This is a genomic window from Flavobacterium sp. GP15 (genome assembly GCF_014281985.1).
GTDB lineage: Bacteria > Bacteroidota > Bacteroidia > Flavobacteriales > Flavobacteriaceae > Flavobacterium > Flavobacterium pygoscelis.
This window is the reverse complement of sequence record NZ_JACFTC010000002.1, coordinates 1-57671: the sequence shown is the minus strand read 5'-3', so window position 1 is coordinate 57671 and position 57671 is coordinate 1. Positions and strand designations below refer to the sequence as shown.

The 57671-nt window shown below is 31.9% G+C and carries 52 protein-coding genes (1 of these 52 running past the window's edge); 24 read left to right on the top strand and 28 right to left on the bottom strand.

The features are described 5' to 3' along the window. Nucleotides 1–341, bottom strand: partial view of a SusC/RagA family TonB-linked outer membrane protein gene (locus tag H2650_RS04465; protein WP_188049567.1) — the beginning only. 2842 nt of this gene lie to the left of the window's left edge; 341 of the gene's 3183 nt are visible here — the first part of the coding sequence; its start codon is at nucleotides 339–341; its stop codon lies beyond the left edge, outside the window. A 376-nt stretch (nucleotides 342–717) separates the two neighbouring features. Here H2650_RS04465 and H2650_RS04460 point away from each other — a divergent pair, with 376 nt between their 5' ends. After that, nucleotides 718–1377, top strand: a complete 660-nt coding sequence (locus H2650_RS04460) for a ribonuclease HII (RefSeq protein WP_188049566.1) — start codon at nucleotides 718–720, stop codon at nucleotides 1375–1377. Between the two features lie 66 nt (nucleotides 1378–1443). Here the strand turns inward: H2650_RS04460 and lipB are convergent, their stop codons facing one another. Continuing rightward, nucleotides 1444–2142 (bottom strand): lipoyl(octanoyl) transferase LipB, encoded by a 699-nt coding sequence (gene lipB / locus H2650_RS04455; RefSeq protein WP_188049565.1) that lies wholly within the window; start codon nucleotides 2140–2142, stop codon nucleotides 1444–1446. 200 nt (nucleotides 2143–2342) lie between these two features. Continuing rightward, nucleotides 2343–3077, bottom strand: coding sequence for a hypothetical protein (locus H2650_RS04450; RefSeq protein ID WP_188049564.1), 735 nt, complete (start codon nucleotides 3075–3077; stop codon nucleotides 2343–2345). Between the two features lie 280 nt (nucleotides 3078–3357). Here H2650_RS04450 and H2650_RS04445 point away from each other — a divergent pair, with 280 nt between their 5' ends. The 3 genes from H2650_RS04445 to lysS all read left to right on the top strand — a co-directional run bounded on the left by H2650_RS04445 (nucleotide 3358) and on the right by lysS (nucleotide 7497). After that, a complete protein-coding gene (locus tag H2650_RS04445; protein WP_188049563.1) occupies nucleotides 3358–4590 on the top strand; it encodes a hypothetical protein in 1233 nt (410 codons plus the stop codon). A gap of 14 nt (nucleotides 4591–4604) precedes the next feature. Continuing rightward, nucleotides 4605–5615, top strand: coding sequence for a hypothetical protein (locus tag H2650_RS04440; RefSeq protein ID WP_255462794.1), 1011 nt, complete (start codon nucleotides 4605–4607; stop codon nucleotides 5613–5615). A gap of 178 nt (nucleotides 5616–5793) precedes the next feature. Then, nucleotides 5794–7497, top strand: a complete 1704-nt coding sequence (lysS, locus tag H2650_RS04435; protein WP_188049561.1) for a lysine--tRNA ligase — start codon at nucleotides 5794–5796, stop codon at nucleotides 7495–7497. A gap of 97 nt (nucleotides 7498–7594) precedes the next feature. On the opposite strand, the gene H2650_RS04430 is transcribed toward lysS, so the two are convergent. From H2650_RS04430 to H2650_RS04400, 7 genes are all read right to left on the bottom strand, one after another. After that, complete coding sequence (locus H2650_RS04430) at nucleotides 7595–8620, bottom strand: cytochrome-c peroxidase (RefSeq protein WP_188049560.1); 1026 nt, start codon at nucleotides 8618–8620, stop codon at nucleotides 7595–7597. An 80-nt stretch (nucleotides 8621–8700) separates the two neighbouring features. Next, complete coding sequence (locus tag H2650_RS04425; protein ID WP_188049559.1) at nucleotides 8701–9573, bottom strand: MbnP family protein; 873 nt, start codon at nucleotides 9571–9573, stop codon at nucleotides 8701–8703. A gap of 68 nt (nucleotides 9574–9641) precedes the next feature. Further along, complete coding sequence (locus tag H2650_RS04420; RefSeq protein WP_188049558.1) at nucleotides 9642–10013, bottom strand: hypothetical protein; 372 nt, start codon at nucleotides 10011–10013, stop codon at nucleotides 9642–9644. A gap of 1 nt (nucleotide 10014) precedes the next feature. Continuing rightward, on the bottom strand, nucleotides 10015–11997 hold the full coding sequence (locus tag H2650_RS04415; RefSeq protein WP_188049557.1) for a TonB-dependent siderophore receptor: 1983 nt from the start codon (nucleotides 11995–11997) through the stop codon (nucleotides 10015–10017). Nucleotides 11998–12002: 5 nt separating this feature from the next. Continuing rightward, the gene (locus tag H2650_RS04410) at nucleotides 12003–12929 is read right to left on the bottom strand and encodes a hypothetical protein (protein ID WP_188049556.1); all 927 of its coding nucleotides are present in this window, start codon (nucleotides 12927–12929) and stop codon (nucleotides 12003–12005) included. Between the two features lie 341 nt (nucleotides 12930–13270). After that, complete coding sequence (locus H2650_RS04405; protein ID WP_188049555.1) at nucleotides 13271–13639, bottom strand: hypothetical protein; 369 nt, start codon at nucleotides 13637–13639, stop codon at nucleotides 13271–13273. Nucleotides 13640–13734: 95 nt separating this feature from the next. Next, nucleotides 13735–15549, bottom strand: coding sequence for a hypothetical protein (locus H2650_RS04400; protein ID WP_188049554.1), 1815 nt, complete (start codon nucleotides 15547–15549; stop codon nucleotides 13735–13737). A gap of 265 nt (nucleotides 15550–15814) precedes the next feature. Here H2650_RS04400 and H2650_RS04395 point away from each other — a divergent pair, with 265 nt between their 5' ends. The 3 genes from H2650_RS04395 (at nucleotide 15815) to H2650_RS04385 (ending at nucleotide 18268) form a co-directional block, all read left to right on the top strand. Then, nucleotides 15815–16411, top strand: coding sequence for a Crp/Fnr family transcriptional regulator (locus tag H2650_RS04395; RefSeq protein ID WP_188049553.1), 597 nt, complete (start codon nucleotides 15815–15817; stop codon nucleotides 16409–16411). Nucleotides 16412–16413: 2 nt separating this feature from the next. Then, nucleotides 16414–17646 (top strand): hypothetical protein, encoded by a 1233-nt coding sequence (locus H2650_RS04390; RefSeq protein WP_188049552.1) that lies wholly within the window; start codon nucleotides 16414–16416, stop codon nucleotides 17644–17646. Between the two features lie 67 nt (nucleotides 17647–17713). Continuing rightward, nucleotides 17714–18268: a fasciclin domain-containing protein gene (locus tag H2650_RS04385; protein ID WP_188049551.1), complete on the top strand. Its 555-nt coding sequence runs from the start codon at nucleotides 17714–17716 to the stop codon at nucleotides 18266–18268. Nucleotides 18269–18403: 135 nt separating this feature from the next. Here H2650_RS04385 and H2650_RS04380 read toward each other — a convergent pair whose 3' ends face one another. The 7 genes from H2650_RS04380 to H2650_RS04350 all read right to left on the bottom strand — a co-directional run bounded on the left by H2650_RS04380 (nucleotide 18404) and on the right by H2650_RS04350 (nucleotide 25330). After that, nucleotides 18404–18775, bottom strand: a complete 372-nt coding sequence (locus H2650_RS04380; RefSeq protein WP_188049550.1) for a group III truncated hemoglobin — start codon at nucleotides 18773–18775, stop codon at nucleotides 18404–18406. Nucleotides 18776–18896: 121 nt separating this feature from the next. After that, entirely contained in the window at nucleotides 18897–19664 is a 768-nt protein-coding gene (locus tag H2650_RS04375; RefSeq protein ID WP_188049549.1) for an ABC transporter permease subunit, read from the bottom strand. Continuing rightward, nucleotides 19648–20370: an ABC transporter ATP-binding protein gene (locus H2650_RS04370; RefSeq protein WP_188049548.1), complete on the bottom strand. Its 723-nt coding sequence runs from the start codon at nucleotides 20368–20370 to the stop codon at nucleotides 19648–19650. The genes H2650_RS04375 and H2650_RS04370 overlap by 17 nt, the downstream gene beginning before the upstream one ends. Beyond that, nucleotides 20367–21596 (bottom strand): nitrous oxide reductase family maturation protein NosD, encoded by a 1230-nt coding sequence (locus tag H2650_RS04365; protein WP_188049547.1) that lies wholly within the window; start codon nucleotides 21594–21596, stop codon nucleotides 20367–20369. The genes H2650_RS04370 and H2650_RS04365 overlap by 4 nt, the downstream gene beginning before the upstream one ends. Before the next feature lie 167 nt (nucleotides 21597–21763). Next, nucleotides 21764–22780, bottom strand: a complete 1017-nt coding sequence (locus H2650_RS04360) for a nitrous oxide reductase accessory protein NosL (protein ID WP_255462793.1) — start codon at nucleotides 22778–22780, stop codon at nucleotides 21764–21766. A 62-nt stretch (nucleotides 22781–22842) separates the two neighbouring features. Beyond that, nucleotides 22843–24816 (bottom strand): Sec-dependent nitrous-oxide reductase, encoded by a 1974-nt coding sequence (nosZ, locus tag H2650_RS04355; protein ID WP_188049546.1) that lies wholly within the window; start codon nucleotides 24814–24816, stop codon nucleotides 22843–22845. Between the two features lie 25 nt (nucleotides 24817–24841). Further along, a complete protein-coding gene (locus H2650_RS04350) occupies nucleotides 24842–25330 on the bottom strand; it encodes a c-type cytochrome (protein WP_188049545.1) in 489 nt (162 codons plus the stop codon). A gap of 191 nt (nucleotides 25331–25521) precedes the next feature. On the opposite strand from H2650_RS04350, the gene H2650_RS04345 reads away from it, so the two are divergent. After that, nucleotides 25522–25962, top strand: a complete 441-nt coding sequence (locus tag H2650_RS04345; RefSeq protein ID WP_188049544.1) for a hypothetical protein — start codon at nucleotides 25522–25524, stop codon at nucleotides 25960–25962. 48 nt (nucleotides 25963–26010) lie between these two features. On the opposite strand, the gene hemL is transcribed toward H2650_RS04345, so the two are convergent. The 5 genes from hemL to H2650_RS15860 form a co-directional block, all read right to left on the bottom strand. Next, nucleotides 26011–27297: a glutamate-1-semialdehyde 2,1-aminomutase gene (gene hemL / locus H2650_RS04340; protein WP_188049543.1), complete on the bottom strand. Its 1287-nt coding sequence runs from the start codon at nucleotides 27295–27297 to the stop codon at nucleotides 26011–26013. Between the two features lie 31 nt (nucleotides 27298–27328). Continuing rightward, nucleotides 27329–28240, bottom strand: coding sequence for a glucosaminidase domain-containing protein (locus H2650_RS04335; RefSeq protein WP_188049542.1), 912 nt, complete (start codon nucleotides 28238–28240; stop codon nucleotides 27329–27331). Continuing rightward, nucleotides 28233–29129: a 1-aminocyclopropane-1-carboxylate deaminase/D-cysteine desulfhydrase gene (locus H2650_RS04330; protein WP_188049541.1), complete on the bottom strand. Its 897-nt coding sequence runs from the start codon at nucleotides 29127–29129 to the stop codon at nucleotides 28233–28235. The genes H2650_RS04335 and H2650_RS04330 overlap by 8 nt, the downstream gene beginning before the upstream one ends. 89 nt (nucleotides 29130–29218) lie before the next feature. Further along, nucleotides 29219–31051, bottom strand: a complete 1833-nt coding sequence (locus tag H2650_RS04325; RefSeq protein ID WP_188049540.1) for a T9SS type A sorting domain-containing protein — start codon at nucleotides 31049–31051, stop codon at nucleotides 29219–29221. Between the two features lie 484 nt (nucleotides 31052–31535). Then, the gene (locus tag H2650_RS15860) at nucleotides 31536–31874 is read right to left on the bottom strand and encodes a hypothetical protein (protein WP_255462792.1); all 339 of its coding nucleotides are present in this window, start codon (nucleotides 31872–31874) and stop codon (nucleotides 31536–31538) included. Nucleotides 31875–31994: 120 nt separating this feature from the next. On the opposite strand from H2650_RS15860, the gene H2650_RS04320 reads away from it, so the two are divergent. The 8 genes from H2650_RS04320 to H2650_RS04285 all read left to right on the top strand — a co-directional run bounded on the left by H2650_RS04320 (nucleotide 31995) and on the right by H2650_RS04285 (nucleotide 40594). Next, nucleotides 31995–32198 carry a DUF5522 domain-containing protein gene (locus tag H2650_RS04320; RefSeq protein ID WP_188049539.1) on the top strand — a complete coding sequence of 68 codons (204 nt, stop codon included), beginning with the start codon at nucleotides 31995–31997 and terminating at the stop codon, nucleotides 32196–32198. An 86-nt stretch (nucleotides 32199–32284) separates the two neighbouring features. After that, complete coding sequence (locus H2650_RS04315; RefSeq protein ID WP_188050265.1) at nucleotides 32285–34267, top strand: urocanate hydratase; 1983 nt, start codon at nucleotides 32285–32287, stop codon at nucleotides 34265–34267. Between the two features lie 47 nt (nucleotides 34268–34314). Next, on the top strand, nucleotides 34315–34857 hold the full coding sequence (locus H2650_RS04310; protein ID WP_188049538.1) for a DUF4136 domain-containing protein: 543 nt from the start codon (nucleotides 34315–34317) through the stop codon (nucleotides 34855–34857). 319 nt (nucleotides 34858–35176) lie between these two features. Next, complete coding sequence (ilvN, locus tag H2650_RS04305; protein WP_188049537.1) at nucleotides 35177–35689, top strand: acetolactate synthase small subunit; 513 nt, start codon at nucleotides 35177–35179, stop codon at nucleotides 35687–35689. A 33-nt stretch (nucleotides 35690–35722) separates the two neighbouring features. Next, nucleotides 35723–36967 (top strand): threonine ammonia-lyase IlvA, encoded by a 1245-nt coding sequence (ilvA, locus tag H2650_RS04300; protein ID WP_188049536.1) that lies wholly within the window; start codon nucleotides 35723–35725, stop codon nucleotides 36965–36967. A 59-nt stretch (nucleotides 36968–37026) separates the two neighbouring features. Beyond that, on the top strand, nucleotides 37027–37416 hold the full coding sequence (locus H2650_RS04295; RefSeq protein ID WP_188049535.1) for a group III truncated hemoglobin: 390 nt from the start codon (nucleotides 37027–37029) through the stop codon (nucleotides 37414–37416). A 37-nt stretch (nucleotides 37417–37453) separates the two neighbouring features. After that, a complete protein-coding gene (locus H2650_RS04290; RefSeq protein ID WP_188049534.1) occupies nucleotides 37454–38587 on the top strand; it encodes an esterase-like activity of phytase family protein in 1134 nt (377 codons plus the stop codon). Nucleotides 38588–38854: 267 nt separating this feature from the next. After that, a complete protein-coding gene (locus H2650_RS04285; RefSeq protein WP_188049533.1) occupies nucleotides 38855–40594 on the top strand; it encodes an aromatic amino acid hydroxylase in 1740 nt (579 codons plus the stop codon). A gap of 111 nt (nucleotides 40595–40705) precedes the next feature. Here H2650_RS04285 and H2650_RS04280 read toward each other — a convergent pair whose 3' ends face one another. From H2650_RS04280 to alaS, 3 genes are all read right to left on the bottom strand, one after another. After that, complete coding sequence (locus tag H2650_RS04280) at nucleotides 40706–41326, bottom strand: DUF4230 domain-containing protein (RefSeq protein WP_188049532.1); 621 nt, start codon at nucleotides 41324–41326, stop codon at nucleotides 40706–40708. 2 nt (nucleotides 41327–41328) lie between these two features. After that, entirely contained in the window at nucleotides 41329–42285 is a 957-nt protein-coding gene (locus H2650_RS04275; RefSeq protein ID WP_188049531.1) for a GSCFA domain-containing protein, read from the bottom strand. A 230-nt stretch (nucleotides 42286–42515) separates the two neighbouring features. Next, nucleotides 42516–45179 carry an alanine--tRNA ligase gene (gene alaS / locus H2650_RS04270; protein ID WP_188049530.1) on the bottom strand — a complete coding sequence of 888 codons (2664 nt, stop codon included), beginning with the start codon at nucleotides 45177–45179 and terminating at the stop codon, nucleotides 42516–42518. Between the two features lie 306 nt (nucleotides 45180–45485). Here alaS and H2650_RS04265 point away from each other — a divergent pair, with 306 nt between their 5' ends. The 7 genes from H2650_RS04265 to H2650_RS04235 all read left to right on the top strand — a co-directional run bounded on the left by H2650_RS04265 (nucleotide 45486) and on the right by H2650_RS04235 (nucleotide 51509). After that, nucleotides 45486–46463, top strand: a complete 978-nt coding sequence (locus H2650_RS04265) for a M23 family metallopeptidase (protein ID WP_188049529.1) — start codon at nucleotides 45486–45488, stop codon at nucleotides 46461–46463. A gap of 53 nt (nucleotides 46464–46516) precedes the next feature. After that, complete coding sequence (locus H2650_RS04260; RefSeq protein WP_188049528.1) at nucleotides 46517–46849, top strand: MerR family transcriptional regulator; 333 nt, start codon at nucleotides 46517–46519, stop codon at nucleotides 46847–46849. A 43-nt stretch (nucleotides 46850–46892) separates the two neighbouring features. Continuing rightward, a complete protein-coding gene (locus H2650_RS04255; RefSeq protein ID WP_188049527.1) occupies nucleotides 46893–47480 on the top strand; it encodes a LemA family protein in 588 nt (195 codons plus the stop codon). 91 nt (nucleotides 47481–47571) lie between these two features. Beyond that, complete coding sequence (locus H2650_RS04250; protein ID WP_188049526.1) at nucleotides 47572–48009, top strand: TPM domain-containing protein; 438 nt, start codon at nucleotides 47572–47574, stop codon at nucleotides 48007–48009. Beyond that, nucleotides 48009–48839: a YgcG family protein gene (locus H2650_RS04245; RefSeq protein WP_188049525.1), complete on the top strand. Its 831-nt coding sequence runs from the start codon at nucleotides 48009–48011 to the stop codon at nucleotides 48837–48839. The genes H2650_RS04250 and H2650_RS04245 overlap by 1 nt, the downstream gene beginning before the upstream one ends. Before the next feature lie 175 nt (nucleotides 48840–49014). Further along, nucleotides 49015–50265, top strand: a complete 1251-nt coding sequence (locus H2650_RS04240; RefSeq protein WP_188049524.1) for an erythromycin esterase family protein — start codon at nucleotides 49015–49017, stop codon at nucleotides 50263–50265. A gap of 242 nt (nucleotides 50266–50507) precedes the next feature. After that, nucleotides 50508–51509: a hypothetical protein gene (locus H2650_RS04235; RefSeq protein WP_188049523.1), complete on the top strand. Its 1002-nt coding sequence runs from the start codon at nucleotides 50508–50510 to the stop codon at nucleotides 51507–51509. A 104-nt stretch (nucleotides 51510–51613) separates the two neighbouring features. Here H2650_RS04235 and H2650_RS04230 read toward each other — a convergent pair whose 3' ends face one another. Both H2650_RS04230 and der read right to left on the bottom strand, forming a co-directional pair. After that, nucleotides 51614–54403 (bottom strand): outer membrane beta-barrel protein, encoded by a 2790-nt coding sequence (locus H2650_RS04230; RefSeq protein WP_188049522.1) that lies wholly within the window; start codon nucleotides 54401–54403, stop codon nucleotides 51614–51616. A gap of 94 nt (nucleotides 54404–54497) precedes the next feature. Beyond that, complete coding sequence (gene der, locus H2650_RS04225; RefSeq protein ID WP_188049521.1) at nucleotides 54498–55808, bottom strand: ribosome biogenesis GTPase Der; 1311 nt, start codon at nucleotides 55806–55808, stop codon at nucleotides 54498–54500. Between the two features lie 106 nt (nucleotides 55809–55914). Between der and H2650_RS04220 the strand changes: the two genes are divergently transcribed. After that, entirely contained in the window at nucleotides 55915–56412 is a 498-nt protein-coding gene (locus H2650_RS04220) for a hypothetical protein (protein WP_188049520.1), read from the top strand. Between the two features lie 235 nt (nucleotides 56413–56647). Here the strand turns inward: H2650_RS04220 and era are convergent, their stop codons facing one another. Continuing rightward, entirely contained in the window at nucleotides 56648–57529 is an 882-nt protein-coding gene (era, locus tag H2650_RS04215; protein ID WP_188049519.1) for a GTPase Era, read from the bottom strand. Nucleotides 57530–57671: the final 142 nt, after the last annotated feature.

The following is a 57671-nucleotide window of genomic DNA, read 5'->3' as shown; positions in this document are numbered from 1 at the left end:
GCACTTTTTTTAATTCCTAAAGCAGTTACAACAACTTCTTCTAAAACATTACCGGCATCTTTCATTTTAACATTCATTATAGATGCATCTATAACTTTAGTTACCGGGTCCATGCCTACAAACGAAAATAATAGTGTTTCACCAAATTTCGCTTTAATTGAAAAGTTACCAGTAAAATCAGTCTGAACTGATCTATTTGTACCTTTCACGATAACGTTTACACCAGGAATAGGTCCCGTTGCATCTGAAACAACTCCCGCAATAGTTTTCTCTTGTGCAAAAGAAAACTGCATAGACAACGCTAATAATAGCGTAAAAATCCATTTGAATTTTAATCTCATTTTAATTTATTTGAATTAGTTATGTTACAAAAATGCTAATTTTTTCTTAAATATTATAGATTCATGCTCTATGAAAAAAATATTTAACATTATTGAGATAATAACATAATTTTAATCAAAATACCTTGTCAAAAAATCAGTATTTTAGGTTTAAAAAAACATAAAATGTAAAAAAAAAATTATAAAAATTTTATGAAAACCTCAATAATGACTCAATCTGACGTTAACAATCAGTTAAAAAAATGTAAATTATACTTTTCTTATAAAGTTTAATTTTTAGGCATGTGAAAAAATTGAATAATGAAAGATTAAAATGATAATTTTTCTTCATTAAATTCCTCAAAACTTACTTTATTTGTAATAAAATACAACAATTATGCTACATCCTTATTTTTTTACCCAAAATCTTGAAGCAGGAACTGATGAAGCCGGTCGTGGCTGTCTTGCCGGACCAGTTACGGCTGCCGCAATAGTCTTACCGAATGATTTCAAAAATGAAATACTAAATGACAGTAAAAAGTTATCTGAGAAAACCAGAAGTCAATTACGCCCTTTAATAGAGCAACAAGCCCTAACGTTTGCGGTAACTCATCTCGAGCCTTTAGAAATAGACCATATAAACATATTGAATGCTTCTATAAAAGCAATGCAGGAAAGTGTATTACAATTGAATCCACAACCAGAATATGTAATTGTAGATGGCAACACTCCTTTTATCAGGAAAAAAGGATTTGTAAAAACTAACGGAAAAATATTCAGCGAATCAGAGATTAAAATATTAACTGCTATACCAAGCACTAGCATTGTCAAAGGAGATTCAAAATACATGAGTATTGCTGCTGCATCCGTTTTAGCAAAAACCTATCGTGATGAATACATGGATAAAATACATGAGGAGTACCCAATGTATAATTGGAAAAAGAATAAAGGCTACCCTACTAAAGAACATAGAGAAGCCATTAGAAAGTATGGAATAACGAAATACCACAGAATGACATTCAAGTTGCTTCCAGAGCAATTAAAATTTGAATTATGATTTTTATTTTTTTGTTGTTTTTAAACAAAAAAAAATAATTGCATTCCAATTGATTGATTGATTTTATTACACAAATTTTGCTTCAAATAACTCTTTGAAGTGTTTCAAGACTTTTTGTTTCACTTCTTCTTCATTTACTTTTTCAACACCAAGTTCTACATTTAAAGAAGTAACTGCTTTACCACGAATCCCACATGGAATAATATTATCAAAATATCCAAGATCGGCATTAACATTCAAAGCAAATCCATGCATGGTCACCCATCGTGAGGCACGGACACCCATAGCACAAATTTTCCTAGCAAACGGAGTTCCTACACCTAGCCAAACTCCAGTCTCTCCTTCGCTGCGTCCTGAAGAAATTCCGTATTCCTGAAGCGTTAAAATAATAGCTTCTTCTAAAAAACGCAAATATTTATGAATATCGGTAAAAAAGTTTTCTAAATCCAGAATAGGATAACCTACAATTTGACCAGGACCGTGATAAGTAATATCGCCACCTCTATTAATTTTATAAAAAGTAGCCCCTTTAGCAGCTAGTTGTTTCTCAGATAATAATAAATTACTTAAATCTCCACTTTTCCCTAATGTATAAACATGCGGATGTTCTACAAACAAAAAATAATTGGGTGTTGCTAAATCAAGTTCCTCTATTCTATTTCTAATTTTGAGATCGACAATTTCTTTAAAGAGCTGTTCTTGATATTCCCAAGTGGCTTTATAATCCTTATTTCCTAAATCTTGAAGTTGTATCGTTTTGTTCATTTGTGATTACAGAGAAAAATTAATCAATTTAGATTCTGTTCTTAGTCAGTGACAAATTTACAATTTATTATTTTGTTTTTTCCAAGAATCAACAATCGCTTGATAATATTGAGGAATCAATTTTTAAATAAAAAACTCACTACTAATATCTTTAATTATTTTGGATAGTAATCAAAAAGCTATGCTAATCAAAAATCCCATTACTCTAAAACAACTTCTAGTGTTGTACTTTCAGGATCTTGTAAAGAATAGGATATAAGAAACCTTAGTGAAACAGATAATTTATCATTACTTATTATTGCTGCTTTATTCGAAACGTATTTTATTTTTCTAGGAAAGTGATAATCTAAAACATAAGACTGATTCATTTTTACATCTCCAAGTTGCTTTAATAATGCTATCATTCTTGCTTGCTGTTTCTTTAATTCTTTTACATCGGTAATCGTAACGCTTCTTTTAAATACATTTCCATCAAAAGAATAACTTACTTTATAATAATGCTCCTCTGCAGACAAAGCATAATTATGTCGTAAATCATCTGCATACTCTTCCGTTTTATATAAGTCAGGAACAGCTTCGATTTTATCGAATTTACAAGAAATTACAGTTCTGAATTCTTTATCAAAAGAGTTTTTTTTGATATGTACATTCACCTCTTTGTACTGATTAAAAACTGACTTTTCATGCAAGGGTAGTTTAGAAAAATTTTCTTGATATTTTGATATATATTCTTTAAAAACATAGCTACTATCTATAAAATCATTTTCTTTAGAATAGTCTTCACCAACTAATTTCATATAACTTGATTCATCGCGCAATCCTTGAGTGGTTATTGTTCCGCTACCATCTTGATTTAAAAAAATAGTTTCAGTCATCTGACAAGCCGAAAAAAACAATATTAAAAATAAGGAGAAAAACAGTTTCAAATTTCGCATAATTTTTTTTCAAATATAGCAAAAATCTGACAATTAAAAGATTTTGATATTTGACATTTATAATTTAAAAAAGAAAAAAACATTTCAATTTTTGAAAGAGAAATAACACATTACCAATATATTTATTAGCAGCAAGCAAAATGATTTAAAAAAAACAATATTAATTTTTTTCCTATTAAAAATATCAAAAAAAAATTAATTTAAAACCAAATTTTAGTTTAATTAAAAAAGAACGAAGTTTGCAAAATATAAATAAAAAAAACCTTTTTAAATTAATTAAATGCAGAAAAAAACCTACAGAAAAATTTTACTTATAGTATTAATCACCCCATTTTTAATACTTAGTAGTTGCGACAGCGACACCAATTATGCTGCTTATGAGCCCCACTACAAAGCAACTATTGACGGATCTAAACTTCCTAAAGAAAATCGACCAATGACTATGTTTGAAGACTCAGAAAATCCTTCAAAAATGTATGACAAAAGCGATCGATGGTTTAGGGTAAATCAACCTTTACAAGTGATTCAAAAAACAAAGGATTCCGTACAAATATCTCTTTACTCTCCTGTAGGATTATCTGATGTGAAAATTTACGCAAAATTACCAAATTACGACAAACGATTTGTCATTTATCATTTTACAAACATCCCTGCTTTTCATCGTTCTTTTCATCAAATTCCTTTAGTGGCTGGGAAAAATGATTATTTATTAGAATCTGGCAAAACAGTAACTATTGATCAAATTACAGGCTTTTCATCTGGCTCAATCGAATTTTCGGTAGAATCTACGGATCCCTTATATGCTAAATTCAAAAAAATAAAATCTTCTCAATTGGTTCAATTTCACGATGGTTATCATTTGGCCGAATTAGGAAGGTTTTTGCCTATGAATCCTGTATTAGCTAAGGAAGCGATCACTATGATCATCAATTATTCTTATGCCTTGAGTCATCCCATTTACTATGATACTTTTGTAAATTTTGACAAATACAAACAAGAACAAGCAGCTGTAGCTGGAAAACCGATCAATGGCGCATTAGATTGGCATGGAAACGCTGAGGATGCTGACGGAAATTATGATTACTATTCGAAAGCTGAAATAGAGCAACAATATAAAAATTATGTTGACAATAGAAATCTGCATATAGCAATGGTTGGTGGCGATTCTGCGTTGGGAGGTGGCGCTTTAGCATCACAATGGGAATCTGGATACATAACAGGACATTGGACAGGAGAAATGTCAGTTTGGTCTCATGAATATTCTCACCATACTGGATATAGCCATAGTAGTAATTTAGCGAACAGTGGCGAAGGTGGAGGCCAACAAGAGATGTTAACCCAGTTTTACAAATACTTGATTCATATAAACGACTTACCCTTTATAGATCCAGAAATTTTGAAAAGCTGGACTAAAAAAGAATATCTAAACACAACTTATAAAAAACCAGTTTTCAAAATAAATGCCAATAATCCATTTTTGTTAAAATACAAAGGAACAGGGAAATGGAATTAAAAAATACCTACAAAATGAAAAAAATAATTTCCTATATATTCTTACTTTGTTTACTGACTAATTGTAGCAAAGACTCTTCAGAAACCGATACTCCAACGAATTATAATTATTATCAACCTACTGAAGATACTAGTATCTCGGCTACTGAAATTGGAGATGGAACTAAAAATTTGGATCCAAAAGGAATAGCGGTTTCGAACTCCAAATTATACATTTGCAACGGAGATGTTCTAGAAATATTTGATGCAGAAACTTTGGCCTACATCAAAACAATAGCCAATTATACCAAAGGTTCTACAACCATACCCTTTAGTAAACTTTCGTCGATCTCTATTGATAACGGACGAATTTACTTAGGAAGTGTAGATTCTAGACTTTTTGTGATGGATGAAAAAACAACTAACGGAATCAATACTTTAGGAAATGGTCAATGGTGGACTACTTTTGTACACGTATTTGGTGTTACAGTAAAAGACGGATTAGTCTTTGTTAAAGAAAAAGAACAATCAATTAAAGTGTTTGAAACTTCACAAATCACCGAAACTAGCAATTGGAATTTAACACCTATCGCAAAATTAAATACAACCACTGGTTTTGACGAAATCTATTCGATGGATATAAATTCAGGAAATCTAGTAGTTGCCGGTAGAAATGCAGAAGGTTATTTGTATTATCCTATCAAAGCAATTCGAAATAGCGCTGCAAATTCACCTACAACTGCTTTGGCACCAGCAAAAATAGCCCTTTCAGAAAGCCGACCTGTAGCAATCACTTTTACAACAGAATGGGCCATTGCATCAGAAAGTGTAGGGAATTCAAACCTATTGCGCTTGTATCCTATAAATGAATTCATAGGGCAAACTTACAATCCACGAGTAAATGCATCTGATATTATGGGCAATAATTCCTTTGGAACTATAATTAGCACTGCACAATACAAGGATCGTATCTTTTTATCAGACAATACCAATAAAAAAATAAGAATTATAAAACTTAATAAAGCAACGATAGCAGAACAAAAGTAAAAGACTTGATTCGCTAAAAACGAACTTTTAAATTAATTCAACTTAAATACAAATTAGGCATTCTTAGAACTGCTTAATTTGTATTTTTTTTTTGATACTTATAAACCAAAACCTTTGCTTTTAAACTTTATACTTAAAAACAAAAACTTATCTTTGCATTCTTAAAAATTAGAACACAATGGCATTATCTGAACAAGAAATCATCCGAAGAGAAAAACTTCAATCGCTACGCAACTTAGGAATCAATCCTTATCCTGCTAATCTTTTTCCTGTAAATCATACTTCGAAGCAGATAAAAGAGCAATTTGAAGACGGAAAGAAGGTTATTGTCGCTGGCCGTTTGATGAGTGTAAGAGACCAAGGAAAAGCTTGTTTTGCTGAATTGCAAGATAGTGAAGGACGCATTCAATTGTATGTGAATCGCGATGTTTTGTGTCCTGAGGAAGACAAAACCATGTACAATCAGGTTTTTAAAAAATTAACAGATCTTGGGGATTTTATAGGAATTGAAGGAGAATTGTTTACTACCAAAGTTGGTGCACAATGCATTCGTGTTGATGTTTTCACTTTCTTAAGCAAAACGTTGCGTCCGTTACCTTTACCAAAAGTAGATGAGGACGGAAAAGTACACGATGCATTTAATGACGCCGAATTGCGTTACAGAATGCGTTACGTAGATTTGACTGTAAATGAGCATGTAAAACAAACATTTATTAAGCGTACAAAATTATTTAACGCCATGCGTACCTTTTTTAATAACGCTGGATATCTTGAGGTAGAAACCCCTGTTTTACAACCTATTCCTGGTGGTGCAGCAGCACGACCATTTATTACACACCACAATTCACTTGACATTCCGTTATACATGCGTATTGCAAATGAATTGTATTTAAAAAGATTAATTGTTGGTGGTTTTGAAGGGGTTTATGAGTTTTCTAAAAATTTCCGTAACGAAGGAATGGATAGAACCCACAACCCAGAATTTACTGCCATGGAAATATATGTAGCTTACAAAGACTACAACTGGATGATGGAATTTGCCGAGGAGCTATTAGAATATTGCGCAGTGGCCGTAAACGGAACTTCGGAAGTTACTTTTGGTGAACACCAAATTAGTTTCAAAGCACCTTACGCTCGTGTGACAATGACCGATTCTATTAAACATTTTACTGGTTTTGACATTTCTGGGAAAACGGAAGCGGAACTTTTTGAGGCTGCAAGAGGAATGGGAATTGACGTTGATGCTACGATGGGTAAAGGAAAATTGATTGATGAAATTTTTGGTGCTAAATGCGAAGGAAATTATATTCAACCAACCTTTATTACTGATTACCCAAAAGAAATGTCACCATTATGCAAAGAACATAGAGATAATCCAGAATTGACAGAGCGTTTTGAATTAATGGTTTGCGGTAAGGAAGTGGCCAACGCCTATTCTGAATTGAATGATCCAATAGATCAAAGAGAACGTTTTGAAGACCAAATGCGATTAGCCGAAAAAGGTGACGATGAAGCTACGGGAATTATTGATGAAGATTTTTTAAGAGCTTTAGAATACGGAATGCCACCTACCTCTGGAATGGGAATTGGTATGGATCGTTTGATTATGTATTTGACCAATAATGCTTCTATTCAGGAAGTATTACTGTTTCCTCAGATGAGACCTGAAAAGAAACAAGTTCAGATTGAATTAGAAGACGATGAAAAATTAATTGTAGCATTACTGCAAACCAATAATAACCAAATGGAATTTGGATTATTAAAAACCAAATCAGAATTAAGCGGAAAAAAATGGGATAAAGCCATGAAAAATTTAGCTGCTCTTGGCATGACAGAAGTAGTAGTTGATGGTGATGTAAAAGCTTGCAGATTAAAAGAATAAAACTTCATTTAGAACATAAAAAAAAAGGAACTCAATTGAGTTCCTTTTTTTTTATGCAATACTTTTTCATCACATTTTAGAAAAAAACTTTTTAATCTCAATCACCACCCAAAAAATGAGTATCAGTCAATGTTTTCATGAATGAAATTAAATCTATTTTTTCTTGTTCATTTAGCGGAATTCTATTTCCATTTCCTTTAAAAATGGGATCTAAATTATCCGTTAGTATCACACCATTATCTAAATAATCTAATAGTTGTCTTAGAGTAGCAAATTGTCCAAAACTCCCGTAAGGAGCAGTAACTTCAATGTTTCTTAAAGTAGGAACACGAAAACTCATATAGTCTTTCTCGATACCAGTGACCCTCCCTCGTCCTCCTTCATTAGAATCTGTATTTAACGGGAAACCAATATTTCTAAAACTCTGATCCGTAAACAATTCTGTACTATGACAACTGTTACACTTTTCTTGAAAAACTTGATATCCACGAGCTTCAGAAACTGAAAAAGATTCATTCTCTTTTCGTTTCACTCTATCATATTTACTATTGGCAGAAATAAGTGTGTATTCGAACTGGGCAATACTTTTGTAAATCCTTTCTGGAGTAATATTTTCGTCTCCAAAAGTCTTTTTAAATAAATCTCTGTACGCTTTATCAACCTTAATTTTGTCAATAACCTCTATAATTGAAGAATTCATCTCTTCATGAGTTATTATAGGAACTATAGATTGCTTTTCTAATTGTAATTTACTTCCATCCCAATTGTAAAAATTCAGGAACGCCATATTTTGAATAGGCGGCGTGTTCCTAAGCCCTATCCTTGCAAAAATCCCCATAGCTTTAGCATTGTTATCTGCAAAAGCATTAGCTTGTATATGGCAACTCGAACACGCAATAGTATTATTAGCACTAAATCTTTTATCAGAGAATAATTTTTTACCTAATTCAACACCTAGTTTCGTCGGTCGATTTGTATAAAATGCGTTATTTAATGCAGGAAAACCAACAGGAATTTCTAAAGAAATCGTTTCATTCTCTAAAAAAATGGCCTCATAATCATCAGTATCATTACAGGAAAGACAAAAGACAATGCAACTTAAAAAGCATATTATTTTTTTCATTTTAGAAAAATTTAGTATGAATAAAATTAGAAATAGAGCCGTTCTATTTTTCAACTTTAAACGGCTCTAAAACTTATTATCTAGTTTTCTACCGCTAGAATAGAAAACATACCTTTTACATCAGTTGTGCCATTCCCACCTAAATTATCAACAAATTTCACTATTTGTAAAGCGGTATGAATATTAGGAGTAGCATTACTGCTTCCGCTTCTTCCAGTTGATAAAGTAATTACTGTAGTACCACTTAATAGTTTATTGAAATCTGCTTTGATAGTTATTTTTGGTGCATTTTTACCTACAATAGCTTTAGTTGTAAGCTTTAATGTAATATCTCTGTAAGCATCAACACCTTGAACATAAGAAGTCGCATCTACTTTATTTCCTTCTACAGTACTTCCGGTGTGAATAGACATTTGTTTATTGTCTGCCCCATAAAAACCCTCTAATTTAGTAAAGCGATATCCAGTACCCCATTCCCACATCATTTCAGTATCATTTGCACCAGCAGCAGCATAAAAACTTGGAAATTTTACTTGGTCTAAGGCATTTAAAACCTGTTTAACACCTAATCCAAATTTTATTTTAGCATACTCACCAACTGGTATATTACTCATAACATAGTTTAAAGATGCCGCTTTAGACTGATCTACAATCACCGCACCTTTATCAAGATTATTTACATTGTAAGGCACTTCTGTTCCATCTGTTTTTACAAGACGAATGTTACTTATTACATATTTCAACTCAGAAAAGCGATGCACTTGTCCTGCTCCAGATGTCTTTACAGAAGCCGTCGTAGAAGCCGCATCACCCAGAATAATTGTTGTATTATCAAATGTATTATTGAACTTTAATGCCACACTATTAGCTACCGGATTTTCATCATCATTGCTACAAGAAACAACAGCTAAAAGAATAGCTGGCATTAAAAGATATTTTTTTAAATTTTTCATTTTTATTTATTTTTAAAACTATTTGTATTTTATTCATTTTTGTAATTATTATTCAATCTTTTGACTCCTTAAACTACAAGCGGTGGAGGAACAAAAATATCTAAGTAAGGTTCAGAATGTCGAATTTCTGCGTAACCAATTTTTCTAGGAAACGCAATAAAATAAGGAGCCTTAAAAACAAAATCAGCTCTATAAACAAAAGTCAAGTCAAAGTTTTTATAAAAATTTTTAAGCTCTAAATCTTTACTTTCAGTTTGTTTTAATTCTTTTTTTAAATGGCATTTTCCATGACAATTCAATTCTGGACGATTTTTATTTTCACAAAATTCTTTTTCTATAACATCTTGATTGAGTTTGAAGCGCAAAATTACTAGTGCTTGCTGAGAGGTAATAAGCAAGAACAAAACGGACATAAATACACTAAAAAAAGATTTGATCATTTTAAAAATTAAATTTTAAAGAGGTAAAAACATTACGTCCCATTCTTGGAATATTACCCCAGTCAGCGTAAGTACTGTAATATTCATTCAATATATTTTCTGCACCAACCTGAAAAACCGTTTTTTTGTTTTTGATATTAAAAGTATAATCTGCAGAAAGATTCCAAATCATGTAATTAGGCGTTTGATCTTCTCCATATTCTGGACTGTAATTAATTTGTTCAAAATCACCATTCAATAAAGTTTGAAAACCAATTTTTTTGTATTTGTAATGAAGAGAAGTATGGTAGCTAAGTGGGCGAATAAATGGCAAGTTTTTACCTTCATCATCCTTTGCTCTCGCGTAGGTTAAAATCCCTTTCCAATGTAGATTAGGCATTATAGCAAACTCTGAATTTAAAGAGAAATTAAACAACGTAGAATGGTTTAATTGTGTATATCCTTTTACTCCAATAGATTGATAATTCATAGGACTTCCGAGGCTTAAAATTCTACCGATAATATAATTTTCGATAAAGAAATAATTTACTTTAGCTTGAATGTTTAATTTTTTATTTTTAAAACCTGCGCTAGCATTACCTTCATACGATATTTCATTTTTCAAATCAGGATTTCCTATATAATCATAGCGATCAAAACTATTGTAAATATAATAGCCATACCCTTCAGAAATTGATGGAGCCCGTTCTCCATAGCCCGTTCCTACTGAAAAATTAAAATTAGCAACGCTAAGTTGATAGCTGGTATGCAAACTGGGAAGTATTCTAGTTTTTTCTTGAGATGCTCCTGGATGAAAAATCCAATTAAATTCGACATACTTAGAATAATTATAATTCAACCCTAAAGAACCTCCAAAATTCAGTTGACTTTTTTCGGAGAACTCCCATGAATTATTCATTGCTATTCCTGTAAAAGCGGTAGTTACAGAAGGCCAACTATAAGCAAACATAGTTCTATTGTTGCGGTCTTGCGGATACATTCGCATTTCTGCAATAGATAAATTATTATAGGCATTCAGTTGAATTTCAGATGAGAAACGATCCTTTTTAAGATTAGCCTTAGACAATAAACCATAAGTTGTGCTCCAACCTGGCATGTCCATATGAACAAGATTTTCTGGTCTTGTAGTATCATCCATATAATGCTCTATAGCGTTAAAATAGATTTTAGTATCTATAACTCGTATTAATCCTTTTTCAAACAATTGTTTGTAAGAAACTGAAGTAATTAATGCTCTAGAAAGCCATAAATCCATTGGTAATGCAGGAAAACCAACGTCTTTTGCCTCATCAAAAATAGCTTCAGCTCTAACCGATGACAACGCACTGGTTTTAAATGCTAATCCCAATGAAGTATTGAATTTATGGTATTGAGAATGTTTAACTTCATTGTCATTTCCATCTTGGTAATTACCCGCATCACGGTAGGATATACTTGCGTCAAAGACCAATTTTTCTCTAGAATACGATACGTTTCCTAGATTAAAAAATTGTTTATTGTTAAATTCAAAACCGGTTTGATAGGCTCCGTTCCATTTCTTTTCAAGACCAAAAGAGGTGCTTTTTCTCTTTAGATCAATGCTTCCTGCTATAGTTGCGCCGTGTAAGCTACCTTCTTGACCTGATTTTATATCAATACTAGAAAGCGTATTGCTTTCTAAATACGACGTAACAGGATCCATCTTATCGGTACAAGCACCAAAAATATGCATGCCATCAATAGTTACAACAGAACGCTCCGTACTCATATTATTTAATAAAGGTTCCCAGGCATAAGCACCTCTTTTTATAAAACTAATACTGCTAGAAGAAGCTAAAAAATCATCAACAGAAACTGCCATTTTCATTGCTGTTTCTATTTTCTTTTTGGTAGCTGAAATTAATTTTACTTCTTTAAGAACAATGATAGTATCTTTTTTTATTGGTGTATTTTGTGCAGTAACAACTACTTGAAAAAACAGCAAAACTATTGTTAGTAATCGCATTACAATTAGAATAAGATATTAATAAAAAGATCACTTTTTGCTCCTTCAATTCCTGGCGTAAATTCATTGGAAACTTGCGTTCCTTTGATGGTTTTTCCGTTTTGATCTAACATTATAAAATTCAATGTCCAATTGCCCGTCATAGTATAATTGACAATTCCATAATACAAACCATCTTCTTGCTGAACTAAATTTTTATTATTAATAGAAGAGTGATTCCCCATGGAAGGTTCTGGCATTCTTGGATCTAATAGTAAGCTATAACCTTTTACTTGAGAATATAAAAACTGTGATGGGTCAGGAAAAACTCCCGGAGAATTTAAAGGCGGATCGTATTGATAAATTCCTGCAACTAATTTATTTTCTGCAATTTTTGGTTTTTGAGGCCACAGTAAAGCGATAACATATTCTTTTCCATCCTTTCCTTTAAATGTTGTCATATTCAGATTTTTATTAGGCTGTGCTTTTATAACAACATCTGGCGCAACAGTGTAAGACTCATTATTTACTGTAAAATCTATGTATATTTTCCATTTTATACTAGCATCACTCTCTTCTAAAAAAACAGAATATCCCAAATAATATTCTTCGTTGGGCTTGTATTTTAGTTGATACTCATGGGGACAAGAGGATTTTTCAGAATTTAAAGCAGTTTTAATAGGTAAAAATTTCACTGCTGTTTTTTTTATAAATTGATTGGTTTGAGTATCTAAAATCTTAACACGAATTTCGTTATAGCCTTTGTAAAAAGTTCCATTTAATGATTCGATACTTACTATATAAGCACCAACATTAGACACAGACACTTCTTTAAACTCATAATATTCAGTAACATCAGTACTTATTTCGGCTTCGTAATCTGTTTTATTTAAAGTACACGAATGAGTAACTGCAATTAAAATTGCAATTACATAAAATTGAAAGGATTTCATTATTTATTAATTTCAGCTAAGCATCTTAATATCATAGCAAACGATGTAGCAGAATTATTTGTTATTTACATTTCTGTATAAAAACTAATAAAACAGTACATACCTGTAGCATTACTGTTTATAATGAGAATCTATAAAAATTCTATTATATCAATATCGCAACAAATACTAGAAAATCAATGAGACTTAAGATTAAGAATAATTGTATTTTGTAAACCATAAAGGTCATAGTTCTCTAATAAACCTATTATATAGAGAGGCATTCTACAAAATTAAGGTTAAGTACAAAAAGAAGTACTAAACCCAATTTTATTGAATTTTAGAAGAAACTATTCCAAAAATTAAATAAAGAGAGGTGGTCTAAAAACACGATTAGCCAAAGAGAATGTGTAGATTATTTTATTAGAAATAAAATTCTTTTTGATAAAGTTTTTATAAAAAACAAAAGGGGTATTATATGGAATTTCGTTACAAAAAAGGATGTTATTTTCAAAAGAGAAAAAAATATGTTTTTCTTTTCCTTTTTCTGATTCAGAAGCCTTGGCAAGCTCCTTCATTAAGTGGCACTTTCCGTTACAATGCATCATGGGCTTGTCCTTATTGATACAAAGTACTTTTGAGATATAATCATAGTTTACCACATACTCTAAAACCGGAAGAATTGGCTTTATAAGCAGGATTAATACCACTATGAATATGATTTTTCTCACGATGCGAAATTACAAAATTATGATATGAAAATTTGTTTTAAATAGAATAATTTCAGAAATAAATTATTCTATTTAAAACAAATACTTAGCACAAATTAAGCGAACTGTAATTCTGGAATAACAATCTTAATTAACTCTTGTTTATAGGACTCAAATTGATTTAAAATCTCCTTTTTAGTTTTTTGAAAAAAAGAATTCCCTGAAAATAAATCTTCATAATAACCAATTCCGATAATTAAATTATTTTTAAAGGCATTCCATTTTTTTATTTGTGCAGCAGTAATTTCATCAGAAACAGATTCGATTTCATTTTGTAAATAATCCAAATACATTTTCAATTCTTTTACAAACAGATTAGGACGATCTGTTGTGTTTAATACAGATACTTTACCGTAAATATGTTGCATCATTTGAGACAGTGAAACTTCATGATCAAAATAGGCCATATTAGGTCCAGGACAAATAATGACACCTTGTGCTTGACCTTTTATTTTAATATCATTTTCAAGATAAGAAGCATTAGCTAAACCCACGCAAAGACAAGCTTTCTCGGTAATATTATTTTTCTTTTTTTCAAAAATTTCTGCAGATAGCGTTTCTTTTTGTAATTCTAGCTCGTCTAATTTTAGATCTTGGTATTTTTTTGAAGAGGTACAAATCCCTTTTGCATCATATTCTTTGCTAAGTGCTAAAAAACGTTTTGGACAGGAACTCCCAGCCTTATTTTCATTAATTCTTTTTTGTTTTAATAATTCGTTGGTAGTTCCTCGTAACGTATTAAAAGGGATTCCTAATGGTGAAATATGACTTAAATATAAGTCTTCCTCTTTAGCTCCTGCCAACAATGCTCTTGTATGTTTATCTACTGAGGTTGCTTCTGGAACTAGCAAAAACGGTGAACCCCAACCAACAGAATCTACTTTGTAATGTTCTAAAAGGAAATCATGCTCCTCAGCAGTTCCCACTCCTCCTTGTACTGTTATTTTTAAATCTAAAGGCTCTTGAGGTATGTGCATCTCCTTTTGACCCAAAGCCTTAACCATTAACTCATGCGCTGACTGAATTAATTGTTCCTTTTTTTGTTTAAATTCTTCTAAAATAGGCCCCAAAAGATACCCTTCTGTAGCAAACGCATGTCCGCCGCAGTTTAGTCCTGATTCTATTCGATATTCGGAAACCCAAAGTCCTTTTTTGGCTAAAAAATTACCTTGAATCATAGCCGAACGAAAATCACTTACTTTCAGTGTAATTTTCTTTTTTAATTTGTCATTTAAATCAGGGAAGAAAGCAGAAAAATTTTCAAAATAACTGTATAATCTCGGATTCATACCAGCAGATAAAACAACTGATGATTCTAAAGTACTATTAGCAAAACCTCGAAGTGCTGCATGTGCATCATTAAAAATAATAGGCAATTGTTCCTCCTTTATAAAATTGTCTTTATCCAATTTTGTCATGATATTTACATCGATATCGCCAGGAGTTAAATGTTCTTCAAGATAGTTTTTGATTGTTTCTTTTAACGCTAATCCATCATCCATCATGTTTTGCAAACCAGCTTTAATACCTGATTTATCGGATAACATTGTGATGTAATTTTCTAATGCTGTTTTACTTTCAGAAAGTTCTGTTTTAAAATTTTCGAATTTTTCCTTAACAATTTTATCTACTAAGTTTAAATAAGAGGTGATACGTTCTGCGCGATAATCATGAATTTTTTGAGTTATTTCTTGATAAGGCAGATCAAATTTTGCGCTGTAAAAAGCATTCATTTTTTCGATAAGTTCATCATCCATAATCGAAATAACAGACGATATGCCATACTTTCCCACTCGTATTGGACTATCAATTGTATAGGCTAGCCCCATAACTGGAATATGAAAAGTATGAAGTGGTTTAAGTGTTGTCATATAAAATAATTTATTAGATAGACGACAAAATTCGAAAAAGAAAATTTAAAAAAAACTGATAAATATCATACCTTTTTGTCCTTTATTAAAATACCTTAGCACTTCGAACTGTTTTATAGCACTTTAGCTTAAAGTATTTATTTTTATTAAACTGTTTATTACTAATATTCTGATTTTATTAGATAACTTTATACCAATCCGATTTGTAATATATATTGATAAATAATAGAGCCGAAATAAAACATTTCTAAATTTTGATTACATTATGCAAATAGACATAGACTTACTATTCTCTTGGGGCGCTGTAGCCAAAAAGTACAAAAAAAATGAAGTCGTTTTTAATGAAAGTGAAGAAGCTCATTTTTATTACCAAATAATTGATGGTAGCGTAAGAATGTATAACTCTAATGATGAAGGAAAAGAATTTACACAAGGACTTTTTAGCAAAGGAGAAAGTTTTGGAGAACCTCCTTTATTTATTGATCAATTATATCCTTCAAAAGCAGTTTGCCTACACGATGCTACGATCATAAAATTATGCAAGGAAAAATTTCTAAAAATCTTAGATGAATATCCTATTATACTGAAATCATTTCTGATTTTACTCGCCAGAAAAACCCACTCAAAATCTATTACTTCTAAAGAAATAATTAATCAAACTCCTGAATTTAGAATTATTGCTTTTTTAGAAAAACACAAGAGAAAATCCGAATGTTGTGCGTCTGACAAAAAAATCATTCCTTATACCCGTCAGGAAATTGCGAACTTTACAGGCTTACGTGTGGAGACAGTAATTCGGGTTTTTTCAAAATTAAATGACTGCAAAAAAGTAGAAATCATAAATCACAAAATATACTTTTAAAAATGAAACTTAATATAAAATTTTGGCTTAAATTCTCACTCATAAATCTTTGCATAGTAGCATCATTAGGCGTTTTGATGCGTTATAAAATAGGATTTGAATTTCCTTATTTCAATCAGAAAAACATACTGCATTCCCATTCTCATTTTGCCTTTGCCGGATGGATTACTCATACACTAATGACCTTAATGGTCTATTATCTTCAAGATAAAATTGGCGTTCTCGATACAAATAAATATAAAAAAATAATCATTGCAAATCTCATTTGTTCGTACGGAATGCTAGTCTTTTTTATCATTCAAGGCTACGGAATGTTTTCTATATTTTTCTCTACCGCCTCAATCCTAGTTTCCTATGTTTTTGGATATTACTACTTCAAAGATTTAAAAAAAATAGATACTGATTTAGCTGCCATAAATTGGTTTAGAGCAGCAGTCATTTTTAATATTATTTCCTCTTTTGGAACTTTTTATTTAGCCTACATGATGGCTAGTAAAAATGTAATACAAGACTTGTATTTATCTTCAATTTATTATTTTTTACATTTTCAGTATAACGGTTGGTTTTTCTTTGGCTGCATTGGGTTATTATTTGGGTTTTTAAACCTAAAAAAATCAGATCATTCCTTTTTTGAAATTTCCTTTAAATTATTTGCTTTTGCTTGTATTCCGGCCTATTTTTTATCAATCCTTTGGCTAAAAGTTCCCGTATGGATTTACATTATAACAGCATTCGCAGCTACAATACAAGTTTTTGCTTGGTTTAAATTATTATTTATTTTAATTAAAACTCAAAAAGAATTCATTAATAATTTTGCTCCTTTATTGCGCCACATTTTATGTTTTGTTGCCTTAGCGTTAAGCATTAAATTCATTTTACAATTAGGTTCAACTATTCCAGTTTTAAGTCAAATGGCCTTTGGTTTCAGACCCATCGTAATTGCATATTTACACTTAGTTTTACTAGCCGTAATTTCATTGTTCTTGCTGTTTTACATATATGCCAAACATTTTATTATTTTGAATAGCAAAATAAAGATAGGCCTTATTATTTTTTCTTTAGGCGTGTTTTTCAATGAGCTAGTTTTGGCTGTACAAGGTATCGCCTCGTTCAGTTACACAATGATTCCCTATGTCAATGAGATTTTATTTGGTGTAGCACTACTTTTGCTTTTAGGAATTGGTTTAACTGCTTATTATTCATTTAAACAGACTAAAATTAATCCTGCCTTATGATTGCAATCATAAATTAAAAAATGGATAATGAAGTACTTTGAGGTACAAAACCTAAGTAATATTAATTATGAAAAAACCAATTTTATTATTAGTTGCCACCTCTTTACTAACTTTTTTTGGATGCAAAGAAAGTAATGAAAAAGTAAGTGAAAAAGCTACTCCTGAAAGTGAAGTTCCTGCTGTAGGACAATCTGCAGTAAACGATGAAATTTCAAGTCCTAACATTGTTCAAACAGCGTCAAAGAGTAAAGACCACACGACATTAGTAGCAGCTGTAAAAGCCGCTGGATTAGTAGATGTGTTAAGTAATGCGGGACCATTTACCGTTTTTGCACCTACCAATGCTGCTTTTGAAAAACTACCAAAAGGTACTGTTGAAGGCTTATTAAAACCTGAAAAAAAGGATGATTTAAAAAATATTTTAGAATATCACACCTATGTTGGTAATTTAAAAACCGATTATATGCAAGATGGTCAGGAATATGAAGAAGTAAATGGTGGAAAAATAAAAATAACAAAAGTGGGTGATAAAGTTTTTGTTAATGGTTCTGAAATCATTGCCTCTATTACAACTGCAAATGGAATGATTCATGTCATAAATGATGTTTTATTGCCTAAATAAAATTATTAATTCAAATGCCAATTAAAAAAGAGCAAAGTAAATTATTTTGCGCTTTTTTTTTAAGTCATTACTTTAAAAAAAAGTAGTAGCTATAATTTTAAAATCATTAATAGTATTAAAGATAAATAAAAACGATTATTCGATTGTTTTGTACATCATAGCCATTGCAATATTGGCTGCTCTTTTCTTTACTTCGCTAGCTTTTTCCCCAACAAATAACTCATCAACAGTTTGATCAAATAAAAGATTCCAGTGTAAGATATGCGATTCATTCATCTTACTTTTTTGATGTAATTCTTTATGCTTGACAATAGGATTACCGGTGTAATTGCCATTACAAAATAAAATATTATCCCAAAAATCATACATTTTAGACAAGTGATCTTCCCAGTTTACATGGGCAACTTCAGTAAAAAAATAGCCTATTTTGGCATCTTTTTTTACTTTATCATAAAAAGTATTCACCAGCTTAATTATATCATTTCTATTTCTAATAGTTGATTTCATTTTGATGATTTTTGAGTTGAAAATTCACTAAAAGCTTAACATAAATAATAGTTTATAATCTTGTTTATTATTTAATATTCAAATTAATAATATCATTCCTCTAAAAGGCTTTATGTAGACCTTACAAATCTTTATTTTTAAATTTAACGAGAGAGATCAAAAAGGGAACAATAATCCAGGTACACAGCAACAAAAAAGAAATTAATAAACCAACAGAAGTTCCAAAAAAATCTTTAAAAATTGCTCCAGTATAACCCATCATGGCCGAGACATCTAAATGTAATAAAATTTGTATTCTTGCTAAATCTATGGGGCTAAATGCAGTGACAATTATCATTGCTTTCTCTATTGGATAATCAGACAATTGAAATAAAAGGAACAGTACTAAACCATCAAAAAGCAAAGCAAAATACAACCATGCCATAATTGCAATCCCAATTCCTTTTGCCTTATCTCGTGTAAGAATAGAACTTAGAAATGCCAAAGCAACAAAAACCAATGTGATGAGCGAACCAATAATTAGCATCATTAATCCAACACTATCCGGTGCATTTATCAAAAGAGGAATTCCGGCTCCTACAAAAAAAGCTAAAACCATAGACAAAGACAGCCCTAAAAAAAGACTCAGCCAAATTTTCTTTCTTTTAATTGGTTGACTTAATAATAGCTCAATAAACTCTGAACTATTGTACAAATAAATAGTTGCAAAAAGAATAGAAACCAATGGAACCGTAAATAAGATAATATTTAAAATAGTCAATAATCCTTTTGCTGAATTATCTTCTAATCCAAAAGAACTCCAAGAAAGAACAGCTAGAATTAAAGTATAAGCGACAATAATCTTATTTTTAAGAATATCTAGAAAAATAATTTTAATGATTCTGTTCATTGCGTTTATTTTTTAAAATTTTGGCAATAGCCTTTGAAATTTTTTGTTCGTTTGTTGCTTGGAGTAAATCAGCAATGGTTTGGTGAAAATGTACAGCACCATCTTGCATATATATAATCTGCGTTATCAGATCATCTAATTCACTCAAAAGATGAGAAGTGATCAAGATTAGTTTTCCTTTTTCTTTTTCTTTTATAATCTTTTCTTTCAAAATTTCTGAAGCCAAAGGATCAAGTCCAGCTGTAGGTTCATCTAGAATTAGCACTTCGGGATCAAATAAGAAAGCTAATGTTGCACTTACTTTTTGAGTAGTTCCGCCAGATAAAGTTCGCATTTGCTTGTCAACAATCTTTTCGAGTTCAAAAGCTTTTATTAAGTCTTCGTCTAAAACTTGATTGGAGTTCCTAATATTTTTTATCATTTCTATAATCTGTCCCACAGTCATATAATCAGGATAACGACCAATTTGAGGCATATAACCAATATTTTCTCTGTACTTAAATTCTTTTAAAATTGATTTTTGATCCAGCAGAATATCTCCTTTTGTGGGAATCACCATTCCTAGAATTGTTTTGATTAAAGTAGTTTTTCCACAACCATTAGGTCCAATCAGAGCAATACATTCTCCTTTTTGAAAACGAAGATTTATGTTATTTAAAACTTCTAATTTCCCGAAATTTTTATATATATTTTTTATTTCAATCATAATGGTAAAGAATGCATTAATGGAGAATTATCAACAAAATTATCCGGTGTAATACTTGGTAAAACTTTTTCTGATTTATCGAGAAGAGTAATCATAAAACTCCGAAATAAGAGCATTGCAGCAGGATTTTTTTCGACTAGAACGGCAAATAAACTTAATGGATGATAGGGAACATCTCCTACTCCATCTTTATTTAAATCATAGCCTTCATATTTATCCCAATAGTTGGTATTAAACTTGTTTAAAACCAAACTTCCGTTGGTTCCCATATCAAAAGTATTGGCGATGAAATTATTATTCACAATTTCATTATCCATACAACTTGCCTGAATTTTCATAGCCCAACCATTGGCCTGAAATACATTTTTTTCAATTAAAATTCTATTAGTTCCTTCCATGTGAATTCCAGAAGTATTTCTAGAAAATTTATTACCAATAATCTGACTGTCCGAAATTTCTTTTAGGAACAAACCGTAGGCACTATCTCCCCAATTTTCTTCAAAATAATTATTAAACATCTTGACATTCTTGGTGAACATCACCGAAACTCCAGCACCATTATTCTTAAAAACGTTTGTAATATAAGCATCATCGTTTGAGAACATAAAATGCAAACCATATCTAATATTCTTGCTTGAAATATTTCTCCATATCACAGAATTCGTCACAAATTCAAAGTAAATCCCATCTCTGTGACCAGATATTTTATTAGCAATAATCTGAAGGTTATCACTTTTCCAACAATGAATTCCGTTGCCTATTTCTTGTTCCTCTTTTCCATAGGCAATAATTGTATTGTTCTTTATAAGACAGTTTCTTCCATTTTGAATATAGATTCCAAAGAAATTATCATCTAAAATATTATTCTGTATTATGACATTTTTTTTGTTGTAAACTTTTATACCACAAGGATCTTCTAATGTAGCATGTCCGGATCTAATGACTTTAAAACCATCTACAACAACACTATCCGCTTTTACAGAAAGAACTTCATATTTTTTTTGACCGTCAAGAATAGGAAAGTCTTTACCAATAAAAACAACTTTCTTATCGATAATAATATTACCCTCTTTATAAGTTCCTTTATGAACAATAATAGTATCTCCTATTTTAGCTAAATAAATTGCCTTTTTTATGGATTTTATAGATTTTTTAGGACCTACATCAATTATATGCGCGTGCAGGAATGAAGAAAACAAGAGCATTATGAACAATATTTTTTTCATTATTTTTTTTAGATTAAGCAATTCCAGCATAAATAATTTAGCGCTACATAGGTATTTAAAAGCATCTGAAATTATAAAATTTCTACTTAAAAAAAATTATAGTCTAATAAAAATAAAGGAATTGAAAAACAAATTTTAAGTTTGTAATGCTACAAAAAAATAAGGATTTATTTTGTGAATACAGTATCCCAATTCATGGGTTCAGCTTCAAACTTAAGCTGAAATTCTTTAGCTACTGTAGCATCAGAAAAAGCAATAACTCCACCTCGCATTGGGCTTAAAATGTCTGTCCCCGAAATAAAATGAGCACTTTCTGCCGCTATTAATACATTATTCTGGTTGTAATCATTAACAAAATAAGAAGCCACTTTGGTATCCGAATTTTCTTTACCGTACTTTATCATGCACATAATGTCGTCAAACTTGTAAGTTCTTCCTTTTACCGTAATTACTTCTGCTCCATATTTACCATCGGCAATACTCATTTTGCAAAAATCACAAGAATCTATATTTAATTTAATAGGAGTTGGCTCTGTTTTAGCACAAGAAAGGAATGATAAGGAGAAAGCAAATAATAAGACGGCAGTTACTTTAGATTTAGAAAATCGTTTTAACATATTAGACTCTTTAAGCACAAGAATAAATAAAAGCACTCCTGAAGCAATCAACATCCAACCTCCAATATCCGGAATCGAATACGCTCCAAAATTCAACAATTGCTTATATCCTAACATCGGCGGTTGATAAGACATTCCTGGTACTCTAATGGCTGCATTGGGATCTAAATTATGTCCGTATTCATAGTTCCATCTGTAAAAATCTACTGCGGCCAAAACTCCAAAAACAATTAAAGAAATAAATAAAGCATATAATCCTTTTTTCTTTGCAATCAGTGCAACTACTAAAGCACTTAGTGCAAAAAGACCAAAGATATAAGGTAGAATTGTAAACTCTATAAAATCTTCTTTATGCAAGGTTTTCATGCCGATATAATGGTTAAGCCCATTGATAATATCAACATCTCCAGCAATTTTATTCGCATGTAATTTAAGAACTAATCCCTCTGGATATTGTGGAGCAGAAAGTTCGATTCTCCACATTGGAACAAAAATAGAAGATAGCAATAGTACCATCACTACCAAAAGCATAACTTTTGAAAGTATTGTAATTTTTGAATTATTCATATTTTTTATTATTAAAAAGGGAACAAACTATTTATTTGTTCCCTTTTGAATTTCAAGTACTATTATTTAGCTGGCATATTAGTTCCCAGACTAAAAGTGAGAGGAACGGTACTTCCTACTGGAGATACCCTAACATAACCTTGCATTTCTTGGTGTAGCGCACTACAAAAATCAGTACAATAGAATGGATAAATTCCAACTTTTTTAGGCAACCATTTTAGAGTTGCAGTTTCTCCAGGCATGATTAAAAGTTCTGCATTATCTGCCCCTTTTATAGCGAAACCATGAGGTACATCCCAGTCTTGTTCTAAGTTAGTCACATGAAAATAAACCTCATCACCAACTTTTATTCCCTCAATATTATCAGAAGCAAAGTGAGAACGGATAGAAGTCATATATACATCAATTCTATTTCCTTTTCTAACTACTTTAGCTTCTTTCTCTCCTTTAGTAACAAAAGGATTGTGATTTTCTTCAATTTTGTAGAACTTTAGCTGGCCATTGTTTCTAATTAAATCTGCTGGTGCTGCTTGCGCATAATGTGGCTCACCTATAGTTGGATAATCTAATAATAATTTCATTTTATCACCACTAATATCGAACAACTGTGCACTTTGCGCCAATTCTGGGCCAGTAGGTAAGTAACGATCTTTGGTAATTTTATTATATACAACCATATATTTACCAAATGGTTTTCTACTATCACCACCTGGAATCATTAAGTGTCCTGGTGAATAATAAGTTGGATGTCTATCTAAAATTTTCAAGGTTTTAATATCCCATTTTACCACTTCTGAAGAAACAAAGAAAGTAGTGTAAGCGTTACCTCTTCCGTCAAATTCAGTGTGTAATGGTCCTAATCCTGGTTTTTTAACTTCACCATGCAAAGCTGCTTCGTATTTTATAACTGGAATACCATCGTAATTACCGTCAAATTGTTTGTTAGCAATTGCTTTTACCATTTTGTCAAAACTAAAAACAGGAATCAAAGCGGCTAATTTTCCACTACCAACAATGAATTCACCTGTAGGATCAACATCACAACCATGAGGAGATTTAGGACATGGAATCATGTAGCAAATATCTTTTAAAGCTTTAGAATCAAGTACTAGAACTTCATTTCTCATTTCTGATTTGGCAGAATGTGTTTTCTCATCCCAAGTATTATGAACATATTTTGCCGCTATTTTTTTCCCTTTACCTGCTTTGATATACTCTTCAGCTTTTTTCCAGTTAACAGCCATGATAAAATCTTTATCTTTCTGAGAAGCATTCACTTCAAGTAAAGTATTAGCTTGTTCTGTATTGTAACAAGAAAAGAAAAACCATCCGTGAGACTTCCCTTTTCCAGCATGACTTAAATCCCAATTGACACCAGGAGTTTCAATCTGGAAAGCGATATCCATCTGACCTTCTTTACCAACTTTTACAAAACTCAAATACCCTTTGAAGTTTTCTTTATAGGTATTAATAGGTACGTCTCCATTAGAATTATCCGGCGGAACGCTAAAACGAGTTCCTGCAACAACATATTCTGTGTTTTCGGTAATAAAAGGAGAGGAGTGATTTCCTGCACTATTAGGCAATTCAATAATCTCTACAGTTTTGAATGTTTTCAAATCCACACGAGCTATTCTAGGCGTATTATTGGCATTGGCAAAAATCCAACGACCATCAACTTCACCATTGGTCTGTGACATGTCTAAATGGTGTTGGTCGTCCCAAGGCACAAATCCATGAGAAGTATTCAGCATGGGCTTTGATTCTTCACTATATCCATATCCGCTTTGAGGATCTACAGAAAAAATAGGAACCACTCTTAATAAACGAGCACTTGGCAAAGCGTAAACACTCATTTGTCCGCTAAATCCTCCTGAAACAAAATTATAAAACTCATCGTATTTACCAGGGGCAACATACACTTTTTGAGCAGCATCACCACTTACCGCATCGGCTGTGTCTTTAGGTCTACAAGAACCAAAAAACGCACTCGCGAACACAACAGCAAGACTGGTTTTTACAAAAATATTTTTCATACTTTTTTATTTATTATTTTTTGAATTATTTTACTCCGTCGTTTTTACGCATAAATTCAAGTAAGTTTCTTGCATCAGTATCAGACAAGGCTTGATTTGGCATTCTAACCAAACAAAGCTCTAGTTGTGCTTGAAGTTCTGGATCTTTATCAATCATTGGGTCTGGATTTGTGATAAAGTTCATTATCCATTCTGGTTTTTGACGTGTTGTAACCCCTTTCCATCCTGGACCTACTAATTTTTCATCCGTTAATTTATGACAAGAAGAACATTTTACAGATTGAATTTTCTCTCCTTCGGCAGCCATAGCAACATCTAGTTTGGCTCCTAAGTCTACTGATGTGTGTTTCCCTATTCCTCTATTTGGATCATAAGTTGCGGCATCAGTAGTAGAGGTCGCTGACCCGTCAGTTGGAGCAGCAGTATCTTTTGAGAAATCATCGGTGGTTTTCATTTTATCGCCACATGAAGTTAACATTAAGAATGCAACTACAAAAAAAGTTAATTTGTACATAAAATTGTTTTTAGAATTGTTTAACAAATTTGCGAATATTATTATTTAATTATTATGACTTGAATCATACTTATAAGGATATATTCGCTTTTTTTAACTTATAGTTAAGAAATCAAACGATAAACTTTTGTTAATGATTAAACTTTAAAACATCATAATTGTCTTATCTCTATAACTCTTAAATTATTAAAATGAAAAAATTAATTATTGCTGCATTATTAGTTGTTGGTATGACAACCTATGCTCAAAACAAGAAAGATGGCTCAGAAAGAACAAAAATGGAACGATTGACACCACAAGAGCGTCAAGAAAAACAATTGAAAAAAATGACTGCTGAATTAAGTTTAAATGCCAAACAGCAGGAACAAGTCAATCAACTTTTAACCGATCAGAAACTGAAAAGAGAAAAGATGATGGATATAAATAAGACATCAAAAGAAGAAATGAAAATGAAGCATGAAGCAAAAAAAAGTGAGATGCAACAAGAGAGAAAAATTCTAGAAGATAAAATGAAAGTTATTTTAACTCCTGAGCAATTTACTACTTGGAAAACAAACCAAGAAAAAAATAGAGAAAAAGTAGCAAACAGAATGAAAGAAAGAAGTAATAAAAGAACTGAAATAGAAAACTAAAAAAAAAGCTTCGGACAATCCGAAGCTTTTTTTTTAAAATAATAAATATTATAATGTTTGAGCCACTTTATTAATGGCTGCTATCGTAAAATCTAAATCTTCGTAGGAAAGAGCATCGGTAATAAACCAAGTCTCGTATGCTGATGGAGCAATATATACTCCCTCATTCAGTAATCCATGAAAAAACTTTTTAAACGTTTCATTATCTCCTTTAGCTGCAGATTTAAAATCAGTTACCGGATTACTATCAAAATGAACTGAAATCATAGATCCAATTCTATTGATCGTAAAAACAATATTATGAGCTTTTAAAACTCTATCAATACCTGCATGCAAATAAGCTGTTTTCTCTTCTAATCTTTTAAAAATAGTAGGATCAGAATCTAATGCTTGAAGCATAGCCAATCCTGCAGCCATAGCCAATGGATTCCCTGACAAAGTTCCTGCTTGATACACGGGACCTAGTGGAGCTAAATAATTCATAATTTCTTCTCGAGCTGCAAAAGCTCCGACCGGTAAACCTCCACCAATAACTTTTCCGAAGCAAACAATATCTGCTTTAATATTTAAAAGTTCTTGAACACCACCTCTCGCTAGACGAAAACCAGTCATAACCTCATCAAAGATCAAAAGAATACCGTTATCAGTACACATTTGGCGTAAGCCTTCTAAAAAACCTTTATTAGGAGGAATACAACCCATATTTCCGGCAACAGGTTCTACAATTATTGCAGCAATTTCATTCTTATTAGCTTCAATTAGAGCGGCTACATTATCTAAATCGTTGTAAGTTGCTAATAATGTATCTTTTGCAGTACCAGCAGTAACTCCTGGACTATTGGGCGAACCAAATGTAATAGCCCCACTTCCAGCCTGAATCAAAAAGGAGTCAGAATGACCGTGATAACAACCTGCAAACTTAATTATTTTATCTTTTTTTGTAAAACCACGGGCTAACCTAACAGCACTCATACAAGCTTCTGTACCTGAATTAACGAATCTTATTTTATCAATATTCGGTACCATTGCAACAGCTAAAGCAGCTATCTGTGTTTCTAACTCGGTTGGCATCCCGAAAGAAGTTCCTAATTTTGCTTTTTCAATTACTGCATTTACTACTGGTTCATAAGCATGACCTAAAACCATAGGACCCCAAGAATTGATGTAGTCTATTAAACGATTTCCATCTTCATCATACATATAGGCTCCTTTTGCACTCTTTACAAAAATGGGAGTTCCTCCTACTGCTTTAAACGCTCTAACTGGAGAATTTACTCCTCCTGGTATTACTTTTTCTGCTTCAGCAAATAGCTGACTACTTCTTTTATATAACATGTGCTAAATTATAAATTGTTGTTGTTCTAAATTATTTAACTACTAATTTCTGACCGATAGAAAGAGTATTGTCTGATAAATTATTTTTTTGTTTTAAATCTTCAACTTTTAATTCGAATTTTTTTGAAATAGAATAAAGTGTATCTCCTTTTTGAACAATATAAGAATCTAAACCATTAGTAGCAACAGTCCTTGTTTCTACAGTCAGTTCTTTTACTAACTGTTTTTCATTAGACACAAAATTAGGATCTAAAACCATACTATCATATTCGTGCAAACTATATCGATCAATATACGATATTAGCTTATCTGGATATTTAGGATCTGTAGCGTAACCTGCAGCCCTTAACCCTTTTGCCCAAGCTTTATAATCCCCTTTTGAAAGTGTAAATAGTTTAGCATATCTGCTTCTACCGGTTAAAAACAATGCATGATCCCTAAAAGATTCTGAAGGATTATCATACTTTCTAAAACACTCTTGGGCTGCATCGTCATCATGCTTAACACTCTCTCCAGTCCAACCTACATGGCATTTTATTCCAAAATGATTATTAGAACTTTTAGCTAAATCTCCTCTTCCTGCACCAGATTCTAGAATTCCTTGTGCTAAAATAATACTTGCTGGAATTCCGTATGTTTTCATGTTACCCATAGCAATGTCTTTAAACTGATAGATATACATCTTAATAACATCATTAGTAACTACAGTCTTTGAAGTAGATACAATTACTTCTGTTTCATTATTTTTGCTATCAACTCTGCCTTGATTAGTAGCAATAGGTTTTGAAATTACGGTGCCCTTTGGTGGATTTTTTTTAGTATTTCTAACTATTTCAGATTTCGATTTTAGAGGTGCATTTTTACTAGTTACAATAACTGGTTTAGAAGCATTACAACCTATTAAGGTAAGAATCGTAAATGTTAGTAGGATTTTTTTAAACATTGATTGTTATTATTGGTAGTTGTTTCTTTATTAATTTATTATTCATCCCTTTAATTCCTTGGATTCCTCCGGTATGAATGAGTAAAATTTTTGAGTTATTTGGAAAATAATTCTTTTTTATTAAATCTATAACGCCAAATACCATCTTTCCAGTATATATAGGATCTAAAGGAATTTTAGTTTGCAGATAAAAATCATTAATAAATTGAACAAGCTCATTATTTATTTTTCCGTATCCGCCAAAATGATAATCATTTATTAGATCCCAATTTTGACTTTTTACAAAACTACGAATTTCCTCTTTTAAAAAATCACCTTTTAAAGCTGGAAATCCTAAAACTTTTTGATCTGGCAAGATACTATTGATTATACCCGATATAGTTCCTCCAGTGCCTACAGCAGCACAAATATAATTAAATTCGGCATCCTTATTCGTCAGAATCTCTTCACAGCCTTTTATTGCTAATTCATTTGTACCTCCTTCAGGAATCAGATAAAATGATCCAAATTTATTTTTTAATTCTGCTAAAAATAAAATTTCATTTTTCTGGCGATAATCTTCTCTACTAACAAATTCAAATTGCATCCCACAATTTTCAGCAAATTTTAGTGTAGGATTGTCATCAATTTTACCCCTGAGTTCATCGCCGCGAATTACGCCAATAGTTTTTAAGCCATTCTCGAATCCTGCAAAAGCAACTGCAGCAATATGATTTGAAAATGCACCTCCAAAAGTAAGTAATGTTTCCTGATTTTCTGCTTTGGCCTGAAGCAAATTATATTTTAGCTTTCTAAATTTATTTCCCGAGACAAAAGGGTGAATCAAATCTTCTCGTTTAATTACTAAAGTAATAGAATTGGGAAGCGCTATTTTTATTTCTTGATTCAATGGAAATGGATTTTTTACAAATATAATTTTTATAAAACAAAAAATGCAACCTTGACTGGCTGCATTTTTGGTACTTTTTTCAAAGTATTCTAATTTTTAATTATAATTTTTTTTCCAACTACTTGTTTATCTTTTGTAACCATTTTAACTATATATATCCCATCTACTAATCCAGAGGTAGCAAATTTGTAAGAAGCCTGATTACCAATATCTTTTTTTGTAAAAATAACTTTTCCAGCAACATCATATAAACCGCAAACATCAAGATCCATTAATAAAGGATTATCAATAATCAAATTTTGGTTTTCGTTATTTTGGTAAATTATAAAATTCTCTTTTACAGCTTCTTCAACTCCTAGACTTCTATCCGTTTTAAAAGTTATTTCAAATTGTGTATTATTTTCTCCTGGAGGCAATAACAATTCGTGAAAATCATTTTTAATATCATAATACTGATTATTAACTTTATCGTGTAGAAAAATGGTATTGGCTTGCGTAAAATTTATTATTTCATTTACGGTAATTTTGTAGCTAGCCTCTTTAGCATTTCTAAAACCAATTGGAATTTTTTTATCATTATCGAAATTCAATACATTGATCACAAATTCAGCATCTTCTATAAGAAAATAAATATCGGCTGGTGTTCCTTGACTAGAAGAACCACCGTCCATCCCATGATCTATACCATCTGTTGCTTGAGTAACAAATCCTAAGGCTAATTGACGCACTCCTTTATTATTCAAAAGTGTATTAATTCTTATCTGAGGAACTTGTTCATCTGTCACTTGTGAGTAATCAATGCCCGATACCGATTGTGTATTTGCAAAAGGATTCGTAATTTTTTTAGCTTTAGAATCACTCTTTCTAGCAATAGGAGTAGAAGAGTCCGGAGTTTCTCTCACAAATGTTCGATAACTATTTTTCATTTGAACCACACCATCAACTTTACCATCTATTAAAAAACCTTGTCCTATTGGTAAATTTCTTCTTTGATAGTAATTACCAGTTCCTACATTCCCGCCAGCATTACCAGAACCATCGTAAGAATAAAATGTCGCTGGCGTGTATATACCAGGATAATTTACACCAATAGGAGAAAATGTGCCGTAACCTCCTTTATAGTCTGCTAAAAAATGTGAATTTACGGTGTTATCTTGTTCCCAAAAATAAGCTATACCCGAACAATTTGTCTCAGCAATTAAAAAAGCAGTCAAGTCAATTGTAGAGGGATAAGGATTTCCTGTTAAAGTATAATTTTCAAATTTTACGGGTATAGAAATAGTCCCATCATTTGGTTTTCCTCTAAAATCATAGCGTTGTCTGCTACCCGGATTATTTTGAACTCCATTAACGGAAACAGTATTCGTTCCCGAAGTTCCTTTCATTGTGAATCCTTCGCCAGCTAAAATACTATTTGGAGCTCCAGCATTAATCCAACTAGAGTATTCGGTAGAAGTCGTTAATTTAGTTACCCAATAAGGAGCAATTGCTAATGGAACTGAAGTCCCATTATAATTATTCATAGGCAATATGGTGGCGGGAGTAGATTGTGTTACATTTAAAACATCATTCAATTGATTAATACCAAAAGGGGAGTTCCCAGAGTTTGTATCTCTACCTCCCACTGGGGAGCACCAATAGTTATACTGGTAATTATTTACAGATCCTTCCTGAAAAACAGATAAACTACCCAATCCTTTATTAGTACTTGTACCTGCTGAACCTTGTACCAACTGGGCTGTATCCCTCAAATATAAAAAACTACTGGCAGCATTCAGTTCTAACTGCTGGCCTATATAAATAACTTCATTTGAAGCATAAACATAAGTATCTGCGCTAACAAACATTTGTGCATTCACAGAATTCTGAAGTAAAAATCCCGTTGCTACTAATAGGCTTTTTTTAAGTATTTTTCCGTACATAGGTTTGTGAATTAAGTTGTTGCTGATTTTTTTATTATAAAAACTTCAAAATAAAATAATTAAAAAAAATATTTTTATTAGCTTGAATCAAAAAAAGATTGCTTTAGAAAACATCAATTATTTTCGTAATTAAGCCATTAAAATAATTTTTATCTAAAATACAGAAAAAAGAATAAGTTAAACCACTAAAACACCGATAAAAAGTATAAATAATCGTTGAAATACATCTTTAGTCTAAAAAAAAGCTATTTTTCTTACGTAAAATAAAAATGAAAATTGTTCTAAAAAAAATTAGTTGGTGTAAAATAAAATCAGAAAAATTTGTGGAAAATGTAATAACTAAAGATAAAGAAAAAAATACAACCTATTACAAATTCTCTTAGGATTTGGATATTGCAATAGTGAGAAAAGAAATTAACTGATTTAATTTAAAGAAAAAGTAATTCTTCAAAAGCTTTTCAATCAGACATTAAGACTATTTTAATTATTTTTTCGAAAAAATGTAATAATAGAACCTAAAAAAAGAGCGTGTTTTTAAATAATTAAAATCAGATTCGTTGGCGTACGCTTCTCTTTCAAAACTAATATTTCTGTAGGCTAAATTTGAGTTTCTGTAATATAAAAGTCGAAAACAGTATTCAAGTAAATACAAAATAAAAAAAGGAATAATCAACAATTCCAATTGTTGTCGAAGATGAATTTTTTCATGGTTCAAAAAAACGGCATTTTCTTTATCAGCTTCCTGTTTTGCAAACACAAAAGGAAATACCGTTAATCCACGATATCCATTAGGAATTAAATATTTAGTAACAATCAGAAACATTCGTTATAAAATTTATAAATTTGTATTTAAAATTTGGCTTAAATTAAGTAAAAAGTCAGTTCTTAAAATGACAATTCTAGAACACAAATCCAAATTAATTTGCAATTGAATGGTAAAGATATGAATAACCAAAGTAATGAAAATAAAGTGATAGAAGGCGAAGATTTTTATTTCACACCAGAAGGTTATAAATGTTTTACAGAAAAGCACCATTTAAAAAGAGGTTATTGTTGTAAAAACGGTTGTCGTCACTGTCCGTATGGCTTCGATAAAAAAACAGGTGCCACAAAAAAAACAACTATAGAGCCTAACCGCATTAAATGAATAAATATTTAAATTCACTTTATTTATTGCGGTACGTAATCAAAAATATTTCTACTACACTACACAAAAAAAACAGCGCAGAAAAAATGACTTTTAAAGAACAAATACAACAAGGGATTCCAACTGTTTTACCCAAACAAAAAAACTACGAAACAGCAATAAATCATGCACCAAAGCGCAAAGAAATTCTCTCAACAGAAGAGAAAAAATTAGCACTTCGCAATGCACTTCGTTATTTTGATAAAAAACATCATCCCGAATTAGTTAAAGAATTTACAGAGGAATTAAATAAATACGGTCGGATTTACATGTATCGTTTTCGTCCCGATTATGAAATGCGTGCTCGTCCTATTGAAGAATATCCTGGAAAATCAGAACAGGCAAAAGCGATCATGTTGATGATTCAAAACAATTTAGATTATGCTGTAGCCCAACATCCGCATGAATTAATTACTTATGGTGGTAATGGTGCCGTTTTCCAGAATTGGGCGCAGTATTTATTGACGATGCAATACTTATCTGAAATGACCGATGAGCAAACATTAACAATGTATTCGGGACATCCAATGGGTCTATTCCCTTCTCACAAGGAAGCTCCACGGGTTGTAGTAACCAACGGAATGGTTATCCCAAATTATTCTAAACCGGATGACTGGGAAAAAATGAATGCTTTAGGTGTTTCTCAATACGGACAAATGACTGCGGGAAGTTATATGTATATTGGTCCACAAGGAATAGTACATGGAACAACAATTACTGTTTTAAATGGTTTCAGAAAAATTAAAAAACAACCAAAAGGAGGTTTATTTGTAACCTCTGGATTAGGAGGCATGAGTGGTGCGCAACCAAAAGCAGGGAACATTGCCGGTTGTATTACCGTTTGTGCTGAGGTTAATGCAAAAATTACACACATTCGTCATAGCCAAGGATGGATCAACGAGGTTATAGAAAACATTGACGAATTAGTTTCAAGAGTAGCTTTGGCTAAAGCCAATAATGAAACAGTCTCCATAGCGTATCTAGGAAATATAGTAGACGTATGGGAGAAATTTGATATAGAAAACATTCATATTGATTTAGGTAGCGACCAAACTTCATTGCACAATCCTTGGGCTGGAGGCTATTATCCTGCTGGAGTTTCATTTGAACAAGCCAATGAAATGATGGCTAACGATCCTGATTTATTTAAACAAAAAGTACAAGAAACATTACGTCGTCATACTACAGCGATAAACAAACACACTGCTAAAGGAACCTATTTCTTTGATTACGGGAATGCTTTTTTATTAGAAGCTTCTCGTGCTGGTGCAGATGTTATGGCAGAAAACAATATCGATTTTAGATACCCAAGTTATGTGCAAGATATTATGGGACCAATGTGTTTTGATTATGGCTTTGGTCCATTTCGTTGGGTTTGTGCATCAGGTAAACCCGAAGATTTAGCTAAAACGGATGCAATTGCTTGTAATGTTTTAGAAGAAATGACAACAACTGCTCCAGTTGAAATTCAACAACAAATGCAAGATAATATTCAGTGGATTAAAGGAGCTCAAGAAAACAAACTAGTAGTTGGTTCTCAAGCTCGAATCTTATACGCAGATTCAGAAGGCCGTGTAAAAATTGCAGAAGCCTTTAATCAAGCAATTGCTAAGGGAGAAATAGGAACCATAGTTTTAGGTAGAGATCACCATGATGTTTCAGGTACCGATTCGCCGTATAGAGAAACTTCAAACATATATGACGGTTCTCGTTTTACAGCCGATATGGCCATCCAAAACGTAATTGGAGATAGTTTTCGTGGCGCAACATGGGTTTCTATTCACAATGGTGGTGGCGTAGGATGGGGAGAGGTAATTAATGGTGGATTTGGTATGGTTCTTGATGGGTCTATGGAAGCTTCAAAGCGCTTAGCATCAATGCTTTTTTGGGATGTCAACAATGGTATTTCAAGAAGGAGTTGGGCTCGCAATGATGGAGCAATTTTTGCTATAAAAAGAGCTATGGAGACGCAACCTTTATTAAAAGTTACACTCCCAAATATAGTAGATGACACTTTATTAGATTTTTAAATTTTACATAAAACCTTTATAACTATTAGTAATCAAATTAACCTATTATGAAAGCAATTAAATTTATACCCGTTTTTCTACTTTTAGTACTTGCTTCCTGCAGTTCTGTAAGAGTATATTCTGATTATGATAGTAAAGTAGACTTTAGTCAATACAAAACCTATGCGTTTCATAAAAAAGGGATTGATAAAGTTGAAATTTCAGAATTGGATAAAAAAAGAATTCTTTACGCTGTTGATGCTGAACTTGCAAAAAAAGGGATGACTAAAAGTGAGAATCCAGATCTTTTAATAAACATATTCACAAAGGAGAGAGAAAGAATAGATGTAAATCAATTCAATGCGGGATTTGGTTATGGTTGGGGATACGGTTGGAATCCTTATATCTGGGGAGGTCGAAACACTTCTGTTACCTCATCAACTGAAGGAACTCTTTATATCGATTTAATAGATGCCAAGAAAAAAGAATTAGTATGGCAAGGTGAAGGAATTGGTTACTTGACCAATAATAGAAGTGAAAAGGAAAAAGTAATCAATGAATTTGTTACTAAAATTCTAGCACAATTTCCTCCTTCAAATGTAAAGAAATAATTTTATTTTATTTACATTTGATTTTCTAAGAAAAAAAATGAGAAATTCTATAAACATTATCGTCGCTATTATAATTATTATTGTTCAGCAATAATAGCGGAGTCTTGTATAAAAATATTTGTATCAAACCTCCTAATTTAGGAGGTTTTTTTTGTTTTAAACCTATGCTAAGTCTATCTAAAAGTTCTATTATCATTATTATCATCATTCGTTTTACTTAACGAGTCAGAATAATAGTGCTCCCTATTTGCCTTTCTCACCATAATGAGAAAGGCTTTTTTTTACCAAAAAATCAAACAGTAATACAATTAAAAAACCAATGAAACAAGAATACACCATTACTATATTTACTGAAAATCAAGTAAGTCTGATCAGTAAAATAGATATAATCCTTGCCAGAAGAAAAATCAACACAGAATCGGTTACAATCCATTTTGAACCGATAGAAAACCTTTATAAATTCTCCATTGTTTTAATAAACGCCGAAATTATAATTAAAAATTTGGTGCTTCAGATAAGAAAAACAATTGGAATAATTGACGTATTTGCTAGCATGAGAAATGAAGTAATAGAAAATGAAATTGCCTTATTTAAAATTGGTTTTAACAAAAGAGAAATAGATTTTCAAATTGAAAAAATAGTAGAGAAATACAAAGCAAAAACCATATTAATAACTAAAGATTTTACTGTATTTGAAGTGAGTGGAAGATCTGAACAATTAAAACATTTAGTACAGGAATTGCGAAATTGTAACCTGATCGAATTTGTTAAAAGCGGTAGAATATCCATTACAAAATCAAACAGAGAAAACGTATTAATTTATTCAAACTAGATCAACAATTTTAATCCTTATTTAAAAAATCCTATGACAACATACGAACAAGTATTAGCAGCAAAAAATCAATTAAAAGAGGTTGTAACAGCGACACCTTTAAGTAAAAACTTAAATCTGTCAGAAGAATTTAATTGTACAGTTTTATTAAAAAGAGAGGATTTACAAGTGGTTCGTTCTTATAAAATTAGAGGAGCATATAACAAAATGAGCACTTTAACATTGTCAGAAAAAAGTCAGGGTGTAATCTGTGCTAGCGCTGGAAATCACGCACAAGGAGTAGCTTACTCTTGTCATTTATTGAAAATAAAAGGCAAAATTTACATGCCAAAAACAACACCAAAACAAAAAATAAAACAAGTACAATTATTTGGAAAAACTTTTGTTGAAATTATTTTAATAGGAGACACATTTGATGATGCTTATGCAAAAGCCGCAGAAGAGGCTACTGCAAAAAACATTATTTTTGTACATCCTTTTGATGATTTTAAAGTCATTTCAGGACAAGGAACCGTTGGATTGGAAATTTTAGAAAACTGTAACGAACCAATAGATTATGTATTTGTACCTATTGGCGGTGGCGGATTAGCAGCAGGACTTTCGGAAGTTTTTAAAAAATTGAGTCCTAACACAAAAATAATTGGCGTTGAACCCGAAGGTGCTCCCTCAATGAAAACTGCTATAGCTACTGGTAAAAACCTTCCTCTTGAAAAAATAGACAAATTTGTAGATGGAGCTGCGGTAAAACAAGTAGGAAACTTGACTTTTGAAATTTGCAAAAAAAATCTTGATGCTATCGTTTTAGTGCCAGAAGGAAAAGTATGCACTACTATTTTGCGTTTGTATAATGAAGAAGCAATGGTTGTAGAACCAGCTGGAGCATTAACTATCGCCGCTTTAGATTTCTATAAAGACCAAATAAAAGGGAAAAATGTGGTGTGCATTGTGAGCGGAAGTAATAATGATATTGAAAGAACTGCCGAAATAAAAGAAAGGTCTTTATTGTATGAAGAACTCATGCATTATTTTATGATTCAGTTTCCACAACGTCCAGGATCTCTAAAGGAATTTGTAAATGATATTTTAGGGCCAGATGATGATATTACCTATTTTCAGTTCACTAAAAAAAATAGCCGAGAAGTAGGTCCTGCGATTGTAGGTTTAGAATTAAAAAACAAGAATGACATTGTAAATATAAAAGAGAAAATGTTTGATAAAGGATTCGAATTTCAATATCTCAACGACAGGCAAGATTTGTTTACACAATTAATTGGATAAAACAATTTACAGTTCCTTAAGAATGGCCTACCTTTGCGTAGGCTTTTTTATATACAATTATGACAACTCTTACCGACATTAAAAATCTAGACGATATAAAATTACTAGTTGATACTTTTTATTCTAAAGTTCAAAAAGATGAATTTATCGGACCAATATTTAATGAGAAAATAGGCAATCGCTGGCCAGAACATTTGGAGAAAATGTATCGTTTTTGGCAAACTATTTTACTTGATGTCCATTCGTATTCTGGTAGTCCATTTCCTCCGCACAAACAATTACCTGTCGAGAAAGAACACTTTGATCGTTGGATGGCAATTTTCTCAGCAACTACAGATGAATTATTTTTAGGTCCACTTGCTGAAGAAGCAAAATTACGTGGCCGAAACATGGCCGAAATGTTTCATTACAAGATTGATTATTTTCGTAATGCTGCAAAAAACAATTAACCTCATTAAGTATCTTTTTATAAATAGAAACAATATCATGCGTAAACTTCTTACTGGATTATTTGCACTATCTATTTTGGCTTCTTGTTCCAATTTAAAAAACACATCCTCAAGTGGCAGTTATCCTGAATTAAAATTCATTAATTCAATTGAAATTCCATTTAACCAAGAATTTAATAACACTAAAATTGGTGGGCTTTCCGGTATTGATTATGATAAAAAGAAGGATCTTTATTATATCATTTGCGATGAAAGAGCACAAGAAAACCTTTCCCGATTTTACACTGCAAAGATTAATATCACTGACAATCAAATAAAAGGGATTGCTTTTCAAGAAACTAACACTTTAAAAAATGCGCAAGGTTCAACTTTTGGCAATTGGACAACTAGTCCAGAAACCTCTGCAGATCCAGAAGATATTAGATACAATCCGAAAAACAACTCTCTAGTTTGGACAAGTGAAGGTGCTCGAGTAGTAACCGCTGACAAAACTATTTTACAAAATCCTTCGATTACTTTTATGGATTTAAAAGGAAATTTTAAAGAGCAGTTAAAATTACCTTCTAATCTTGAAATGCAAAAAGAAAGCAAAGGACCACGCAATAACGGAACACTTGAAAGCATCACTTTTGATCAAAATTATAAAACCTTATACACGTGCCTAGAAGAACCGCTATTTGAAGACGGTAACCAAGCCAGCACAAGTAAAGGTGGCTTAATTCGGTTTTACGAATTTGATATAAAATCACAAAAAAACACAGCTCAATATGGATATCAGCTTGAAGCCATTGCAAACGAACCTAATCCTAAAGGCGCTTTTGCTGTAAATGGTGTTGCTGCGATTCAGTTTTACAAAAAAAACCAATTCTTAGTACTAGAACGCTCCTACTCTACAGGAACGCAACCGTGTACTATAAAAGTTTTTTTATGTGATTTTAAAAAGGCAACAGATGTTAAAAATCATGAATCTTTACAGAATCAAAAAATTGAATTTATCTCTAAAAAACTAATTCTAAATATGGATGATTTAGGAATATATACAGACAATATTGAAGGATTGACTTTTGGTCCAAAATTAACTAATGGAAATCGTTCCTTGATTTTTATATCGGATAATAACTTTTCAGAAACTCAAAAAACACAGGTATTGCTTTTTGAAGTAAAAGAATAATGTTTTATACTGTTTTTTTCAAAACACTAATATTTACCGATAAAACATAAATTAAAATTCATCGAAAATAAAAACTAACTCTCCTAGCCCAGATAGCAGTAGAAAGCATTTTGCAAAAAAAGACAATTTTTGTTGTTCTAATAAAGCGACTGTAAGAAGCTCTTATTAGGACTTACAAAAATGTATTTTTTTGCTAAATCTTGTAACGGATAGCTGGAAATAGCTCCTTAAAGTTGTACTTTTGACAAAAACTATAACGTTTTCGAGATGAGCACAACTATAGAAAGCAATCCGTTATTAGACCGGTTGCCAAAGCACTTAAGACAATTTATTAAACCTCAGGATTATAGCGACTATACACCAATAAACCAAGCAGTTTGGCGTTATGTAATGCGTAAAAACGTAAGTTACTTATCAAAAGTAGCACATAATTCCTATTTAGAAGGACTTAAAAAAACAGGAATTGAGGTAGATACTATTCCGAGTATGTACGGAATGAACCGAATTCTAACTGAAATTGGCTGGGCAGCTGTTGCTGTTGATGGATTTATTCCGCCCAATGCTTTCATGGAATTTCAAGCGTATAATGTACTCGTGATTGCTTCAGATATTCGTCAACTTGAACATATAGAATACACGCCTGCACCAGATATTATTCACGAAGGTGCTGGTCACGCCCCTATTATTGCCAATCCAGAATATGCAGAATATTTACGTCGTTTTGGAGAAATAGGTTGCAAAGCCATTTCTTCGCACAAAGATTACGAAATGTATGAGGCCATCCGATTACTTTCTATTTTGAAAGAAGCAGAAGGAACACCACAAGCCGATATTGACGCTGCTGAAAAAGCAGTGGAAGATTTGCAGAATAACATGGGTGAATTGTCAGAAATGGCACAAATTAGAAATCTGCATTGGTGGACTGTAGAATACGGTTTAATAGGCACGGTAGAAAATCCTAAAATATACGGCGCTGGTTTACTTTCATCTATTGGAGAAAGTGCGCATTGTATGACTGAAAAAGTAAAGAAAATCCCTTACGACATATCGGCAGCAAATCAGAATTTTGATATTACACAACTGCAACCGCAATTGTATGTAACTCCTGATTTTGCTTATTTGAGCTTAATATTAGAAGAATTTGCTAATAAAATGGCGTTGCGCACAGGAGGTTTATCGGGTATAAATAAACTGATACAATCAAATGCTTTAGGAACTATTGAGTTGAGCACTGGCATACAAGTTTCAGGAGTTTTTACGAATGTAATTGAAGCGAATGGAAAACCGGTTTACATTCAGACCACTGGAAAAACAGCTTTATCCTATAGAGAGAAAGAATTAGTAGGTCATGGAACGATTAATCATAAAGATGGTTTTGGTAGTCCCATTGGAAAACTAAAAGGCATCAATCTGGCTATCGAAGACATGAGTCCAAGAGATTTAAGTGCTTATTCTATTACTGAAAATGAAACGGTAACTTTAGATTTTGAAGGTGATATTACCGTAAAAGGAGAAATTATTACTGGTTCGAGAAACTTGCATGGCGAAATAATTTTAATCAGTTTTAAAAATTGTACTGTTACGCATGGCGAAACTATTTTGTTTCAACCAGAATGGGGTATTTATGATATGGCTGTTGGAAAAAAACTAGTTTCGGCTTTTTCAGGACCTGCAGATGCGACTAGTTTTGATTTGATTACTGCTGTTCCTAGTAGTACAACAATCAAAGCGCAGCAAAGTGCAGAACGTGATGATTTAGAAGTTTTGTATCAAACCGTTCGATTGATTAGAGAATCAAAAGATACTACAACTTCTTTAGTTCCGATTTTTAAACAACTTAAAGAGAATCATCCAAATGATTGGTTGTTATCTGTTGAGATTGTTGAATTATTGAAAGATAGAAACGAACCAAATCTTTTGCAAGAGGTGAAAAATTATCTTGAAAATCTAAAACAAAGACGTTCAGAAATTTCACACTTGATAAATGGCGGACTGGATTTGATATAAAAAAGAACGCTCATTTTCGCAGATTACTCTAGTGAAAATAGATTATTTAAAATTAAACCGCATATTCTCAGATTAATTAATACTCTGACAATCTGCGGTTTTCTTTTTTAACTACAATTTAATTTGTTGTCCAAATTCCTTTTCACTTTCGATCACTTTTCCTTCATATTTCAGTGTCCATCCTAATTGACTGGTAGTAATTAGCAATTTAGATAATTCGCTAATCAATCTGTTTTGAGCATTGGTTTTCAAAGTAGAACTTTCTATTTTTTTAGCTAAATTCGCTTTTACAGATTTGTTAATTTTGTTGTAATCTTCGCCAGTAAAAGGGTTCAGTTTACTTTGTTCTACATCATAAAACTTAATGTCTGGATTAATTTTTATTTCTTCTTTGGGAATATAAACAATCGTTATCGTTTTATTTTTCTCATCAATATCATACTTCATTTTGTGCAAATCGTAAGCAACCGTTACATCAGCATTTACGACAACGAGTGCTTTTTTCTCAAAAGAAAGCATGTTTAATAAATACTTTTCTTGATTTTTATAGGTAATCACTTCAGAGAAATGTCCTTCAGTAACAATTAGTTTTCCAACATTTAGAATTTGTTGCTGAATTAAGCCTGAGCCGTCTATAGTAGTTGTATTATCGTCTTTTTTAAATTCACAGTATTTGAATAATAGAAAAACAGTAATTATAATTCCGATGAAAATAAATAGTCTTTTTAGCATAATTAAAATTTCATGAATGGATTTTGAGTTTCTAATTTAGTGATTTTTTCGTTCAATTTAGACACAAATTTTAAGTGATTTTCAGATTGCGGATTAAATGGCCGGTGCATTATTGATTTTTGAATATTCTCTACTTCCTCCATCGTGGTAAAAACTGCATCAGAAATAGTGGTTTCTTTAAAACGTTTCCAAATATAATCAATCGCTACTTGATTGGGGTGTAACATATCTTCGCTGTAAAAACGATAATCACGAAGTTCATCCATCATAATTTCATAGGAAGGAAAGTATCCAGTATTTAATTTTAAATGTTCTGTTTGTATAACTTGATGAATTGAAGAAATTAAATTTGCTTTGCTCCATTGATTTTCAACAAAACCATCTTTGATGTGACGCACTGGAGAAACCGTAAAAATAACACAGCACTTTGAATTTACTTTTTGAATTAAATCTATTGTATTTCTAATAGATTTTTGAATAGTTTCTATTGACAAAATAGATTTCTCAAATTGTTTTTGAGGTACTTTATGACAATTGGCAACAACTTCATTGCTTTCTATATTTTTATAAACCCACGATGTACCATAAGTAATAATAACATGTGAAGCTTGTTCTATTGCTGTTCTACTAGATTGGAGAATTGCGTTTAATGAAACTAGCAATTCTTCCTTGTCAGGATTGCTTAAATCCGAATGCGCATCAAAACAATGCCACAATTCATTATGAAAGAAGATATCGTTTTCGGTAAATTGTTTTTTAGAAACAGCAAAATCAATAAACTTCTCAATAGCCAGAGGATGAAATAAAATCCCAAACGGATTGCAAGTATTTTGAAACTTGAAATAATCCAATTTTTCTGCCATATTCACTGCAAAACAAGAACCAAGAGAAACAATTTTCGAATTGTAATCTATAAGCCGATTACTTTTTGGAATAGGTATTGGAGTTCTGAAATTCATTTCACTTACTTTCTTACAAAGTTGAATAATTTAAACCAATAAAAAAACTCAAACATTTCGATTTAAAATAGAAACTGCCGATTTGTTTATTGTTATCAGGAGAAATGATTTAGCAAAACGGTAATAAGTGCTAAATTCAAGAGATTCTTTTCAATACGTCTTTACTACAAAAGCAAACAACCCTTTTAAAAACGAGTTCTAAAAGGGTTGTTTGTATTTATACATTTTTACTATTTCACAAAATCAATTGCTTTTTCTAATACCTCCTTAATTCCAGATACATTTTTACCTTTTCCTGATGCAAAAAAGGGTTGTCCGCCACCGTTTCCGTCTATGAATTTACCTAGTTCTCTAATTACATTACCAGCATTAAGTCCTTTTTGGCTAACTAATTCTTTAGAAATAAAGCAATGAATATTGGGTAAACCGTCTTCAATAGAAGCTAAAAAAACAAAAGAGCTCGGTGTTGCGCTTCCAATTGCCATAGCCAAATCTTTTGTGGCGCTCATTGATAAATTAACTTGTTTAGATAAAAAGTTAACCCCATTGATTTCTTGAAATTCAGTAACCAAAATATTTTTTAGTCCCTCAATTTTTTCTTTTACTAAATTTTCAATTTCTTTTTTGAATTTAGAATTCTCTTCTTGCATCGAATGAACCGCTTTCAAAATATCTTGTGGGTTTTTCAAAGCAACTTTCACTTCATTTAATGTGTTTTCTTGCGTAGCATAAAATGCTTTTACCGCATCACTCGTAATCGCTTCAATACGACGAATTCCTGCTGCAACTGCTCCTTCTGAAACAATTTTGAATTGCCAAATTTCCGCTGTATTTTTCACGTGTATTCCACCACACAATTCCATGCTTTCGCCAAATTTAATCGCTCGAACATGATCTCCATATTTCTCACCAAATAAAGCCATTGCTCCTTCTTCTACTGCTTGCGCAAAAGGAATATTTCTTCTTTCGATAAGTGGTAATTGCTCCTGTATTCTAGCATTAACAAAATCTTCCACTTGTTGCAATTCTGTGTCCGTCATTTTTGCAAAATGCGAAAAGTCAAAACGCAAATAGTTTGAATTTACCAAAGAACCTTTTTGCTCCACATGCGTTCCCAGAATACTTCTTAAAGCTTGATGCATTAAGTGTGTAGCCGAGTGATTTCTTGATGTTAAAGTTCTTAATTCTGTATTTAATTTTGCCACAAAACTTGCTTCAATGTTTTCAGGAAGTTGCTTTGTAAAATGTAGAATTAAATTATTTTCTTTCTTAGTGTCTATAATCTCAATAGTTTCATTAGCAGAAACCAATGTTCCTTTGTCACCAACTTGTCCTCCACCTTCTGGATAAAATGGTGTATTGTCTAAAACTATTTGGTATAAAACCCCATCTTTTTTGCTATCTACTTTACGAATTCTCGTAATTTTCGCTTCGTTTTCAGTTTGGTCATAACCCACAAATGTTTCTACATTTCCAGGAATTAAAACTGACCAATCTTCGGTTGAAACTTCAGATGCAGCACGAGAACGAGCTTTTTGAGCTTGCATCGAAGCATCAAATTCAGCCTCGTTGAAAGACATTCCTTTTTCTTTCAAGATCAAAGCTGTTAAGTCTTTTGGAAAACCAAAAGTATCATACAGTTCAAATGCTTTAGCTCCAGAAATCCTCCCCAACCCCTCCGAAGGAAGGGCTTTTTTAGTATCGGCAATAACTTTGTCTAATAACTGTAAACCTTGGTCTAATGTTCTCAAGAATGAAGCTTCCTCCTCACGAATCACATTAGTCACAAACGTTTCTTGCAATTTGATTTCTGGGAAAAACTCCCCCATTTGGTTTGCTAAAACAGCAACTAATTGATTGACAAAAGGCTCTTTGATGTCTAAAAATGTAAACCCGTAACGAATAGCACGACGCAAAATTCTACGGATTACATATCCAGCACCGGTATTAGAGGGCAATTGTCCGTCAGCAATTGCAAAAGCAACCGCACGAACGTGATCTACAATTACACGAATGGCAATATTTGTTTTGTTTTGTGATTCTTCGCTAGCGCTCAGAATGACATCATTGGTAGTATATTTAGCTCCAGTAATTTGTTCTACTTTTTTAATAAGTGGCGTAAAAACGTCCGTGTCATAATTAGAAGTCACTCCTTGTAATGCCATACACAAACGCTCAAATCCCATTCCGGTATCAACGTGTTTTGCAGGTAATTTTTCTAGAGAACCATCGGCTTTACGGTTGAATTCCATAAATACGTTGTTCCAAATTTCAACCACTTGTGGATGATCATTGTTGACTAAACTTTTTCCTGAAACTGCTGCTTTTTCTTCAGCGGTACGTAAATCAACGTGAATTTCTGAACAAGGTCCACAAGGTCCTTGATCGCCCATTTCCCAAAAATTATCTTTTTTGTTTCCTAGAATGATTCGGTCTTCATCAATCAACTCCTTCCAGATATCCCAAGCTTCTTGATCGAAAGGTACATTTTCCTCTGCATTACCTTCAAAAACTGAAACGTATAAATTTTCTTTAGGAATTTTATACACTTCCGTTAAAAGTTGCCAAGCCCAATTGATTGCTTCTTTTTTAAAATAATCACCAAAAGACCAATTTCCCAACATTTCGAACATCGTATGGTGATACGTATCAAAACCAACATCCTCCAAGTCATTGTGTTTTCCTGAAACACGAAGACATTTTTGAGTATCGGCAATTCTATTGCTTTTTGGCGTTGCGTTTCCCAAAAAATATTCTTTGAACTGCGCCATTCCTGAGTTGTTAAACATCAAGGTTGGATCATCTTTTAGAACGATAGGTGCTGAAGGAACAATAAGGTGTCCTTGTGATGCGAAAAAATCTAGAAATTGTTTACGTACGTCTTGTGATTTCATATTTTTATTTTGGGCCACTAAACAAAGTGGTTAATTTATGTGTGATTCAGAATATCCTCTGCCCCAGATAGAAGTGGAAAGCTTTGCTGTTTTAAAATTTATTTTTTCTTGAGTTGGCAGAGCGACCGGAGGAAGCTCCTGCTAGCGCATTAGAAAAAAATATTTTAAACAGCGAACTTGCAACGGTTAGCTGGATAAGGCACATTAATATATTTATTCTCTAAAAAAGGCTGTTGCAAATGAAACATTTCTTAAATTTGTTCGTCTAACCTTTTTACAGTGTGCAAAAATAGGGTATTTTAAAATATGTCGAAAGTAAAATATTATTACGATTCCGAAAATCTAGCCTACCGAAAAATAAAAACACGAAAAAGAAAAAAAATTGGTGTTATAATCTTATTTTTAGTGGCTTCGGCTCTGTTTGGTATATTGAGTTTTATAATTTTATTAAACACACCTTATTTTGAAACACCAAAAGATCGTTTGCAAGCGCGTGAAATTGAAAATTTGAAATTGAATTATGCCATTTTGAATAAAAAAATAGAGCAAGCCAATCTTGTTATTGATGCTATAGAGGAGCGAGATAATAATGTGTATCGTGCTTATTTTAACAAAACTATTATTCCAGATTCTATTCGAAAAGCAGGATTACCTGGAATAAATAGGTATAAAAAATTGGAAGGATACAATAACTCGCAGTTGGTGATGAACACCACAAAAAGAATTGATGTGCTTAACAAAGAATTAGTCATTCAATCGAAATCATTGGATGAAATACTAAAATTAGCTGAAGCTAAAAGTGTTTTTCTAGCTGCAATTCCAGCTATACAGCCCGTTAGAAATGAAAACTTGAAACATTTGGCTTCTGGTTTTGGATACAGAACAGATCCATTTACTAAAGTAAGAAAAATGCACGAAGGCATGGATTTTACCGCTAAAACTGGAACTCCAATTTATGCAACAGGAGACGGAATCGTTGCTAGAGCGGACAACAATGCGTCTGGATATGGTAATCATATCGTTATTCGGCACGGATTTGGCTACGAAACTTTGTATGCTCATTTAAGCAAATACAATATTCGGGCAGGGCAAAAAGTGAATCGTGGAGATATTATTGGATATGTGGGAAGCACGGGCAGATCTGAAGCGCCTCATTTGCACTACGAAGTTCATAAAGATCAAAAGGTAGTGAATCCTCTTAATTTTTATTACGGAAATATATCTGCAGTAGAATATGTAGCTATAGCAAAATTAGCGAATCAAGAAAATCAATCACTGGATTAACGATTACCGAGTTCAAGTCGATAGACCAGTAGAAATTATAAAGTAGTACAAACATGCACATTGAACTTTCAAAAGACAAAAGATATTATAGCATCGGAGAAGTAGCTAAAGCTTTTGATGTAAATGCCTCACTGATTCGTTTTTGGGACAATGAATTTGACATTTTAAAACCCAAAAAAAATGCTAAAGGAAATCGAATGTTCACTCCTGAAGATATTACTAATTTACAATTAATTTATCATTTGGTTAAAGAAAGAGGTTTTACCCTTGAAGGTGCTAAAACCCATCTAAAAGAGGGACAAAAGAAAACTTTAGATAAATTTGATATTATTAGAAAACTAGAAACCATACGAACACAATTAACCAATATTAAAAACGAAATTTAGATTTTTAAACAATAAATAAACACTAAACTTAAATTAAATAAACATGAAAAGATTTTTGCCTTGGATTATCGTAGCAGTTGTTGTCATAGTAATTTTTAGCTGGGTTAAAGGAATTAACAATACAGCCGTAACTTTAAATCAAACCGTAGAACAATCTTGGGGTGACGTTCAAACCGCTTACCAAAGAAGAAATGACTTGATCGGAAATTTAGTAAATACCGTAAAAGGTGCTGCCGAATTTGAAAAAGGAACCTTGACTGCTGTTATCGAAGCACGTGCTAAAGCTACTCAAGTAACAGTTGACCCTACGAATATCACACCAGAACAATTAGCCGAATTTAACAAAGCGCAAAGCGGAGTTAGCAGTTCATTATCAAGATTGTTAGTTACTGTTGAGCAATATCCTGATTTAAAAGCCAATGCTAATTTCTTGAAATTGCAAGATGAGTTAGCAAGTACAGAAAATCAAATTCTAACGGCTAGAACTCGTTTTAACGAAGCTGTTAAACCTTACAACACGCACATTAAAACTTTCCCAAATAGTATGTTTGCAGGAATGTTTGGATTTAAAGAAAAAGCTTATTTCAACGCTGTTGAAGGTGCTGATAAACCAGTAGAAGTAAAATTCTAAAAAATATTTTCAGTTTTTTGATTAACGATTTTGATTTTAGGATGCTATTTCTAACTTCAAAATCGTTAATCTTCATTCCTAAATTTTCCCCATGTCAAAAGTAGAAGATTTTTTAACCAAAGAAGAAGAACAAGAAATTGTTGCAGCTATTTGTACGGCTGAAAAAAATACTTCTGGCGAGATAAGAGTGCATTTAGAAAAAACCACTGCTCTTGATCCTTATGATCGTGCTCTAGAAGTTTTTAATCAACTTAAAATGGATCAAACCCAACTTCAAAACGGCGTTCTAATATATGTAGCCGTAAAAGACCGCAATTTTGTAATTTGCGGAGACAAAGGTATTAATGATGTCGTTAAAGAAGATTTTTGGAATTCTACTCGAGATGTAATTGTTGCTCATTTTAAAAATGGCAATTTCAAACAAGGGCTTATTGACGGAATCATTAAAGCGGGAGAACAATTACAACAGTATTTCCCTCATCTAGAAGGAGATAAAGATGAATTATCTAACGAAATATCAAAAGGATAATGATATTAAATAAAAAGATTACTTTAAATTCCTTAAAGTTAGTGATCTGTTTACTGCTTACACAGCTAAGCTTTGCACAGTTTACAATTCCAGAAAAACCTAGTTTTCAAACTTCAGTTTATGATTACGCCAATGTGTTGGGCGCAACGGATAAGGCGCAATTAGAACAAAAGCTAATTCAATATTCTGATTCTACTACAACTCAAATTGTAGTGATTACTATTGAAAGTTTAAAAGGGGAAGATGTAAGCCAACTAGCAACCAAATGGGGTCAAACTTGGGGAATTGGCGGAACAGAAAAAGATGACAATGGCGTAATTATTTTATTGGCTAAAGCCGAAAAAAAAATAGCCATCAATCCCGGATATGGACTAGAAGACAGATTGACAGCAGGTATTGGCGGAGAGATTATTAGGAATATTATTTTACCTGAATTTAGAGCGGGTAGTTTTTACAATGGTTTAGACAAAGGTACCGATGCGTTAATTGATGTTTTTAAAGGGAAATACAAAGGAGAACGTAAAAAATCACAACAAAAAAATGACTTCCCTTTACTGCCATTTATAATTATTGTTATTGTAATACTGGTTTTATTATCAAGAAATAAAGGTGGCGGTGGTGGAAACTCAGGAAATAGTGGTGGTGGGCCAAGTTTATTAGATGCTATCATTTTAAGTAGTCTCGGCAGAAGTGGCGGAGGTGGCTTTGGTGGTTCTTCGGGAGGTGGTTTCGGAGGCGGCGGAGGTGGTTTCGGAGGCGGCGGAGGTGGCTTCGGTGGCGGATTTGGCGGCGGAGGTTTCTCTGGCGGTGGATCTAGCGGAGGATGGTAAATAAAATATTAAAAAAACGCTACAAATCTGTAGCGTTTTTTTTTACCTCATCATCAACTATAATCAAAAAGACAAAGTCATTTATCTGTTAGCAGTCAGTTAAATGAAAATGCTAATTTTATGAACTATTCTTTTGAATTAGAAACAAACTATTCAACTACTTATTATATAAACTATGAAGAAAAATATCGTTACATTAATATTAATTATTTTTTGTAATTCATGTTTGTTTAGTCAAAATAATGCTGTTGTTAAAGCAATAAATGAGAACGCATTTCAACTTAACGATTCAGATCCCAACATCGATATTGATAAAGACGCTAAATTAGATAGTATATTTAATAAAGTAAGGATTTTTGGATTTGGTGAAGCAACACACGGAACAAAAGAATTTTTCAATTTAAAATTTAAGTTTTTTAAATACTTAGTTAAAAATCAAGGAGTTCGTAATTTTGCAATTGAGGCAAGTTATGCAAATTGTATTGCAATTAATAATTACATAAAAGGACAAAAAAATGATCCAAAAGAATTGCTGAAAAATATTGGATTTTGGATTTGGAACACTCAAGAAGTTTTAGAATTAATTGAATGGATGAAAAAATTCAACTTTGATAAAATTCAATCTAATCAAATAAATTTTTACGGAATAGATATTATGGATTGTTCGAATTCAGCTAAAATAATTAGTGAACATCTAACAGAAAATTTATATGAGAACAAAACTCAATATTTAGATATATTAAGTTTTTACACTATAAAAAATAACACTAAGTATTTAAATAAGAATATATTAAAGAACCATTTAATCGTGATGAATGAATTAAAAGAAATTTTAAAAAGTTCAGAAGCTAAAAACAAAGAATTATACATTAGCCTACAAAATTCAATTATTCAATTTATAAATTTGTGCATAGATTATAGACAAGAAATACGAGATAAAGAAATGTCAGAAAATATTAATCAAATATTACATTTTAATGGTAATGAGAGCAAAATATTTATTTGGGCACATAATTTTCATATTAAAAAAAACAATATCACCTATACAAATGACTTCGCAATGGGTCATTTTTTAAAAGAAAAATATGGAAATGAATATTATAGTTTAGGATTTGATTTTGCTACTGGAGCATTTAATGCTTATAGCATTAAGAATAAAAAAATTGAAATATTTTCAATTACCGAACCAATGACTAAAACGAGTAGCAAGTTGTTTAACGAAAGCTCTTTTGATAGCTTTTTTTTAGATTTTTATTCAATTAGTAAAATAGACATTTTGAATAATTATATAACTTCTAAAGTTAATTATCGAGGAATAGGCTCAACATACAATCCAAAAATGGTTGAAAATGAAAAACTCAAAGATGCTTATGATGGAATTATCTTTGTAAAACAAACCCAAGCATCAACACTATTACTTAGATAATAAATTAAGTTAAAATAAAAGCACCAAACATAATAAATAAACGACCGTACTGCTAACAGACGTTTGAAGAGATTAGTGTTTTTATCATATCTTGGTTTCGGGAGAAAATTCTCTTGCATAAAGCACCAAACATGATCAAGCGCCAAGACATAAAGAGATTAAATAATAAAATAGTATTTTTCTTAACATAAATGTTTTAAAAATTAATTTTATATTTGAAAAATTAATTTTAACTACTGATAATGAAAAATATACAAATAAAAAGCTGCTTTTTTTTACTACTCTTAATTTATAGCACAAATAGCTATTGTCAATTTAGTGGTTGGAAAGAAAAAGCTTTAGAATTAGGAACATCTATTGGTGCAAAAAAACTTGGTCTAGATGAAGTCTTAAAAAAACCTGCCGCAATTACCACTTCTTTTGAAGATGTAAATCAAAGCGGATCTAAATTTCCTGATTTAATAATTGTGAAAAACGTACAACCTTTGTATTTACTCCCTAAAGCAACAAATGGTGGTTTTATACTTTGCGAAGGATTTTTTGAGATGACAAATAAAAGTTATTGTCTGCATGCTGGAACCTTTTTACCTTCAAAAGGAGATGGTTATATGTACGCTCCCATTTTAGGACCAAAAAAAGACATTATAACATCCATACTTAAAAATGCAGAAAAACATCCTGAGATTAATCAAAATGACATTCAGGTTCTTTTATGGACAATTATAGCTAGAACACGTTTTTCAGATTATAGTGGCCAGGTAAAACTAACTGCAGTTGCTTTGTTAAGTCCAATAGAACTTACTCATCTAGAAGGTGGAATGCTGGGAATTTTACCAGCAAGCTTGATGAACAAAGCAAAATCTAAAATTCCAGACGGTGTACAAAATATTTTTGAAGCAGAAAATAAAATTAGACAATTAGTAGCTTCTGGAAATTACACTTATGCTGACATGGAAAAATATGCAATTATTGCTGGAATGGCTCCAGTAAGAAGTGATATCCCTAGCGGAATATGGTCTTTGCATCCTGATGGCTATTACATTCGCTATTTTCCGTCGGGATATTCAAAAACGAAAGTGCAAATTTATGTTCCTAAGGAAATTATCGCCTCTGGAAAATCTGTAATATATGATGCTACAAATGACATTGCTTGTCCTGCCAATACGGGATCACAACGACTGGCTCAGACAAATGAACCTTTAGACCCAAACTATTCTATTAAAATAAAAGTTAATTGTAAATAATATAATACTAACTAATATTTATAAAAAAGTCCCGACACAATCGGGACTTTTTTTGCTTTATGGTTGCAAAGAGCACTAAAACTGAAACTAATTTTTTCTGTTTTTTAGTGAAAAATCATTCTGTTTCCAGATGGTTTTTCCTTAGCACCAAATTTATTCAACTTATAAGTCAATGAAAACATCAAATATCTTTTTAAAACAGTGTTTTCTTCATCCCTTATATTTGTTGGAGAAATGGTTCTTGTGGCACTCTGGTTTTGATTTAAAACATCATACACTTTAACTTTAGCAGTCATTTTTTTATCAAAAAAACTATAAGACAAACTGGTATTCCATAAATAAAAATCTTTCTTGAAACCATCTGCAATATTCGAGTTGAAGGTATATCCAAAATCATTTCCAAAAACCCAGTTTTTAGGCCAATAATTAGTAGTTTGTATATTAAAACGATGAATTACACTTGACGCACTGCTAATTCTATAATTGGTATATTTAGAATCATTGTACGTAAAATTATAAGTTGGATTTATCGATAGTAATTCACCATATTCATAAGTAAAATTCACTTTAGGATTCAATCTCAATGTATTCGCTTCAAAAGATGCTCCGTTGACAAATCCTTTTGATAAACCATAATTGGAATTAAAACTAACACCATATTTAAAATTATGTGCTTCTTTTTTTATAGATTTATTCCAATTGGCTCCAAACCAAGAAGAATACGTTCCAGATACATTTTCAAAAGTGGTAATATCCTTTATGTTAGAATCATAAAGTACCGAAGAAACTACTTGATCCTCATATAAGTTTCCTCCAAAATAAATAGAATAGCCCGATCTAGTCGCATAATCATAATTTCTAAAACTTAAATATCCCCATTGATTACGACTAGGTTTTAAATTTATATTTCCTATTGTTGTACTCAATGGATTAGATAAATCCTCAACGGGTAAAACTTCGCGTGCTTCAGGAAAATCAACATCATAACTGTAATTAAGATAAATAGATTTTGATTTACTCAATTTATAACTAAGTCGTCCGTTTAAATAAGGCAACACGTAATTTGAAGTTACATTAGAATTAGTACCTAAATAAAAGGAATTGGCATTATAAGTAACTATTGATGGACCAGAACTAAAGCTTAAATTAAATTTTTTCTTCTCTAATGAAAAACCTACTTCTGGACGAAAAGCTTTTTTATTTGAACTCAAATGATTTGTTTGCTCAGCATTTAAGTTAGAATAACCTTGTGAATTCGCATCAAAATCAAATGTATTTCTTTGGTCTACTTTTGATTCAGTGCTATAAACAATTCCAAATTTTACATTTAAAGAATCTGTAATAGGCTCTGCATATTCAATTTCAGAAGTATAAACGTCTTTGGTATTTCTATTAATTCTAATTTGATTTCTTACAATATCAGGATCTGAATTAAGGAAGAACATTGTATTGGTTTTATTTAAGGAACTTAAATCCTCTTGAGAATTTTCATTGTAAAAAGAAAGACTTAAAAAGCGTCCTTTTTTCTTGAATTTCTTATTAAAATTAATAGCATTGCTAAATCCTAATCCATCACTTTCGTCAAAAATTTGAGCCAAATTACTATTTACAAGTTCACCGGCTTCATTAAATGATTTTTCTGCAGAATTGTTGCTGTATTTGGTATTTGATTTGGTAAACTTAGGCGCTACAAAAATAGTGGCTGTTGAATCTATTTTATATTCGACTTGAAAATTTAAGTTGTGACCAAAGCTCTCCGAATTTGTTATCGCTTCTGATTCTCTATTTATATTTCCTGTGGGAAGAAATGTAATCATTTTGGTTCTATTGCGATTATCTGAATTAGAATTAGAAAAAAAGTAACTACCACTAGTTTCAAAATCCTTAATTAATTCATCCGAATAATTCAGACCTAACATACTAGACCGAGTTATTCCTTTGCCAGCGCCATAGCGATTTCCGTTTATTGTAAAACTGCCACCATCAGAGTTATAAGACATAGAACTGTTTCTTCCGCCTCCCATATTATCAAAAATTTCATCCATAGAAAAGCCTATAGAATTGATATTATTGGCCGAAGCTAATACGCTTATTTTTCTTTTGTTCTTAAAATAATTTATTAATGCGCTACTCTCATAACGATCTCCAGTACCGTAACCTCCCATAAATTTTCCAAAAAATCCTTTGTTTTTATCTTCATCGATAGTTAGGTTAATACTAGCATTATTAGAGGTAGAAGCTTCTTTGTTCAACTCTTCTTTCTTGGTTTTAGTATCGGTTATTTGAACTTTATTGATAATATCCGAGGGCAAACTTTGCAGGGCAATTTTACCATCTTTATCAAAAAAAGGTTTCCCATTTACTAAAATCTGGTTTACTTCTTTTCCATTAACGGTGATTTTACCATCAGTACCAATCTCTACGCCAGGTAACTGTTTTAGTAAAGTTTCTACATTAGCATCTGGACGAATTTTAAATGACGATGCATTAAATTCTAAAGTGTCTTTTTTTATTCGAATCGGTGGTGCATCATTTTTTATAATGACCTCATTCAAATTATTTTGGTTTTCAATCAAGTTTAAAATTCCAAAATCTCTATCTTCAGTCAGAGTTTGTATTTCCTTTTTTAGAGTTTCATAACCCATATAGGATATTTTCAAAAAAAAAGGTTTGTTAATTTTTTTAATATCCATTTTAAAAAACCCATTTTTATCAGAAATAGTATAATCTATAACTGCGGAATCTTTTACTGAAGTCAAAAAAACTGTCGCAGCCTCAATGGGTACTTTTGTATTGTTATCTAGAATTTTTCCCTTTAGCGTTATAGTACTGTTCTGGGCAAATGAAGAAATAGTTAATAAGAAAGATAAAATTAGAAAGTATTTTTTTTTCATAAATAAAAAAATTCGCTGTTAATGATTTTAAAATCAACAGCGAATTAAGTTATTTATTATTACACAATGTAATTTCTTACAACAAATTTAACATTTATTTCTCTCTTATGTAGATGTCAATTGGCACTCCTGAGAAATCCCAATTTTCTCTAATTTTATTTTCAAGGTAACGTTTGTATGGTTCTTTTACATATTGAGGCATATTAGCAAAAAACACGAACTGTGGCGTTTTAGTAGGCAATTGCATGCAATATTTAATTTTTACATATTTTCCTTTAGTAGCAGGTGGCGGATACGCTTCAATAACTTTTAACATAAATTCATTGAACTTTGAAGTAGCAATACGCTGTTGTCTACTTTCAAAAACTTTTACAGTCGCTTCTAATGCTTTCAATAAACGTTGTTTTGTTAAAGCAGAAACAAAAAGAATAGGCACATCCGTAAATGGCATTAATTCTTCTCTGATTTTCTCTTCGTAATCACGAGTTGACATCGTTTCTTTTTCAACTAAATCCCATTTGTTAACCAAAATCACTACTCCTTTTCTGTTTTTCTCAGCTAACCAAAAAATACTTTGATCTTGCCCTTCAAAACCACGAGTGGCATCAATAATAAGGATACAAACATCTGCATGCTCAATGGCACGTACCGAACGCATCACTGAATAAAATTCTAAATCTTCCTTCACCTTAGCCTTACGACGGATTCCGGCCGTATCAACCAAGTTAAATTCGAAACCAAAACGGTCAAATTTTGTATCTATAGAATCACGAGTAGTACCCGCAATGTCAGTCACAATATACCTATCTTTTCCAATCAAAGCATTGATAAAGCTTGATTTACCAGCGTTAGGACGACCAACAACAGCAAAACGTGGCAATACAATTTCTTCTTGAGTTGGTTCTGGTTTTATAGGAAACGCATCAATAACAGCATCCAATAAATCTCCAGTTCCACTTCCTGAAATACTCGCAAAAGTATAATATTCCCCTAAACCAAGATTGTAAAACTCTATGGCATCTTTCTCACGCATGGCATTATCTACCTTATTTACAGCCAGTAAAACAGGTTTTGTCACCTTGCGAAGTAGTTTTGCAACCGCATCATCCATAGGAGTTATTCCCTCTTCAACATCCACCACAAATATAATTACATCGGCCTCATCAATCGCAAGTTCTACTTGCTTGCGGATTTCTCCTTCAAAAACGTCATCAGAACCGCGTACATAACCTCCGGTATCAATTACAGAAAACTCTTTTCCGTTCCACTCGCTTTTACCATAGTTTCTATCTCTGGTAACTCCAGAAACTGAATCTACAATAGCTTCTCTTCTTTGTATCAGCCTATTAAAAAGGGTCGATTTCCCTACATTAGGTCTTCCTACTATCGCAACAATGTTATTCATAAGTATTTATTCAAATATTTTGCAAAGGTAGTGTTAAATAGATTGACTATCAATTTTTTTATATATTAGCACACCTTTACCTTTTGAACCAACCAATTATACCAACATGAACACTAATAATGAAATGAGACTTCGCTTGCGATTTTATAAAGATGTGCTGATAAACCCTTCTGTTTTAATACAAAAATTTAATACTTTTAAAATTGCACCCTCAGAAGATTACACCATAAAAACCAGAGGAACACATGTTTGGATTTTTATACAGGGCAGTAAAAAAACTTATTATTCGCCCCATTTACATCTAGAATTTGAATCAAAAGGCGAAAACGAAACACATATTAGAGGTTTATTTGGTCCCGATCCTACTTTATGGACCTTCTTCATGTTTTTACACTTTATAATTGCAGGTGTTTTTTTAATTTTTAGTGGCATCGCCTACTCCAACTCTGTACTCAAAAAAAGTTACACCTTCGACTTAGTCGTACTGGCATTAATGGTCATATCGTGGTTTCTTCTTTATTTCATAGCGAAACAAATTCGAAGTAACGGAAACGATCAAACTCACGAATTAGAAAAAGTATTTTTAGAAATCCTAGAATCGTAATCTTCAGAAGATAATCCAGCACTCCATTGCAACTCCTCGTTCACAAAGCAATTGTTGCAAAGTGCTTGCAGGAGCTTCCTTTGGTCGCTCTGCAACCACAGCAACAATATCCTTTATTCGCTGTGGGGTTTTGATTTCGATCTGGGCTAAAAAAAAATCAGTAGCAGAGAAAAACTCCAATACTGATTTTATGTAAATTTATATAAAAATCAAACTTAAACCGCTACAAATTAATTTATTGGTTGTAACCAAAACGTTTTAACATATTTGTGTTGCTTCTCCAATTTTTATTTACTTTCACGTATAATTCAATATGTATTTGTTTACCAAAGAATTTTTCTAAATCCGCACGAGCTTCCGTTCCTACTTTTTTCAAAGCCGCTCCTTTATGACCAATAATAATTCCTTTTTGGGTATCTCTTTCCACCATTATTAGAGATCGAATTCTAATAATGTTTTCATCCTCAAAAAATTCTTCCGTAACAATTTCTACTGCATAAGGAATCTCTTTACTGTAATTCAATAAGATTTTCTCACGAATCGTTTCATTCACAAAAAAACGTTCCGGTTTATCTGTCAATTGATCTTTAGGATAATAGGCTGGAGACTCTGGTAACAATTCGATAATCCTTCCAAAAACTTCCGGAACATTAAAGTTCTGCAATGCTGATATTGGAAAAATCTCTGCATTAGGAACCTTAGCCGTCCAGAAAGCCACTTGTTCTTCCAATTGCTCTTGATTGGAATTATCAATTTTATTCAATAATAAAAGGACAGGAATTGTAGCATGAATAATTTTATTAAAGAAAGCTTCGTCTTTTAAATCTTGCTCTCCAATTTCAACCATATAAATTAAAATATCAGCATCTTCAAAGGCAGATTTAACGAAGTTCATCATCGAGGCTTGCATTTCGTAAGCCGGTTTGATGATTCCAGGAGTATCCGAAAGGATCAATTGAAAATCTTCGCCATTTACGATTCCAAGAATCCTATGACGAGTTGTTTGTGCTTTAGAAGTAATGATAGACAATCTTTCCCCTACGAAAGCATTCATTAAAGTGGACTTCCCAACATTTGGATTTCCTATGATATTTACAAAACCTGCTTTATGTGACATTTTAATATTATATTTATTGTGCAAAGGTAGTTATATCAAGTCAATAGATGAAAGAAAACATTTTTTAAAATTTTTCCTTATTTTTACCTAAACTCGACGTATTTTGCATCCTACACATCGCGGGATAGAGCAGTAGGCAGCT

Coding starts and splice junctions, on each gene's coding strand:
- H2650_RS04245 (WP_188049525.1), top strand. CDS start 48,009: ATGATATTAAATAAAAAGATTACTTTAAATTCCTTAAAGTTAGTGATC.
- H2650_RS04280 (WP_188049532.1), bottom strand. CDS start 41,326: ATGCTAAAAAGACTATTTATTTTCATCGGAATTATAATTACTGTTTTT.
- H2650_RS04460 (WP_188049566.1), top strand. CDS start 718: ATGCTACATCCTTATTTTTTTACCCAAAATCTTGAAGCAGGAACTGAT.
- H2650_RS04265 (WP_188049529.1), top strand. CDS start 45,486: ATGTCGAAAGTAAAATATTATTACGATTCCGAAAATCTAGCCTACCGA.
- H2650_RS04395 (WP_188049553.1), top strand. CDS start 15,815: ATGCAAATAGACATAGACTTACTATTCTCTTGGGGCGCTGTAGCCAAA.
- era (WP_188049519.1), bottom strand. CDS start 57,529: ATGTCACATAAAGCAGGTTTTGTAAATATCATAGGAAATCCAAATGTT.
- ilvA (WP_188049536.1), top strand. CDS start 35,723: ATGACAACATACGAACAAGTATTAGCAGCAAAAAATCAATTAAAAGAG.
- H2650_RS04350 (WP_188049545.1), bottom strand. CDS start 25,330: ATGTACAAATTAACTTTTTTTGTAGTTGCATTCTTAATGTTAACTTCA.
- H2650_RS04250 (WP_188049526.1), top strand. CDS start 47,572: ATGTCAAAAGTAGAAGATTTTTTAACCAAAGAAGAAGAACAAGAAATT.
- H2650_RS04310 (WP_188049538.1), top strand. CDS start 34,315: ATGAAAGCAATTAAATTTATACCCGTTTTTCTACTTTTAGTACTTGCT.
- H2650_RS04315 (WP_188050265.1), top strand. CDS start 32,285: ATGACTTTTAAAGAACAAATACAACAAGGGATTCCAACTGTTTTACCC.
- H2650_RS04325 (WP_188049540.1), bottom strand. CDS start 31,051: ATGTACGGAAAAATACTTAAAAAAAGCCTATTAGTAGCAACGGGATTT.
- hemL (WP_188049543.1), bottom strand. CDS start 27,297: ATGTTATATAAAAGAAGTAGTCAGCTATTTGCTGAAGCAGAAAAAGTA.
- lipB (WP_188049565.1), bottom strand. CDS start 2,142: ATGAACAAAACGATACAACTTCAAGATTTAGGAAATAAGGATTATAAA.
- H2650_RS04290 (WP_188049534.1), top strand. CDS start 37,454: ATGCGTAAACTTCTTACTGGATTATTTGCACTATCTATTTTGGCTTCT.
- H2650_RS04390 (WP_188049552.1), top strand. CDS start 16,414: ATGAAACTTAATATAAAATTTTGGCTTAAATTCTCACTCATAAATCTT.
- nosZ (WP_188049546.1), bottom strand. CDS start 24,816: ATGAAAAATATTTTTGTAAAAACCAGTCTTGCTGTTGTGTTCGCGAGT.
- H2650_RS04440 (WP_255462794.1), top strand. CDS start 4,605: ATGAAAAAAATAATTTCCTATATATTCTTACTTTGTTTACTGACTAAT.
- H2650_RS04425 (WP_188049559.1), bottom strand. CDS start 9,573: ATGAAAAATTTAAAAAAATATCTTTTAATGCCAGCTATTCTTTTAGCT.
- H2650_RS04385 (WP_188049551.1), top strand. CDS start 17,714: ATGAAAAAACCAATTTTATTATTAGTTGCCACCTCTTTACTAACTTTT.
- H2650_RS04275 (WP_188049531.1), bottom strand. CDS start 42,285: ATGAATTTCAGAACTCCAATACCTATTCCAAAAAGTAATCGGCTTATA.
- H2650_RS04410 (WP_188049556.1), bottom strand. CDS start 12,929: ATGAAATCCTTTCAATTTTATGTAATTGCAATTTTAATTGCAGTTACT.
- H2650_RS04445 (WP_188049563.1), top strand. CDS start 3,358: ATGCAGAAAAAAACCTACAGAAAAATTTTACTTATAGTATTAATCACC.
- lysS (WP_188049561.1), top strand. CDS start 5,794: ATGGCATTATCTGAACAAGAAATCATCCGAAGAGAAAAACTTCAATCG.
- H2650_RS04430 (WP_188049560.1), bottom strand. CDS start 8,620: ATGAAAAAAATAATATGCTTTTTAAGTTGCATTGTCTTTTGTCTTTCC.
- H2650_RS04240 (WP_188049524.1), top strand. CDS start 49,015: ATGAAGAAAAATATCGTTACATTAATATTAATTATTTTTTGTAATTCA.
- H2650_RS04420 (WP_188049558.1), bottom strand. CDS start 10,013: ATGATCAAATCTTTTTTTAGTGTATTTATGTCCGTTTTGTTCTTGCTT.
- H2650_RS04320 (WP_188049539.1), top strand. CDS start 31,995: ATGAATAACCAAAGTAATGAAAATAAAGTGATAGAAGGCGAAGATTTT.
- H2650_RS04360 (WP_255462793.1), bottom strand. CDS start 22,780: ATGAATAATTCAAAAATTACAATACTTTCAAAAGTTATGCTTTTGGTA.
- H2650_RS04365 (WP_188049547.1), bottom strand. CDS start 21,596: ATGAAAAAAATATTGTTCATAATGCTCTTGTTTTCTTCATTCCTGCAC.
- ilvN (WP_188049537.1), top strand. CDS start 35,177: ATGAAACAAGAATACACCATTACTATATTTACTGAAAATCAAGTAAGT.
- H2650_RS04375 (WP_188049549.1), bottom strand. CDS start 19,664: ATGAACAGAATCATTAAAATTATTTTTCTAGATATTCTTAAAAATAAG.
- H2650_RS04230 (WP_188049522.1), bottom strand. CDS start 54,403: ATGAAAAAAAAATACTTTCTAATTTTATCTTTCTTATTAACTATTTCT.
- H2650_RS04255 (WP_188049527.1), top strand. CDS start 46,893: ATGAAAAGATTTTTGCCTTGGATTATCGTAGCAGTTGTTGTCATAGTA.
- H2650_RS04235 (WP_188049523.1), top strand. CDS start 50,508: ATGAAAAATATACAAATAAAAAGCTGCTTTTTTTTACTACTCTTAATT.
- H2650_RS04450 (WP_188049564.1), bottom strand. CDS start 3,077: ATGCGAAATTTGAAACTGTTTTTCTCCTTATTTTTAATATTGTTTTTT.
- H2650_RS04345 (WP_188049544.1), top strand. CDS start 25,522: ATGAAAAAATTAATTATTGCTGCATTATTAGTTGTTGGTATGACAACC.
- H2650_RS04260 (WP_188049528.1), top strand. CDS start 46,517: ATGCACATTGAACTTTCAAAAGACAAAAGATATTATAGCATCGGAGAA.
- H2650_RS04220 (WP_188049520.1), top strand. CDS start 55,915: ATGAACACTAATAATGAAATGAGACTTCGCTTGCGATTTTATAAAGAT.
- alaS (WP_188049530.1), bottom strand. CDS start 45,179: ATGAAATCACAAGACGTACGTAAACAATTTCTAGATTTTTTCGCATCA.
- H2650_RS04380 (WP_188049550.1), bottom strand. CDS start 18,775: ATGAAATCAACTATTAGAAATAGAAATGATATAATTAAGCTGGTGAAT.
- H2650_RS04285 (WP_188049533.1), top strand. CDS start 38,855: ATGAGCACAACTATAGAAAGCAATCCGTTATTAGACCGGTTGCCAAAG.
- H2650_RS04415 (WP_188049557.1), bottom strand. CDS start 11,997: ATGCGATTACTAACAATAGTTTTGCTGTTTTTTCAAGTAGTTGTTACT.
- H2650_RS04335 (WP_188049542.1), bottom strand. CDS start 28,240: ATGTTTAAAAAAATCCTACTAACATTTACGATTCTTACCTTAATAGGT.
- der (WP_188049521.1), bottom strand. CDS start 55,808: ATGAATAACATTGTTGCGATAGTAGGAAGACCTAATGTAGGGAAATCG.
- H2650_RS04295 (WP_188049535.1), top strand. CDS start 37,027: ATGACAACTCTTACCGACATTAAAAATCTAGACGATATAAAATTACTA.
- H2650_RS04370 (WP_188049548.1), bottom strand. CDS start 20,370: ATGATTGAAATAAAAAATATATATAAAAATTTCGGGAAATTAGAAGTT.
- H2650_RS15860 (WP_255462792.1), bottom strand. CDS start 31,874: ATGTTTCTGATTGTTACTAAATATTTAATTCCTAATGGATATCGTGGA.
- H2650_RS04400 (WP_188049554.1), bottom strand. CDS start 15,549: ATGACAACACTTAAACCACTTCATACTTTTCATATTCCAGTTATGGGG.